The sequence below is a fragment of the Clostridium sp. AF15-41 genome (genome assembly GCF_003604095.1).
GTDB lineage: Bacteria > Bacillota > Clostridia > Lachnospirales > Lachnospiraceae > Coprococcus.
In genome coordinates this window covers 57,672-115,342 of record NZ_QTMQ01000011.1, presented here as the reverse complement: position 1 = coordinate 115,342, position 57,671 = coordinate 57,672, and the positions used below count along the sequence as shown (strand labels likewise).

Sequence of the window (57,671 nt, the reverse complement as noted above, 5' to 3'; positions counted from 1 at the left end):
AAAATAAGTTATTCCCGCTTTATATTTTAAGCGGACGTTTGCTGTATTCGTTTTTTAGCAGTGGAACAAAGGCATGTTCCAAGGCAATTCGTGCAAATGCCGGTATGATTAAAAAGGTATATGTACCAAAGTATCTGTATCCAATGTCATCGGTTCTTTTTAATTTTATAATTTTTATGATATCATTATTAGTAATGATACCATTATTTGTTTTTTGTCATCATGTGCCGAAGCTGCAGATACTTCTGATGTTTATCCCGTTGTTGATTCTGCTGCTTATGACATTCGGTGTTGGAATGATCCTGGCAACTGTTACGGTATTTTTCCGGGATATGGAATATCTGTGGGATGTATTTCTAATGATCATTATGTATACATGTGCGATTTTCTATTATCCAACGCGTTTGTTAAAAAGTGGATATTCCTGGCTGCTAAAGTATAATCCATTATATTGTGTTATACACAATTTCCGTGCATGTGTGCTGGGTGATCCATTGAATTGGAATTATATGCTGTATGCATTTATATTTTCGATAGTTGCTATTATAATCGGAACATACACGTTCTATAAGAAACAGGATAAATTTATTCTTCATATTTAAGGGGACAGGAATGGGTAAAGAAGCACTTATTGTTGATAATGTCAGTATGAAATTCAACCTGAGCAGTGAAAAGGTTGATAATATAAAAGAATATATTATTAAATCTATTAAACATCAGATCAGTTATGATGAATTCTGGTCTTTAAGGAATGTCAGTTTTACAATGAACAAGGGTGAACGAATGGGAATCCTTGGATTAAACGGTGCAGGAAAGAGTACGTTGTTAAAGGTTATTTCCGGCGTTTATAAACCAACGGAAGGTAAAGTGATCCGTCATGGGAAAGTGGTGCCTCTGTTGGAGCTTGGGGCAGGCTTTGACCAGCAGTACACCGGTAAAGAAAATATATTTTTATATGGAACTGTTCTTGGATATACAAAGGGATATCTGGAAGAAAAATATGATGAGATCGTAGAATTTTCCGAGCTTGGGAAATTTATCGATGTGCCGATCAAGAATTATTCATCCGGTATGAAGTCCAAACTTGGATTTTCGATTGCAACGATTGCGAATCCGGATATTTTAATCCTGGATGAAGTGTTATCCGTAGGAGATGCAAAGTTCCGAAAAAAGAGTGAGGCTAAGATCATGCAGCTTATGGAGGGTGGAACAACCGTTTTATTTGTTTCTCATTCTCTTGCACAGGTTCGAAGAATCTGTGATCGGGCAATGATCCTTGACCATGGCACGTTAAAAGCCATTGGAGGAATAGATGAGATATCAAATCAGTATGAAGCGATGATAGAAGCGACGGATACTGGTAAAAAGAAAAAGTAGAAGGAGAATAACAATGAGTAAAAAACCTGTAGTTTTAATGGTACTTGATGGTTATGGAATTAGTGATAAGACAGAAGGCAATGCGATCGCACTTGCAAATACTCCTGTTATGGATAAGCTAAAGGCTGAGTATCCTTATGTAAAGGGGGCTGCTTCCGGTCTTGCAGTTGGACTTCCGGACGGACAGATGGGTAACTCTGAGGTTGGTCATATGAATATCGGTGCAGGAAGAATTATATATCAGGAATTAACCAGAATTACAAAGTCCATTCAGGATGGTGAATTCTTTGATAATGCAGAAATGTTAGAAGCTATCGAGAACTGCAAGAAGAATAATTCTGATCTTCATGTATGGGGATTATTATCAAGTGGTGGTGTACACAGCCATAATACACATTTGTATGCGATCCTTGAGTTGTGTAAGAAACAGAATTTTGAAAATGTATATGTTCATCCGTTCTTTGATGGTAGAGATACTGCTCCTGCATCAGGAAAAGGATTTTTAGAGGAATTGATTGCAGAGATGAAGAAGATCGGCGTAGGTAAGGTCGCTTCTCTATCCGGTCGTTATTATGCTATGGATCGTGATAACAGATGGGATCGTGTTGAACTTGCGTACAAGTCACTTGTAACAGGTGAGGGTGTACAGGCAGAAGATCCTGTTGCTGCAGTACAGGCATCTTATGACAAAGAAGTATATGATGAGTTTATCCTTCCTACCGTTATTACAGAGAATGGTAAGCCAGTATCACTTGTAAAGCCAAATGATTCGGTTATTTTCTTTAACTTTAGACCAGACAGAGCAAGAGAGATCACCAGAGCATTCTGCTGTGATGATTTTGATGGCTTTAACAGACCAAACGGAAGATTCCCACTGGTATATGTATGCTTCAAAGATTATGATGAGTCTATACCAAACAAGATTGTTGCATTTAAGAAAGAAGAAATCGACAATACATTTGGTGAGTATCTTGCAGCAAATGGCAAGACACAGGTTCGTCTTGCAGAGACAGAGAAGTATGCACATGTTACTTTCTTCTTTAATGGCGGTGTAGAAGAACCAAATAAGGGTGAAGACAGAATCCTTGTAAAATCCCCTGCTGTTGCAACCTACGATCTTCAGCCTGAGATGAGTGCTCCGGAAGTATGTGAGAAGCTGGTGGATGCTATCGGTTCTGATAAATACGATGTGATCATTATTAACTTTGCAAATCCTGATATGGTAGGTCATACAGGTGTTATTCCGGCAGCGATCAAGGCTGTAGAGACTGTTGATGCTTGCGTAGGAAAGGCAGTAGAAGCGGTTAAGAAGGCAGATGGTGTATTATTTATCTGTGCAGATCACGGTAATGCAGAGCAGATGATCAATTATGAGACCGGTGAACCACATACAGCTCATACAACAAATCCGGTACCGTTTGTACTTGTAAACTATGATGAGAGCTATGGTTTAAGAGAAGGTGGATGTCTTGCAGATATCGCACCTACACTTCTTGAGATCATGGAGCTTCCACAGCCAAAGGAAATGACAGGTAAATCGCTGCTTATTAAGAAATAAAAAGAGGGACGAACAAATGAAGAATTTTTTTCAGGAGTTTAAAGAATTCGCATTAAAGGGAAATGTTCTGGATATGGCGATCGGTGTTATCATCGGTGGTGCGTTTTCAGGACTGGTAACGTCGCTGACAGACTGTTTTATCAATCCGATCATTGGATGTATCGGTGGTGCTGAAGTACAGGGTAAGATTCATCTGCTGGGAGATCAGTATATTGATTATGGTTCTTTCATTACAGCAGTGATCAACTTCATCATCATGGCGTTTATCATTTTCCTTTTGATGAAGGGAATAAAAAAACTGTTATCTCTCGGTAAGAAAGAGGAAGCTGCGGCACCTTTAACAAGAAAATGTCCATATTGTTATGGTGACATTGATGTTAAGGCTACAAAGTGTATGTATTGTACATCTGATGTAGAACCGACAGTAAAAGCAGAAGAATAAAAATGATTGATATTCTGCATTATTCGTATTCATGCATCAGAATAAGAATGAATTGAAAATACCCGCCGGAGGATCATAGTAACAGATGATTTCTCCGACAGGTATTTTTTTATTGCAGGAAAGTTGTTTGTCAGATAAAAACATTTCGTTAAGATCATATGGAGTTTCTGCGATCTGTCTAAGTCATATAAAATCCGATTCGTTATAAGATGAATACTTTGATAAAAAGTGTGAATACTATAAAAGAATAAAAATTGCCAATAATTGTACGGATAGAAAGGCAGAATGGAGAATCATATGAACAGATTGGAAATAATTGAAATTAAAGCAAGAGAAATACTTGATTCAAGAGGAAATCCGACAGTTGAAACAGATGTTACACTGGCATGTGGATGTAAAGGCCGGGCAATGGTTCCATCCGGTGCATCAACCGGACAGTATGAAGCACATGAACTCCGTGATGGAGAGAAACGATATATGGGACAAGGCGTATATGGGGCATGTAATAATGTAAATAACAGAATTGCAGATAAGTTGATCGGTATGGATGTTTCAAGACAGAACGAGATCGACAGGATCATGATAGAAGCAGATGGAACGGACAATAAGACACGTTATGGTGCAAATGCAATGCTCAGTGTGTCTCTGGCCTGCGCAAAGGCGGCTTCGATGGCACTTGGAATGCCGCTTTACAGGTATTTGGGAGGTGTTAATGCAAAAAGACTTCCTGTTCCGATGATGAATATATTAAATGGAGGAAGACATGCCGATAATACAGTAGATTTTCAGGAATTTATGATCGCTCCGGTTGGGGCAGAATCCTTTCGGGAAGCAATGGAGATTGCCTGTGAGATCTATCATACATTAAAGATAGAATTAAATATCAGAAATTTAAGTACAGGTGTCGGGGATGAGGGAGGTTTTGCACCGAATCTGGCCACAACATATGATGTATTAAATCTTCTTGTGGAAGCAATTGCAAAAGCCGGATATAATCCCGGTGTGGATGTGCAGATAGCAATGGATGCAGCTGCATCTGAATTATATGATGTAGCATCTGACCGGTATATCTTCCCGGGAGAGTCGAGAATGACCGGAAAAGAGATCCGAAGAAATTCAGAGGAAATGGTACAATTTTATGAGGATCTTGTTACCAGATATCCGATTTATTCAATTGAGGACGGACTGGATGAAAATGATATGAACGGATGGAAGGTTCTGACATACAGACTTGGAAAACAGATACAGCTTGTAGGAGATGATCTGTTTGTTACAAATAAAAAACGTTTGTTAAACGGAATTGAAGATGGAATTGCAAATTCAATTCTTGTGAAGGTAAACCAGATCGGAACGCTGACAGAAGCAATGGATGCAGTTGAGACAGCTCATAAAGCAGGGTATTCATCTGTGATATCACATCGTTCAGGAGAAACAGAGGATACGTTTATTGCAGATCTTGCAGTAGCCATGAACTGTGGGCAGATAAAAACCGGTGCTCCGGCGAGAAGTGAAAGAACCGCAAAATACAATCAGCTGATCCGGATTGAGGAGGAACTCGGTAAATCAGCTGTATATGGGATAGATTAGATTTACGTTATTATTTATCTTACAGGGATCTGTACAGTAAAATCATCCGGAAGCTTATTTCCGAATTTATTATAAACTGTATGATTATAAATTCTTGTAGCTGTTATATCATAAGAAAGCATTTTATATCCTACAGTATCTAATTGCCTGATGCCGTCTGCTGTTTTTGTAAAAACAGGAAAGGCGGCATTTTGCTTTATCTCTTTTAAGACGGATGAACCGTTTCTGCGAAGGGCAAGGATATGTCCGTAAAAGCTCCAGCCTTTATCCTTGAACTGTTCCATATCTGTTTTCTTCACATCAAGCAGCAAATGCAGAATCGCACGGTTGATACGTGTCTGAGTGATCTCTTTTGATTTTACAGATTCAAGGATGTCGTGATAGCAGCTGCATGTATCTGCCTTTTTGAGCTTATTATAAAGCTCAGGTGTCATATCGGCTGTATCCGGCATGGTTGTTTGCTGCAACAGCCGGTACTGTAACAAAGCAGAGAGATCATTTTCAAATACAGGGAGTGATCTGCCATATTCAGGCAAAAATAAAGAGGCAGATGCATCCGGCAGGATCTGCTTTATGGTATCAGTAATATTTGAAGAAATATCAGCTTTATTTGTTTCCTGAATAAGAGATCGAATGGCGGAAGCGGAGCAGATCGTACCATTAATATCGGTGCTGTTATATGCAGCATGTTCACGTTTGATGATGTATGGTTTTATCGATGAATTCAATTTCTTTAAGGCGGCAAGATATTCGATCGCAAGAATATTGTTTGGTTCAGCAATAACAGGAACAGCATCCGGTAAAAGGCCGGCAAATGCTTTTGCACGTGCAGCCGGATAACTGTTACCGTCTGAAAGATACAGCCGGATCAAATCTGAGAATTCGGTAGGCTCGTCTATAAGAAAATTTGCAATTGTATTTAAAAGATCAACATTATCACATTCCGCACCAAAGACAAGATAATCAACAACATGAAGTTTTTCAAGCAGGGAGACTCCGGCAAATGCGAAATCTCCGGCACTGGCTGTCGCAAAGACCATTGGAAGTTCAAATACAGCATCAATGCCGTTTGAAACAGCCATATCCGCACGCAGATATTTGCTGCAAACGGCAGGAAGACCACGCTGGATATAATCACCGCTCATAACAGAGATAATATGCTCGCATCCAAGCGTGGAACGAATCTGTTCCGCCTGATACAGATGGCCGTTGTGAAAAGGATTGTATTCTGCTATGATTCCGGCTGTTGACATATTATACCTCCGTGTTTTTTTCTTCATTATTTTATATGCTTCGCATATTCAATGCACTCGAAAAAAAACATCCCTTGCAAGCAAGTGCTTTTTTTCTTCATTATATTTTATATTTTATTTTCTGTAAAGTATGGTATAATTGGAATGTGCATGGTCGGCGTAGTCTGGCCTTTTTTTCGTGAAGATGTACGATTTTTATCACATGGGTTCATGTATGATGAAACAGAAGATTTCGGGAGCTGTTAAACAGGACAGATAAGAAGAAGTCTTGCAGAAAAAAACAGGAGTGAATTCGATTTTCAGGATTGACATTTAAGAGAAAGGCTAGTAGTATAATAACAGGAATCGAACATTTGTTTATGGAGGTAGAAAGATGATAAAAGATGATGATAAGAAGAAGGCATTGGATGCTGCATTAGCACAGATTGAGAAGCAGTATGGTAAAGGATCTGTTATGAAGTTAGGAGATTCTTCAGCCAATATGAATATAGAAGTAATACCAACAGGATCATTAAGCCTTGATATTGCACTTGGCCTTGGTGGAGTTCCGAGAGGAAGAATTATAGAAGTATTCGGACCTGAGTCCAGTGGTAAGACAACAGTTGCTTTGCATATCGTTGCCGAGATCCAGAAAAGAGGCGGTATTGCCGGATTTATTGATGCTGAACATGCACTTGATCCGGTATATGCGAAGAATATAGGTGTTAATATTGACGATTTATATATATCACAGCCGGATTGTGGTGAACAGGCACTTGAGATCACAGAGACGATGGTTCGCTCCGGTGCGGTAGATGTAATTATCGTTGACTCTGTAGCGGCTCTTGTTCCAAAGGCAGAGATCGATGGAGAGATGGGTGATTCACATATGGGTCTTCATGCCAGACTGATGTCACAGGCACTTCGTAAGCTGACGGCTGTTGTCAGTAAGACGAACTGTGTTGTTATCTTTATCAACCAGTTACGTGAAAAGGTTGGTGTTGTATTTGGTAATCCTGAGGTAACGACCGGTGGACGTGCGTTGAAGTTCTATGCATCCGTGCGAATGGATGTCAGAAGAATCGATACTCTGAAGATGGGTGGAGAGATCGTAGGTAACCGTACCAGAGTTAAAGTAGTAAAGAATAAGGTTGCTCCTCCGTTTAAAGAGGCAGAATTTGATATCATGTTTGGAAAGGGCATTTCCAGAGAAGGTGATATATTGGATCTTGCCGTTGCAAATGATATCGTTGATAAATCCGGTGCATGGTATGCTTACATGGGCGATAAGATCGGACAGGGACGTGAGAATGCGAAGGCATTTCTGGCAGAGAATCAGGCAATCTGTGATGAGATAGATGAGAAGATCCGGGAGAAGCTTGGTCTGGTTGAATCTGAGGATGCTGAAGAAAAAGGAACAGAGAAATAGGAACAGAGAAATAGAAAGGCTGTTTATATATGCTGGTAACGGATTTAAAACGGATTGATGATAAAAGATTCTGTCTGTATCTTGATTATGAGGCGTTTGGACCATTGTATGCTTCGGATATCAAGCGGTTAAAGCTGATTGTAGGAGAGAATACAGATGCGGAGAAGCTTACACAGTTCCGAAAAGATTATTTCTTTAAGAGAGCAATGGATAAAGCCATTGCGGCGATTAAATATTCAGAAAAATGTGAATATGATATCAGGCAGAAGCTACAAGAGCTTTGTTATGATAACGAAGTAATTGAAACTACGGTTGAGAAATTAAAAAAATATAAATATGTAGATGATGCCAGATATGCATCTGTATATGTCAGAAGTCATATTAATCGTAAAAGCAGAAGGGAAATCACATATGCGTTATCAGCAAAGAAGATATCGGATGAATGGATTGAGGAAGCCTTTGAAGAAAATCCGCTTCCTGACGAACGCGAGATAGTAATGAGATTGATACAAAAGAAATGTCCGGCTTCAGAATTGAAGGACAGAAGGGATAAGGTTATTGCATATCTGCTTCGAAAAGGATATCCATATAGGTTGGTTGCGACCTGCGTAGATGATATTTTAAGAGATGAAACAGCGGTTATATAAGAAAATTTGCACAGAAAATGAGGCAGAAAATTGTTGTTTTTGTTTGTTTTCACTTGACATAATTAGTAAAAAATATTAAACTGAAATAGTTGTATAAGTGTACAATGAAAACTTAATAAGGAGGTGCTCCTGTGAGTGATGTTGCGTGGATAATCATTTATATTTGCATCCTTGTTGTATGTATTGTAGCTACATGGTTCATCGCTATTGCATATAGAAAAAATATTGCAGAAGCAAAGATCGGTAAAGCAGAAGTTGCAGCAAGAGAAATTATAGATGAAGCTCAGAAAGATGCTGAAGCAAAGAAACGTGAGATCTTACTCGAAGCTAAGGAAGATGCTTTAAAGACACGGAATGATCTTGAAAAAGAAGTCAAGGACAGACGTGGTGAAATTTCCAGAATGGAGAAACGAGTTCTTGCACGTGAAGAAAGCATTGACAGAAAGACCGAAGCAATCGAGAAAAAGGAAGCAAGTCTTGCATCCAAGGAAGGTCTGCTCGAAAAGCAGAAAGCAAGAGTGGAAGAGCTTCAGGCAAAACGTTTACAGGAACTGGAAAGAATTTCAGGTTTAACCTCTGAACAAGCAAAGGAATACTTATTAAAGACTGTTGAAGATGAAGTAAAACATGAAACAGCAGTCATGGTCAAGGAATTAGAAACCAGAGCTAAAGAAGAAGCGAACAAGAAGGCAAAGGAGTATGTTGTTTCTGCAATTCAGAAATGTGCAGTTGATCACGTTGCTGAGACAACAATTTCACTGGTACAGTTGCCAAATGACGAGATGAAGGGAAGAATCATTGGTCGAGAGGGACGTAATATCCGTACACTCGAAACAATGACAGGTGTAGATTTGATCATTGATGATACACCGGAAGCAGTTATCCTTTCCAGCTTCGACCCGGTAAGAAGGGAAGTTGCAAGAATTGCACTTGAGAAGCTGATTGTTGATGGAAGAATCCATCCAGCAAGAATCGAAGAAATGGTAGAAAAAGCGCAGAAGGAAGTTGAAACCATGATGCGTGAAGAAGGTGAAGCCGCAACTCTGGAAGTTGGTATTCACGGTATTCATCCTGAATTAGTAAGACTTCTTGGTAAGATGAAGTTTAGAACAAGCTATGGTCAGAATGCATTAAAGCATTCGATTGAGGTAGCACATTTATGTGGTTTATTGGCCGGAGAGATAGGTGTTGATGTCAAGGTTGCGAAACGTGCCGGATTACTTCATGATATTGGTAAATCAATCGATCATGATATGGAAGGTTCCCATGTACAGATTGGTGCAGACTTATGTAGAAAGTACAAAGAGTCTCCGATTATTGTAAATGCAGTGGAAGCCCATCACGGTGATGTTGAGCCAGAATCTTTGATAGCATGTCTTGTACAGGCTGCTGATGCAATTTCAGCTGCAAGACCGGGTGCTAGACGAGAAACACTGGAAACCTATACTACACGTCTTAAGAAACTTGAGGATATTGCAAATTCCTACAAGGGCGTGGAGAAGACATATGCTATTCAGGCAGGTAGAGAGATTCGAGTAATAGTTGTTCCTGAACACGTCAATGATTCCGATATGGTATTACTGGCAAGAGATATTGCAAAGCAGATTGAAAATGAGCTTGAGTATCCTGGTCAGATTAAGGTTAATATTATTAGAGAGTCTCGCGTAGTTGATTATGCTAAGTAAAAGTTTTACAGCCTGTGGAAGAAATTCCACAGGCTGTTTTTAACTATAAAGAAGATTTAAGTATATATAATTGTTTATAAATGGATGGAAGATTTACAGGAGGCGTTATTTATAGAGAGGATGTTTAGATAAGGAGAGAAATATGGAAGAACGATTTATCAGAGAGAAAAAGGAACTGGCTTATCATGCACATATATTTGATGTATATAATGATTATCTGATCCTGCCGGATGGACAGAAGGTGATATATGATCTTATCGACCATATACCCGGGTGCTGTGTTCTGCCGGTGGATGAGAATGGACAGTTGATATTTGTCAGACAATATAGAAATGCAGTGGATGATATGACATTGGAAGTGCCTGCCGGTTGTATGGATAAAGGGGAAACACCGGAACAGTGTATCAGACGCGAATTAAAAGAAGAAACAGGATTTACGGCAGAACAGCTTATGTTTGTGACAAAAACATGTCTGGCGATAGGAACCAGCAATGAGATGACATATGTTTATATAGCAACCGGTCTGACGCATGGGGAACAGATGCCCGATCGGGAAGAATTTATCAAACTTGAAAAGTACTCACTGGAAGATACAATGCAGATGATTGAAGATGGAAAAATCATCGATTCAAAGACATTGATAGCAATCTATGCATATGCGAATCATGTATTAAAAAAGCAGATCAGACAGGGTATATAATATTTCATTCCGACATATAAAATACAAGTATCCTGAATGCATGGGGAGGGTGTAATGAAGAAGAATCTGCTTATCTATGTTTACGTTATTGGTCTGATCCTTGGAACTGTACTGATAAATACGCAATTTGATATGACAGCATTTATTTCCGGTGAGCCGATGGCATGGAGCTTGCCTGTTTATGGGATGCTTGTGTTAAAACGTGGGTTGGGGATTGTATTATGCTATTGGTTTATATATATTCTTCCTGAAAAAATAAGAATGCCTGTGCTCGCCTGTCTGGCGGGATGCATAATCGGAGTGACGGTATCCATACGGGTATATAGCGGATATTTTTTTGGTTGTCTGCTGTATGGCATGATAGTTTGTGTAATGGTGATGGTTTATATGGGATTGATTCGCTGGATTCTTGCAGATGGGTCGGAAAAATGTGGTATTCGAGAGCCGCAAGGGCGAAAATATCTGGTGAAACGATTAGTTATTATTACAATTGTATTAATAAACTGTATTTTTGAGTTAAAAATTCTGAAATTTTTTTGAAAAGAGTTTTACTACATGTGGTATACATAATTCTGGAGGGACACATGATTTGGTAAAAATACAGAAAATACTGAAAAACCTTGATTTTACTTGTAAAAATTATGTTTGATTTTATAGAAATTTGTATTTATAATGATATTTAGTCTACATAATAAGGGGAAAAATGCGTGGAAATTTACATAGAGAAATATGTTGATTATCTCAAAAATATTAAGAAATCAAGTGAAAATACAGTAGCTTCTTACCGGCGTGATCTGGTTAAGTTTTCTGATTTCTATCGGGAGAATGGAACAGAGGATATTCGTTCGATAAATGAGACAAATATCAACACTTATATTCTGTATTTAGAAAAAAACGGAAAATCAATGGCAACTGTATCAAGAAGCATAGCGTCGATCAAGTCGTTTTTTGGATTCCTTTTTCGGGAGAAGATATTAATGGATGATCCATCGGTTAATATAAAACCTCCAAAGATTGAAAAGAAAATGCCAGATATCTTAACGATAGAGGAAGTGAACCGGCTTCTTGACCAGCCGGGAGACCAGTCTCCAAAGGAGATCCGTGACCGTGCAATGCTGGAACTGTTATATGCAACAGGAATACGTGTATCGGAGCTTGTTACATTGAAGATTACAGATGTGAATCTGAAGATGGGGTATATTGAATGCCATGACCTCAGAAAGTCGAGAATTATTCCAATCGAAGATTCGGCACAGCGCGCGCTTGATAATTATATCTCGAATGTTCGAGTCGATATGTGTAAGGATTCAGAATATTTATTCTCAAACTGCAAGGGAACACCGATGACCAGACAAGGCTTCTGGAAGATCATCAAGGTATATGCTGATAAAGCAGGAATTGATAAGGATATTACACCACATATGATCCGTCATTCGTTTGCATCACATCTTGTAAATAATGGTGCGGATTTAAAGGCTGTACAGGAAATGTTGGGACATGCAGATATCTCAACGACACAGATTTATCTGAACAGCAAGCAGAGCCGCTTAAAAGAGGAATATCAGAAAGCACATCCGCGGGCATAAGCGGAATGAATATAGCAGAAAACGATAAACGCCAGCCGACGGGCTATTGGCTGGGCAAAGCATAAGCTGCTGAATGTACATAGCAGAAACATATTTGTGGGCGGTTATGCCGTATACAAGGTTAATACGCAGTAAAGTATGGATTGTACGAAAAAAAGTACATGGAAATAGTTGCATCTTGTCTGTAAAATAGAATATAATCCTTTCGGTTGATAAAAGTTTAAAAGTGAAGGACGACAGGAGAAAGAAAAAATGGAGAACAATTATTACTCACCGGTACAGATTCTGGAAAATAATATAAAGGCAGGTATCAATAAAGCAAACATGGGCCTGCTTAAGATGATATTGCTTGGTATGTTCGCAGGTATGTTCATTGCGATCGGAGCAGAGGGTTCAAACCTTGCAGCTCATAATCTGACAGGCGTTGGTGTTGCAAGAACGTTAACCGGCGTGATCTTCCCGATCGGTCTTATGATGTTAGTTGTAACCGGCGGTGAGTTATTTACAGGAAACTGTATGCTTACAATGGCACTTGCAGACCATAAGATCAAAGCATTACAGATGATAAAGAACTGGGTAGTTGTATATTTCAGCAATATGCTTGGATCTATATTGACAGCAGCTTGTGTATATGCTTCCGGTCAATATGATTACTCAGATGGAGTACTTGGTGCATTCACGATCAAGGTTGCCATGGGTAAGGCAGATATCGATATCAGCAAAGCAATCTTTTCCGGTATCCTTTGTAATATTCTGGTATGTATCGCAGTATTGATGAGCAGTGCAGCGAAAGATCTGATCGGTAAGCTGTTTGGAGCATTTTTTCCAATTCTGATCTTCGTTATCTCAGGTTTCGAACACTGTGTTGCAAATATGTACTACATTCCGGCAGGAATCATTGCATCAGGCAACAGCAAATATGTAGATAAAGCCTGTGAGCTTTATGGATATACATCCACACAGATTTCAGATACACTTACAGTTGGTGGTTTTGTTCACAACCTGCTGCCGGTTACACTTGGTAACATTATTGGTGGCGGCATCATTGTATCACTGGGACTGTATGCAGCGCATCTGGTACTTGATAAGAAAGAGAAATAAAAAAGAAAACAGTATTTTAGATATGATAAAAAAGACCTTGTAGTTATGTACGACTACAAGGTCTTTTTTTGTAATTTTAATATACTATATGTCAACATATATTTAGAAAATATAAATATATGTTGACATATGTAATGCGTATATGCAATACTATAATTGCAACCATTATATTGCATAAAAGGGAGGAAAAATGAAGAAGATAAAAAGAAATATAATATTATTAGCATGTTGTATTACATTATTTAGCTCATTTGTTGTTTCGGCAACATCGGCGAGCAACTCTATAACTGATGGGGTTGCAACATTAACAGGATCGGCGCGTATGTATGATTATAGTAAGAAAAAAGATAAATGCATCATGACTGCAGCATTTGGGGGAGGAAATGCATCTGAAGTTACATCAGGTTCGATATCTGGTAAAATACAGGGTATAGATGTAAAAGTAAAAAGATTGGATACAGGTTATTTAGATAAAAGCAATAAAACCTATTCTGATTCAAAAATTGTTAGTGATGCGTACAGTGTTTTTACTGTTACAATATCATTAAAAGGTGCAGATTCTAAAGAAATATATGCACACGATTAATATATAATACAAGAAGATGTACATATAATGGTTGTAGATTATCAAAGGAAGTTAAAATGAAGATAAGAGATAAAGAATTTTTTAGATTGTTTTTGATCGTATATACACTTATGTTTGTGATTATTTTTCAGTGCTTTGATATTATTAATAAAATGCAGGCTGAGTTAAAGGGAAGGTTATATAATGGCAATTATTCTAATTTGGCGGGAATTGAAACAAAGTGTGATGTATGTATGAATCATCTTAAGGCAGAATATAATCAGGCGGGTGAACTTGAAGCTATGTCGATTGATGTTCCAGATAAGCATAGACAGAAGGAACATCTTGAAACTGCCAAAATGATTATAAAAGCAATGTATGGAAGAAAGTTCACAGTGTATTCATATGCCAATGTTCGGGTTAGTGGAATGCTTCAGGAAAGGTCAGAACTGGCAGTTTTTTCATTGAAGGATGAATTGCCATTTAATATCACTAAAGGACGATCAATATGTTCGGACGATTTAGAGAAAAAAGCTCGTGTTGCAATTGTATCTGAGGATATGATAAATACAATGGTGAAAAAAGAAGAATATTATTACATAAAAATTAATAATGAAGAGTATCAAGTTGTTGGAATTTATGAACCTGTTGCAGATAAGGCAGATGTGTGTTTTGCCTATTTTCCTCAAACAGAATATCAATTTGAGGAATTCTGCAGGAATTTTATAGATAATATTTTTTCAATTTCTAATATGAAGTGGGGAATATTTGGAGTTTATATTGGATCAGAAAATAGTTTTGATATAAATGAAATAGATGAATTTATTTCGGAACTTGAAAAAATATCCGATACAACATTTGATATAAAAGTAATAGATCGTTCGATTGCATCACCGAATGAAAAAATAAAAGTGTTAATTATAATATATGTATTATTGTTATTCTTTTGTATTGTTGTTTATATTCAGGTGATTGATATGTTTACAAAAAAAAGATATAAAGATTATGTAATATATCGTGCCTGTGGTTGCAACTGCAATATGATCGCAAGAAGATTATTTATGGAGATGCTGCCAATGTTTATCTGTTCATTTATTGCAGTTTTTATTGCAAATAGCGTATATAATGTCTGGCTGACAGATTCTGTATGGTATAGTATTTCATATGAAGGTGTTGCGTTTATGGCAGGAACATCGGTTGTTCTTGTTTATATGTCAATTTTCATCATAATTATGAAGTTGCGTCGGATTAATCTGGCAGAAGGGATTATGGATCTATAAATGAAACTTAGGTATTTATGGAAAATCACGTTGGATAATGAATGGAAACAAGGAATTCGAAGTTTTTTTAATGTTATTCTATATATTGTTGGAATTACAATAATTGGACTTCTGGTGTATTTTGTCAGTCTTGAAACAGATACGAAGAAGTCGGTAGAGCGTTCTATACGAAAAGAAATAAAAACATTAGGAAGCATAAGTATTGAAGGGAATCCTTCAGATATTCAGTATAATTCAAATTTTAATCTTTTGAAAGTTGTTAAAAGTTTTAGTGGCATAGATGCATGTTCATCTGGATGGGGAAATGGTTCACTGGCAATATCCGGAGACTGGCGTATCGAATATGATGCATCGGAATACAGAGATGAAGACTTGAAATTACTGCAAGATATACAAAAAAAGAATGTTTATGATCCCGGATATGCAATACAGGGGAAAAGTTTGGAAACTACCTGGCTAGACGCTGGAGCGTGGGATATGATGAAAATTGATCTGCTGCAAGGCAGATGTCCTTCTGAGATTGATTATGCTTTATATGGTGACGCGATTCCAATCTATCTGGGGTATCGTTATAAAGATAAAGTGCAGCCGGGAACTCGCCTTATACATGGAGAAGAGGTTTATGTTGTAGAGGGGATTCTGAAGAAGAACAGTGTATTAGCTCCAAATAGTGATGATCTGATGAACATGTATCCGGAAGACCAGAATGCGATACCCTATCAAATACTTGATTATAGCATTTTGATAATTTTAAATTCAGAAATGGACAATACATATAATTGTTTTTTTACATTAAAAGATGGTTATTCATTTGATGATGTTCAAAGTTATCTGGATGCGTTAAATTTGAACCCGGATGTAGAATTTTACATCAATAGTGTAGAAAAATATCTGGATAATATGAGCAGGGAATCAGAAAGAAAAGAAATGACTGGGTTATTTGTGTATGTCACTGTGATTGTGTGTTTGATTCTGTCGTGCTTTGAAATTAACACGATATTGGCACAGAGAAGAGAGTTTGGGATACTTCTTGCTTATGGGTTATCGCATAGAGATATTATAAAGATGGTATTGATCGATAATATAAAAAAAATGATCATTGCAATTCTGATTATGACGTGCGTAATAGCCGGTAAACTGGCAGCGAACATTATGGTAGAGAATATGACATTTTATATGTTGAAGAATACGATTTACAGTCGGTTAATCTTGACGATTGGAATGATAGGGATATTGCTTGTTCTTTTGGTCTGTATTGTACCGTCAATTCTGTTAAAGAAAATATCTCCGGCGGAATTACTTGGAGGAAAATAAATGATTCAATTAAAAGAAGCAAAAAAAATATACAAAAATGGCAGGACAGAATATCCTGCGTTGAATGGGATAGATCTGACTATAGAAAATGGAGAATATGTTGCAATTATTGGAACATCCGGATCGGGAAAAAGTACACTTTTAAATATCATAGGTGGGATGGATCAGACAACAGATGGTCAGTATCTGTATGATGAAAAGAATGTTAGCAAAATGAATTCTCATGCGCTTCATTTGTTTCGAAAGGAATATGTGAGCTTTGTATTCCAACGATTTGCACTATTGAATCAGTATAGTGTATATGAAAATGTCGAAGTACCGCTTTTGGCAAAGGGAATAGAGAAGAAAGAACGTAAGAAAAAAGTTCTTTCCGCATTGATGCAGGTTGGAATTCAGGATTTGTATAAGAAAAAGCCAAGTGAACTTTCGGGTGGGGAACAACAGCGGTGTGCAATTGCCAGAGCTTTGGTTATGGATACTCCTGTTGTACTTGCGGATGAACCGACAGGTTCTCTGGATAAAAACTCAGGCATTAAGGTTATGGAACTTTTAGAAGGACTGCATGAGCAGGGAAAGACCTTGATAATTGTAACACATGATATGGATATAGCAGAACATGCTGATCGTATAATACAGATTGAGGATGGAAAGATTGTTGCTGATACAAAAAAGAATTAAAAAATATTTATTATTGATAGGCGGAATTGTTATATTGCTTTCAGGTTGTGAAAAAAAAGAAAGTGATGATATGTTTGTGCTGGATCAGGAGGAAATGTCGATACAGGGAGAAGTTCAAAATAGTGAATTAGGGAAAAAAATGAAGGTACCGCAAAGCATCGATTGCAAGATGAAAACAGAAGATGCCGACTTACAAGCAATATTGATATCAGATAAGTCTGTCTGTATTCCAGATGTAGAACAACTTTATACAATGAAGTGCAGCAGAGAGAGACTGGATGCATCATACAAAAAGAAGATTTCAGAAGCAATATTTGGCGAAGCAGTCCTGTATATATATGATGGCACCCCATTAATATCTGAATGTGATGAACAAATCCAATATTGCAAAAACAAGCAAAATATTTCGGATACCTTTTATAAACAATATTACCAGGCGAGTATTGAGGAGCTAGAGCAACAGAAAAAAACTGCACAGGAGATAAGAGAAAAGAATATTGATTTTTCGGCGGATCAGTACATTGGTATGATTAACGATCAAAAATATCTTCTTACATTTTATGGAAACGAAGACTATTGTGAATCCTTTGAACTAATGTTGTATCCGGAGAATTCAATGGAGAAATTTTTTGAGATTGATAACGGATATGGATTTGTTCAACCGACAGATATCTTGTCTGAAAATGAGTTGCTGTATTCGGATCTTTTGAATTATAGTGAAAATGAAGAAGATCTTTCAGCCGGGAATCGATGTAGTAAAACAATAGAGGAAGCGATAGATACCGCTTTGGGCTATGCTGGTGCATGTGTCTCATTGCCTGTTGATACGGGATGTGTAGAACCATTTTGTGTATCCTATATAAAGGGTGAAACAGAGGAAGAAGTACTTTTGTGTGATGGATATTCTATAACATTTCTTCCGAAAATTGAACAAGTTACTCCTTTTGTGTCAGATTTGTATTATGTAGAAAGTATAGCAGGTCAATATGACAACAGAAATGACAGCCAATCAAGCATTATGACAAATGGTTCAATATTACGCATTGTAATATCTTCGAAAGGTGTGGTTGGCATTGGTTGTGTAATGCCGGTGAAACAGGATGAAAAAGCGAAAAAAGTGGAACAGCTTTTAACGTGGGATGAGATTATGGAAGCCTTGAAAAATGGCTTGCCGGAATACATCAAAAAGCATGGTGCGTCATATTCGCAAATTGCATTTAATCATGTAGAACTAACATACTATTTAGAAGAAACAGAGGAGGGATATTGTTATATTCCTGTATGGCTTTTGGCAAATATTGATGCGCAGTTACAGGTTCCAGATCAGCTTATTCTACTGGATGCAAGAAATGGAAGATTTGTAGAAATAAAATAATATTCCAGATATACAAAATACAACTGCCCTATATAGAATAACATTGTGAAGATTTCGTTTTTCGATGTATATTGCCAGTAAATACAAATGCTTGTTTGATCCGTAGGTGAGTTAACACAGGAGTATTACGAATCAGGCATATGCATCGAATAGAAATCGCAACAAGTTATCTGTATAGGGCAGTTTGGTTGTATGTAGGGAATCCCATGCTGTAGAGGAAAGCCCTCCACTATTTATAGAACTCCACCAGCTTGTCCATTCTTGCGGACATATTATCAAACAGCGCATTCACGATCGTGATCGCAGCCATAGATTCTACAACGACTACAGCACGGGAACCGATGATCGGGTCATGTCTGCCACGGATCGATACATCGATATTTTCACCGGATTTGTTGATCGTTTTCTGCGTGCTGGCTATCGATGGCGTTGCCTTGAAATGGCAGGTGAGTAACAGATCAGAACCGTCGCTGATTCCGCCAAGGATGCCGCCGGCATGGTTCGAGTTCTTATTTATAACACCATCTTCGATATGGAAACCGTCATTATCATAAGAACCGGTATTTTCGGATACCATGACGCCATCCCCGATCTCAACCGCTTTCACAGCACCGATCGACATAAGGGCTTTGGCGAGATTTGCATCTAATTTATCAAAGACCGGATCACCCAGACCTGCCGGAACACCGGATACGATACACTTGACAGTAGAACCGATCGAATCATTTTGTGCCATGATATCAGAAAGATATGCAGATGCAGCTTCGTAGCTTTTTGCATCCGGCATGTTCAGCTCATTCTTTGAGATATAGTCTGCATCAAAGTCGACAGGGTCGGATACGATATCACCAATCGAGGAGACATAGGTTGTAAATGAGATATTCAATGTCTTTAAGATCTTTGCAGCGATCGCACCGGCAGCAACTCTGCCGATCGTTTCTCTGCCGGAGGAACGGCCACCACCACGGTAATCACGAAAACCATATTTCTGATCGAAGGTATAATCAGCATGTCCCGGACGATAGTAGGTAGCGATATCCCCATAATCACCGGAGCGCTGGGAGGTGTTCCGAACCATCAGTGAGATCGGAGTGCCGGTGGTCTTTCCCTCGAATACACCGGAAAGGATCTCTATCTGATCGGATTCCTTTCTTGGCGTTGAGAACTGGGAGAAGCCCGGACGTCTGCGGTTTAAGTATACCTGAATATCATCCTCGGTGAGCGGAAGACCGGCAGGACAGCCGTCAACGACAACACCGAGTGCTTTTCCATGTGATTCGCCCCATGTTGTGATCTTGAATTTATTTCCAAATGTTGAACCTGACATAATATGTAATCTCCTTCAGATAGAATAAACACAGACAGCATGTTGCATTTGATGTATCTGTGTCAGATGCCGGAAGAACAGTATATTTATATTGCTCTTCATACCATCACGATGCTATTATATAGTAGTTGAAAAACAAAAAGCAACAGAAAATGCTTATTATATAGTAGTTGAAAAACAAAAAATACGTTTTGTGCAGTGAAAAACACAGAAAACCTTGATTTTAAAGTTGACACACCTTTGAAAGTGTGGTAGTCTGACAAAGGTCAGCCTGTACTTAGTTTAAGGAGTCTCCGTCCTTTTACCCAGTTCAGGCCAAGTATAATATTATGGAGGATTGTTATTATGATAACAAAAGAGCAGAAACAGGAAATCGTTGCTAAGTACGGCAAGGATGCAAATGACACAGGTTCAGCAGAAGTACAGATCGCACTTCTTACAGCAAGAATCAATGACTTAAACCAGCACTTCAAGGCTAATCCTAAGGATCACCACTCAAATCGTGGTCTGTTAAAGATGGTTGGTCAGAGAAGAAACATGCTTGCTTACTTAAAGAGCAAAGACATTGAGCGTTACAGAAAGCTGATCGAGAGCCTTGGCTTAAGAAAATAATTTCTGCATCACAGATAAGAAAGACAGGTTGTTCCGATGTATGTTGGGATGACCTGTTTTTTTTGACCTGTTTTTTTGATTCAATCTTGTATTTGACATATGAGTATGCTAAACTTTAAGAGATTGCGGCATGGCAATTCGAGACTTCTACAAGCTGTATCTATAAGGTGCGTCTTGTAGTTGTTTCGAGCCTGCTGCGGTTAATAACAGAAAAACAGGAGAAAAGAAAATGAGCAAAGAATTCAAAACTTATTCTATGGACATTGCTGGTAAGACACTTCGTGTTGATATCGGCAGAGTAGCAGCACAGGCAAACGGCGCCGCATTTATGCATTATGGTGATACAACTGTATTATCAACAATTACTGCATCCGAGAAACCAAGAGACGGAATCGACTTCTTCCCATTAAGCGTTGAGTATGAAGAGAAGATGTATGCAGTAGGAAAGATCCCAGGCGGATTCAACAAGAGAGAGGGAAAAGCATCTGAGAATGCAGTACTTACATCTCGTGTTATCGACCGTCCGATGCGTCCGTTATTCCCTAAGGATTACAGAAATGATGTTACTTTAAACAACCTTGTTACATCTGTTGACCCTGAGTGCAGACCGGAGCTGGTTGCCATGCTTGGTTCTGCAATTGCAACAGCTATTTCAGATGTTCCGTTCTGCGGACCATGTGCAATGACACAGGTTGGTATGATCGATGGAGAATTCATCATTAACCCATCTCAGAAACAGTGGGACGAGGGTGATCTGAAGCTTACAGTTGCATCTACAAGCACAAAGGTTATCATGATCGAGGCTGGTGCAAATGAGATCCCTGAGGACAAGATGATCGAAGCAATCTACAAGGCACATGATGTAAACCTTTCTATCATTGAATTCATCAACAAGATGGTAGAAGAAGTTGGTAAGCCAAAGCATGATTATGTAAGCTGTGCAATTCCGGAAGAATTATTTGCAGCTATGAAAGAGATCGTAACTCCTGCTGAGATGGAAGTTGCTGTATTTACAGACGAGAAGCAGGTAAGAGAAGAAAATATCAGACAGATCAGAGAGAAATTCGAAGAAGCATTTGCTGACAATGAAGAATGGCTTGCTCTGATTCCTGAAGCATTATATCAGTATCAGAAGAAGACAGTAAGAAAGATGATCTTAAAAGATCGTAAGAGACCGGATGGACGTGCGATCAACCAGATCAGACCACTTGCTGCAGAGGTTGATATCATCCCTAGAGTACATGGTTCTGCAATGTTCACTCGTGGACAGACACAGATCTGCGATATCGTAACTCTGGCTCCATTATCAGAGATCCAGAAGATCGATGGCTTAGATGAGAATGTAGTATCTAAGAGATATATGCATCATTATAATTTCCCATCATATTCTGTAGGTGAGACAAAGGTATCCAGAGGACCGGGACGTCGTGAGATCGGACATGGTGCACTTGCTGAGCGTGCATTACTTCCTGTATTACCATCTATAGAAGAGTTCCCATATGCGATCCGTGCCGTATCTGAGACATTTGAGTCAAATGGTTCTACTTCCATGGCATCTACCTGTGCATCCTGTATGTCACTGATGGCTGCCGGTGTACCATTAAAGTCAATGGTTGCAGGTATTTCCTGTGGTCTGGTTACAGGTGATACAGATGATGATTATGTAGTATTAACAGATATTCAGGGTCTGGAAGATTTCTTCGGAGATATGGACTTCAAGGTAACAGGTACTTATAAGGGTATCACAGCAATCCAGATGGATATCAAGATCCACGGACTGACAAGACCGATTGTAGAAGAAGCTATCGCAAGAACAAGAGAAGCAAGATTATTCATTATGGATGGCGTTATGAGCAGTGCAATTCCTGCACCAAGAACACATGTTAATGAATTTGCTCCAAAGATCGTTCAGATCAAGATCGATCCTGATAAGATCGGTGAAGTAATCGGTCAGAGAGGAAAGACGATCAATACGATCATCGAGGAGACAGGCGTTAAGATCGATATCGATGATGACGGCAATGTATCTGTATGCGGTGTTGAGCAGGAGAGCATGGACAAGGCTATGAACATGATCAAGATGATCGTTGAGCCGCTTGTTGTTGGTGATGACTACAAGGGTAAGGTTGTTAAGATCCTTGACTGTGGTGCGATCGTTTCACTTGCACCAAACAAAGATGGTCTGATCCACATTTCAAAGCTTTCTGACAAGAGAGTTGCAAAGGTAGAAGACGTTGTAAATGTAGGCGACGATGTTGTTGTTAAGGTTATCAAGATCGATGAAAGAGCTGGACGTATCAGTCTCAGCTTAAAGGATGTTGAGAATAAATAAATACAAAAATTATACGGGAGGGTATGTGTGTGAAATACGGACATTTTGATGAAACCAGAAAAGAATATGTAATAGATAGACCGGATACTCCTGCACCTTGGGCGAACTACCTTGGTTCGCCTGCTTATGGTGCGATCATCTCTAATAATGCAGGCGGTTACAGCTTTGAAAAAAGCGGTGCAAACGGAAGAATCATCCGTTACATCTTCAACAGCTTTGATCAACCTGGAAGATATGTATACTTAAGGGATGACGATACTTCAGATTTCTGGTCAGCATCCTGGCAGCCGGTAGGCAAGAGCCTGGATGAGTATAAGAGCGAGTGTCATCACGGAACTGCATATACGAATATTATGGCAGATTATTCCGGCATTCATTCTGAGGTACTTTATTATGTACCGCTGGATAAGACACATGAGGTATGGAATGTAACTCTGACAAACAGATCCGATAAGACCAGACATCTGTCTGCGATCGGTTTCTGTGAATTTACAAACGACTGCAACTATGAGCAGGATCAGGTAAACTTACAGTATACATTATTTATTTCAAGAACCTACTACAGAGATCAGAAAATCCTTCAGGTGATCAATGAGAATGTAGTGAATGATTCAGTGGATGGAAATGCTGTAAACAAGCGTTTCTTCGGACTTGCAGGCAGTGAAGTTGCTTCTTACTGTGGAGATAAAGAAGAATTCCTTGGTATGTATCACACATATGCTGATCCGGTTGCTGTTATCAATGGTGACTGTGGTAATAAATTAAATTATAACGAGAATTCCTGTGGTGCACTTCAGACAAAGATCACACTTGAGCCGGGCGAATCAAAGACATTTTCATTTATTCTTGGCATGAAGGATGAAGCTACAGCAAATGAGATCATGAAAGCCTATGAAGATGAGAAGACCTGCGCTGCAGAGCTTCAGGAGCTGATCGATTACTGGCATGGTAAGTTAGATAATTTCCAGGTTAAGACACCAAGCGAGTCATTTAACAACATGATCAATACATGGAATTCTTATCAGTGCTTTATGACCTTTATCTGGTCAAGGGCTGCATCCTTTACATACTGTGGTCTGAGAAACGGTTATGGCTACAGAGATACCGTACAGGATATTCAGGGTATCATCCATCTTGCACCGGAAATGGCACTGGAAAAGATTCGTTTCATGTTATCCGCTCAGGTAGATAATGGTGGCGGACTTCCGCTGGTTAAGTATACACATAATCCTGGCCATGAGGATACACCAGATGATCCATCTTATGTAAAAGAGACCGGACATCCTGCATATCGTGCAGATGATGCATTATGGTTATTCCCGACCATTTACAAATATATCGCAGAGTCAGGTAATATCGGTTTTATAGATGAGGTTATCCCATTTGCAAATAAGGATGAAGGAACCGTATACGAGCATTTGAAGAGAGCAATCGACTTCTCTATGAATCGTCTGGGTGACAATGGAATGCCTGCAGGACTTCATGCGGATTGGAACGACTGCTTAAGACTTGGCAAGCGTGGAGAGTCTACATTTGTAGCAATGCAGCTTTATTATGCAATGACTGTAATTAAGTATTTTGCAGAGTTAAAAGATGATGCAGATTATATTGACTATATCAATGAGATCCAGTATAAGATGGGTAACACCATTCAGGAGAAGTGCTGGGAGGATGACCGTTATATCCGTGGATATAAAGAGGGCGGTATGGTGATCGGTTCCAAGAATGATCCTGAAGCAAGCATGTGGCTGAACCCTCAGTCATGGGCAGTTATCAGTGGCCTTGCTACCAGAGAACAGAGCGAGCTTGCATTGGAATCTGTTCACAGAGAATTAAATACACCATATGGTGTCAGACTGATGTTCCCGCCATATAAGGAGCATGCGTTTGACGGAGCGTTAATGCTTCTGTTCAATGCAGGAACAAAGGAGAATGCAGGTATCTTTTCACAGCCACAGGGTTGGATCATCCTTGCTGAAGCATTGATGGGACATGGTAATCGTGCATTTGAATACTTTGACGAGAGTTCACCGGCATCTATGAATGATAAGGCCGAGGTTCGTAAGTTAGAGCCTTACTGCCATGGTCAGTTCACGGAGTCAGTTGGAAGTCCTTATGAAGGCCGTTCCCATGTTCACTGGCTGACAGGAACAGCATCTACCTGTATGGTTGGATGTGTTGAAGGTATCATGGGTATGCGTCCTGATTTCTATGGAATTAAGATCGCGCCTGCAGTACCATCTGACTGGAAAGAGTTCGATATCACAAAGAACTATCGTGGTAAGAAGTTAAATATTCATGTTACAAATCCGGACGGACATGAAAGTGGCTGCCAGAGCATGACTGTAAATGGAAAGGTAATGGAAGATAACTACATTCGGTTTGATGAACTGGATGATGTAAATGAGATTACACTCGTTATGTAATTTATGAATAATTTCATATAAAGTATCAAACAATAGGCAGGAAGAAATGAAAAAATCTTCCTGCCTGTTATTTTTTGCAAAAAAGTTGTGGTTGAATGGAAAAGCAAAAATGATATTCGTATTTATACAGGCGGAACATTTCTGACTATAAGAAAGGAAGTCGTTTATATGGATCAGGAATTAAAAAGACAGGAACTTATTGTAGAAAATGGTCAGATCATCATAAACGGAAACAAAGAAAAATATAATATATTGTTACTTGATATCATCGGGGAGATTGAGGGGCATGTCAGTCTGCCATCTGATACCAAGACTACAAAATATGAGCATGTATTGCCGGAGCTTGCGGTTGTTCAGGATGATGAGAGCATCAAAGGTGTACTCGTATTATTAAATACAGTAGGCGGGGATGTAGAAGCTGGTCTTGCAATAGCAGAGATGCTGGCATCGATCAGCAAACCGGTTGTTACACTGGTGCTTGGAGGAAGTCATTCGATCGGTGTGCCACTTGCGGTATCGGGTGATGTATCATTTATCGTACCGACAGCAACAATGGTCGTACATCCTCTCAGAGTGTCCGATACCGTATTAGGTGTGAGACAAAATTACGAATATATCGAACGGATGCAGGATCGAATCATACAGTTTACGTCCTGTCATTCCAAGATCGATGAAGATTCATTAAGATCGATCATGTTCAATACACAGGAATTATCCAAAGATATCGGTTCGGTTCTCGTCGGAAAAGAAGCAGTCAAATGCGGCATTATTGACCGGATAGGAGGAATATCGGATGCATTAAACATACTCTATGACTTGATAAATTGATGGAATGATAGTAAAATAGGCTGATGGTTCGTTTTTTACGGCTTTTGGCCAGTACATAGAAAAACGGTATAGATAGAGAAAAATAATAAAACAGTGCTGGTTCATACAGCAGATCGGAGCAATTATGTCACTATTAGAATCAATCATTATGGGAATCATTCAGGGAGCAACCGAGTTCCTTCCCGTCAGCAGCTCAGGACATCTCGCAATTTTTAAGAACATGTTTCATGTAAATACAGATACAGGTATCATGTTTGATATTCTGCTTCATTTTGGTACGTTGGTTGCCATCTTTATTGTGTATTGGAAGGATATTGTTGAACTGATTGTAGAAGGATTTACTATTATCGGTCTTGCCTGCTGCAATGTAGGGAGATTTTTTGCAAATCTGTTTTCCAAGGAGAAGAAACCATATCGTAAGATCATTGAAACGGAATACCGTAAATTTGTAATGCTTGTTATTTTATCAACACTTGTAACTATGGTGATTGCACTTCCGTTTGAGAGCAAGATTGAAAATGCCGGAAATACTTTATTAGTTCCGGGATTTTGTCTCTGTATCACATCTGTGATCTTATTTATTGCTGATCGTGTTCAGAAGGGTAATAAAGGACCTGCAGAGGCTACATATAAGAATTCGTTATTTATAGGTCTGGCGCAGGGTATTGCAACTCTTCCTGGTATTTCCAGATCGGGTTCTACGATTACAGCAGGTCTGGCATGTGGATTCAACAGAGAATTTGCAGTAAAATATTCATTCATCATGTCGATTCCGACAATCCTTGGAGCATGTATTCTTCAGATTCCGGATCTGGCAGGAGCAAGTCTTACCGGGTCAGAGATCCTGAATTATGTGAGCGGTATGATCGTTGCGGGCGTTGTAGGCTTCCTTTGTATCAAAGTGATGCTGAAATCAGTAAAGAACAATAAATTCAAAGGATATTCCATCTATTGTTTATGCGCAGGTGTGATATCTGTTGTTTATTATTTTGTACGTTAATTTAAGTAAGTAAGTGGGAGAAGAAAATGGCTGAAACCAGAAAGAAAAATGGGACGGGAAAGAAAAATAGTACAGCTAAAAGGTCAAATACAGTATCAAACCCCAATACATCAAAAAAGCAGATGGAACAGCAGATAGAAGAAGATAACAGGGAAGTACGTCTGGAAGTAATCCTTTTAGTCATTCTTGCTTTTTCCATATTTTTGATGATCGCTAACTTTGGCAAATGTGGAAAGGTCGGCGATGCAATATCCGGGTTTCTGTTTGGGGTGATCGGATTTGCTGAGTACATATTCCCGGTGTATCTTTTTATATCATCGGCATTTGTTATTTCCAATTTGGGCAATAAAAAGGTCAGAAATGAAGTAATCTATATCGGTATGGTTCTGATGATCATATCAATGATCAGCCAGATGATCTTCACAACTGATTATTTATCGGTAAAACAGTTATATCTGGATGGATATAAGGAGCATATGGGCGGTGGAATTATCTGTGGCGGTCTGTTCTTTATCTTCCGGAATACGATCGGTATTGTGGGTGTAACATTGGTAATTATACTTGGTGCGCTTGTTATGTTTGTTCTGATCACAGGAATCTCTGTGATTGATACCTTTAAGAATCTGATCAACAGTTTTTACAGGGAAGAAGAGTATGAAGAACCGGAGCAGGAACACAGACCGGTCAAGAAGAATAAGAAAAAGTCTGCAAATAATCAGGTAAGGCTTGAGAATCTGAAAGTCTATGAAAGCGATGAAAAGCATAAGGGTAAAACGAAAGACTTCTTTGAGAATGAGGATGAGATCCATGAAATAAATGTACCGGATGACGATTTCCTTACATTCAATAATGATGTAGAGAAGATTGTACTTCATGATGAAAGAGAAGAACAGATACCGGTATCGTTTTCGAAGAAAACGTCGGTTACAAAGAGCAGGAGAAAATCAGAGCCTGCTTCTGTGGAAACGGCAGCCGGTGTTTCGTCGGCAGTTCCTATGGGTGATACACAGGAGATTCCTGTTCAGCAGACAAAAGACATCTTTGATGCTGAATTTGATGATGAGGAAGATGTTCTTTCCGGTGCGATCAATGGAAATGAGCATCCGGAGGTTGTCAGTGTGATACCGGATGATTATGATCCGGATATGGATTCTGCATTTTCCAGTGTGACAGGAAAGGCAGAGAACTCTCAGACAGTGAAGAAGCCTGCACCGGCGGCAGACAAGCCCGGACAGAAGAACTATAAAGAGGGAGCGAAGTATAAATTTCCGGGGCCCAATCTTCTGGCACAGCCGCCGAAGAATCACAATGCGAACCGGGATGCACAGGTACGCTCTACAGCGATCAAGCTGAAGAATACATTGGAAAACTTCGGTGTTAATGTTACGATCACAAATTATAGCTGCGGACCGGCGGTTACCCGGTTTGAGATGCAGCCGGAGCAGGGCGTGAAGGTCAGTAAGATCCTTGGTCTTGCCGATGATATTAAGTTAAATCTTGCAGCCGCGGATATTCGTATCGAAGCCCCGATCCCCGGTAAGGCAGCAATCGGAATCGAAGTGCCAAACAAAGAAAATTCAATCGTTGCATTCCGTGAACTGGTGGAATCGGATAATTTCAAGAATTCCAAATCTAAGATCGCGTTTGCAGTCGGTAAAGATATCAGTGGACAGGTTATCGTTACGGATATAGCCAAGATGCCGCACCTTCTGATCGCCGGTGCGACAGGTTCCGGTAAATCGGTCTGTATCAATACGCTGATCATGAGTATCTTATATAAGGCAAAACCGGAAGAAGTAAAACTGATTATGATCGATCCGAAGATGGTTGAGCTTGCCTGTTATAATGGCATCCCGCATCTGCTGATCCCGGTTGTAACCGATCCGAAGAAGGCATCCGGCGCACTTAACTGGGCAGTAGAGGAAATGACCAGAAGATATCAGATGTTCGCAGAATGTGGAGTCAGAAATATACAGGGATATAATGACAAAGTAGAACAGGCACTTGCTTCCGGATCAGTAGATGATGAGAAGCTAAAGAAGATGCCGACGATCGTTGTGATCGTGGACGAGCTTGCCGATCTGATGATGGTTGCTCACGGAGAAGTGGAAGATGCGATTGTCCGTTTGTCACAGCTTGCCAGAGCGGCAGGTATCCATCTGGTTATAGCAACTCAGCGTCCATCGGTAGATGTTATTACCGGTCTGATCAAGGCAAATGTTCCATCGAGAATTGCATTTGCTGTATCATCCGGTGTAGATTCCAGAACCATCTTAGATATGAATGGTGCAGAGAAGCTTCTTGGTAAGGGTGATATGTTATTCTATCCGACCGGTTATCCAAAACCGGTTCGTGTGCAGGGAGCTTTTGTTTCGGATGAAGAAGTGTCAGCCGTTGTGGAGTATCTGAAGAAACAGAACGGTGTCGGAACTTATGATGATGATATATCTAAGTCTATTACACAGACCGGAGCGGCCGGTGCACCCGGTATGAGCGGTGGAAGTGATAAGGATGATTATTTTGTAGAAGCCGGACGCTTTATCATTGATAAAGAAAAGGCCTCGATCGGAATGCTGCAGCGCGCGTTTAAGATTGGCTTTAACCGTGCGGCACGTATCATGGATCAGCTTGCAGGTGCCGGGGTTGTAGGCCCGGAGGAGGGCACAAAGGCAAGAAAGATACTTATGACGCAGGAAGAATTTGACGAATATATAGATAATAATCTATAATACAGATTCAAATGATATTTATACAGGGAAAATGCCGGTGAAGGGATATAGCGTGCATAGGCAGATTTTACCTGATATAGGATAAAATTACACTCAGGGAGGACATATTAAATGTTAAACGACATCGAAATTGCACAGCAGGCAGAGATGAAGAATATAAAGGAGGTTGCGGCAAAGCTTGACATCAAAGAAGATGATATCGAGATGTATGGCAAATATAAAGCAAAATTGTCAGATGAGCTGATCGCTTCCGTACAGAAAAATGAGAATGGTAAGCTGATCTTAGTTACAGCGATCAATCCGACTCCGGCAGGAGAAGGAAAAACAACGATCACAGTCGGACTTGGTGAAGCTATGGGAAGGCTGAACAAGAAAGCGGTTATCGCACTTCGTGAACCATCACTTGGTCCTTGCTTTGGTATCAAGGGCGGTGCTGCCGGCGGCGGATATGCACAGGTAGTTCCGATGGAGGATCTGAATCTTCATTTTACGGGTGATTTCCATGCGATCACATCTGCAAACAATCTGCTTGCAGCAATGATGGATAACCATATTCATCAGGGAAATGCACTCGGCATTGATGTGAACCGTATCGTATTTAAAAGATGTATGGATATGAATGACCGTGCGCTTCGTCATACCGTGATCGGACTTGGAAAGCGTGTAGATGGTGTACCGAGAGAAGATGGCTTCGTGATCACGGTTGCATCAGAGATCATGGCGATCCTATGCCTTGCAGCGGATTTCAATGATCTGAAAGAGAGACTTGGCAGGATCATTGTTGCTTATAATTATCAGAACGAGCCTGTAACAGCAAAGGATCTGAAAGCGGTTGGTGCTATGGCTGCACTATTAAAGGATGCGATCAAGCCGAATATGATCCAGACGTTGGAGCATACACCTGCACTTGTGCATGGTGGACCATTTGCAAATATCGCACATGGCTGTAACAGTGTAATCGCAACAAAGACAGCATTAAAGCTGGCAGACTATGTAATTACAGAGGCTGGATTCGGAGCAGATCTTGGTGCAGAGAAGTTTTTTGATATCAAGTGCCGTATGAACGGACTGAAACCGGATGCAGTTGTTCTGGTTGCGACCGTAAAGGCATTGAAGTACAACGGCGGTGTACCGAAGACAGAGCTTGGTCAGGAGAATCTGGAAGCATTAAAGAAAGGTATCGTAAACCTTGAAAAGCACATCGAGAATCTTCAGAAGTATCAGGTTCCTGTTGTCGTTACTTTAAACCGTTTCATCACAGACACAGATGCGGAACTTGCGTTTGTGGAGAAATTCTGTAAGGACAGAAACTGTGATTTCGCTCTTGCAAATGTATGGGAAAAAGGCGGCGAAGGCGGTATCGAGCTTGCAAATGCAGTATTAAATACACTTGAGAACAAAAAGAGTGATTTTAAAGTATTATATAAAGATGAGTTGTCAATTAAAGAAAAGATCTCATGCATTGCAACAGAGATCTATGGTGCAGCAAATGTAACATACAGTCCGGAAGCAGATCGTGCGATCGCTAAGATTGAAGAAATGGGATTTGGAAACTTCCCTGTATGTATGGCAAAGAATCAGTATTCACTTTCGGATGATCCGAAGAAGCTTGGAAGACCGGAAGGATTTGATATTAATATCCGTGAAGTATATGTCAGTGCAGGTGCCGGCTTTGTGGTTGCGATCACAGGAACAATCATGACAATGCCTGGTCTGCCTAAGGTACCGGCCGCTGAAAATATCAGTGTAAATGATGACGGTGTAATCTGTGGATTATTCTAAGGAGGAATAAATCGAATATGGTTCAACTGATTGATGGAAAAGCAATATCAAAACAGATAAAAGATGAATTAAAGGAACAGGTAGCAGAGCTTTCGGCAAAAGGTGTAAAGATCTGTCTGGCAGTTATTCAGGTAGGGAATGATCCGGCATCTTCCGTATATGTCGGCAATAAGAAAAAGGCATGTGCTTATATCGGTATTGATTCTTTGTCTTATGAGCTTCCGGAAGAGACAACGGAGAAAGAACTGTTAGAGCTGATCGATAAATTGAATAAGGACGATGCTGTAAATGGAATTCTGGTACAGCTTCCGGTTCCAAAACATATCGATGAGGACAAGATCATCAAAGCAATCTCACCATTAAAGGATGTTGATGGCTTCCATCCGATGAGCGTCGGAGCATTAAGTATCGGTCAGCCTGGATTTGTATCCTGCACACCGGCTGGTGTGATCCAGCTCTTAAAGCGTTCCGGAATCGAGATCGCAGGAAAAGAATGTGTTGTGATTGGCAGAAGCAATATCGTAGGCAAGCCTATGGCAATGCTGTTATTACGCGAGAATGGAACGGTTACGATCTGTCATTCAAAGACAAAGGATCTGAAAGAGGTATGTAAGCGCGCAGATATTCTTGTAGTTGCGATCGGCAGACCGAAGATGATCGATGCATCCTATATCAAAGAGGGTGCAACAGTGATCGATGTCGGAATACACAGAGACGAGAATAACAAATTATGTGGTGACGTTGATTTTGAATCAGCAAGCAAAGTTGCAGGAGCAATTACACCTGTACCGGGCGGAGTTGGTCCTATGACGATCGCAATGCTTATGCATAACTGTGTAGATTCGATCAATATAAAATAACCTGAGGAAAGAACATATATGAAAGTATTGATGGTATCATTGGGCTGCGATAAGAACCTTGTGGACAGTGAGGTAATGCTCGGACTTCTGCATAAGGCAGGACATGAGATCACAAATGATGAACATGAGGCAGAGGCAGTTGTTATCAATACCTGTGCATTTATCAAAGATGCGCAGGAAGAAAGTATTAATACGATAATAGAATACGGAGAGCTGAAGAAGACAGGATCATTAAAGAAGCTGATCGTTACCGGCTGCCTGTCACAGCGATATAAAGATGATATCCTTGCAGAACTGCCGGAGATCGATACGATCGTCGGAGCTGCAAATTATGACGCGATCGTAGATGCGATCAGTTCTGAGGAGAAACATTCCTTTGTTACGGATATTAATTATATGCCGGAGACAGTTGGCGGACGTATCGTTACGACCGGAGCTTCTATGGCATATCTGAAGATCGCAGAGGGGTGCGGAAAAATGTGTACTTACTGTGCAATCCCATATATCAGAGGAAAATACAGAAGTATTCCGATGGAACAGCTTCTGGCATCTGCAAAAGAGCTTGCTGCACAGGGAGTAAAAGAACTGATCCTTGTTGCACAGGAAACAACACTCTATGGAGTGGATTTGTATGGTGAAAAGACACTTTCAAAATTATTACATGAACTCTGCAAGATCGAGGAAATCCAGTGGATACGTTTGATGTACTGCTATCCGGAGGAGATCACAGACGAGCTGATCGATACGATCGCAGAGGAAGAAAAGGTCTGTCATTATCTCGATATACCGATCCAACATTCAGAAGATCCTGTATTGCGACGCATGGGAAGACGTACCTGTAAAAAGAATATTGTGGAATTGATCGCAAAGCTTCGTATGCGGATTCCTGATATTGCGATCCGTACAACGCTGATCGCTGGTTTCCCGGGTGAGACAGAAGCAGATCATGAGGCACTTATGGAATTCGTGAATGAGTCAGAATTTGACCGCCTGGGTGTGTTTACATATTCACCGGAGGAAGGAACACCTGCTGCATCATTTCCGGATCAGATTGAAAATGAGGTTGCAGAAAAATGGCGGGATGATATAATGGCATTGCAGCAGGAAGTATCATATGACAAGAATCAGGAGCTGCTTGGCAAGAACCTTACGGTACTGATCGAAGGATATGTTGCGGAAGATGATGTATATGTCGGAAGAACCTACAGGGATGCGCCCGATGTAGATGGTATGGTATTTGTTGATGCACCATATGAGCTGATGTCCGGCACCTTTGTACAGGTTCGGATCACGGATGCGAATGAATATGATCTGACAGGGGAGATGATAGAATGAATTTACCAAACAAATTAACAATCCTGAGAGTTATAATGATCCCGTTTTTTGTTGTGTTCATGTATCTTGATTTTACAGCAGCCAAATGGATCGCACTTGGCATCTTTATTGCTGCGGCGATCACGGATACATTAGACGGGCAGATTGCAAGAAGATGTAATCTGGTCACAACATTTGGAAAGTTCATGGATCCGTTAGCAGATAAACTTCTGGTATGTTCTGCGATGATCGCATTAGTCGATCAGGGACGGATTCCGGCATGGATCGTTATTATTATCATTGCGAGAGAGTTTATCATCAGCGGATTCCGGCTGATCGCGGCAGAAAAGGGTGTTGTTATCGCGGCTGGTATCTGGGGAAAATTAAAAACTGTTGTACAGATGGTCATGGTTTGTTTTCTAATCGGTAATCTTGGTGGAAAAGTGATATTTGTGATTGAACAGGTGCTGATCTATGCTGCACTTGTATTAACGGTCATTTCACTGATCGATTATCTGGTATCAAATAAAAATGTCCTGAAGGATTAATATAAAAATAGCGGTTATGCAGTTATGAACAACTAACAACAGAACAGACAATTATGGGGAAAGTGGGGTATTTTCTGACAATTAATTCCGCTTTCCTCTTTTGTTTTTTAAGTAAAAATATCAGGGTTGTTCAATTATTAAAAAGTGTTGAAAAAACTGTGTCGTAATAATAATTTTACTTGAAATAAATTCGTAAAGGCTTTACAATAAAATCGGCATAAATTTGGAATTACTTTTATGTAACTCCTAAAAATAAATTTAATGGAGGACTAGAAATGAGCAACAAACTCACCCTGTCAGCAAGCGATAGAATTAATGCATTGCTTGATGACGCAAGCTTTGTTGAAATCGGTGCTTATGTGAAAGCAAGAAATACTGATTTTAACATTCAGGATAAGGATACTCCAAAAGATGGTGTTATTACCGGATATGGTGTTATCAATGGCAATTTAGTGTATGTATACAGTCAGGACGCTAAAGTTTTAGGCGGTTCTGTTGGTGAGATGCATGCTAAGAAGATTGCAAAAATTTATGATATGGCTATGAAGATGGGTGCACCTGTCATCGGTATGATCGACTGTGCAGGACTCAGACTTCAGGAAGCTACAGATGCACTGAATGCATTTGGTGAAGTATATGGCAAGCAGGTTATGGCTTCAGGTGTTATTCCTCAGATCACAGCTGTTTTTGGTGCATGTGGCGGCGGTGCTTCACTTGTTCCATCATTATCAGACTTCACTTTCATGACAAAGGAAGGTGCAAAGTTATTTGTAAATTCTCCAAATGCTTTAGCAGAGAACAATATTACAAAGTTAGATACTTCCGCAGCTGATTATGTAAGTGAGAATACAGCAAATGTAGATGGTGTATTTGAGACAGAAGAAGAATTACTTGGTATGATCCGTGCATTGGTTGAGGTTCTTCCAAGCTGTAATCTGGACGACAAGGAAGCTTCTGCAAATGACAATCCAAACAGAATTATCCCAAATCTTGATTCTTACAAGAACGATCCAAGAGCAGTGATCCAGAATATTGCCGATGATTCTCTTGTGCTTGAGATGAAGAAGGAATATGCAGGAGATGTTGTTACAGCTCTGATCCGTATGGATGGTATCACAGTTGGATGTGTTGGTAATCAGGAAGATACGATCACAACAGCGGGTGCATATAAAGCAGAAGAATTTGTAGATTTCTGTGATGCATTTAACATTCCTGTTCTTACACTTGTAAATGTAACAGGTTTTGCTGCAACAGTTGAAGAAGAGAAGACCATCTCAAAGGCTCTTGCAAAGCTTACAAATGCATATGCAGATGCAACAGTTCCAAAGGTTACGGTTGTTATGGACAAGGCCTATGGAACAGCATATACGGTTATGAACTCCAAGGCAATCGGAGCTGATATGGTATATGCATGGCCGGATGCAGTGATCGGTACTATGGATCCTGAGATGGCAGTTAAGATCATGTATGAAGATGAACTTGCAGCAGCAGACGACAAGCTTGCATTCATCAAGGAGAAGAAAGCAGAATATGTTGCAGCTCTTTCAGGAGCAGCTTCGGCAGCATCCAGAGGATATATCGATGATATCATCGAGCCTGATGCTACAAGAAAGAGAGTGATCGCAGCGATCCAGATGCTCCTTTCAAAGGAAGAAATGAGACCTTATAAGAAACACGGTACTATATAAAAGGAGTGACAACTAAATGAAGAAAAAATTATTATTAATAGTTTCTATGTTAGCTGTTACTTTTATGTTTGCCGGATGTAGTGCTTCTGATGATAACGGAGTAAAATTTGCTTATAACGATCAGGAGATCGCTCAGGTAGCAAAAGATGCCTGTGAGACATATCAGAAATATGCAAGCGCAGATGAGACCTATAACTATGTTATAGAAGCAGGCGAGGATGCAGGGGTTTCTGAAAATGAGATAGAAGCAGTCAAGTCATTCCGTAATATCGGTGATGAGTGCGGTGAGTTTAAAGATTTTACAGGTGAATACAAGATTACAGAGACAGAAGGAAATGTAATTGTAACTCTTTATGCTGACTGTACAGAAAAAGAGGCATTGATCAAGGTAACATTCGTAGATAACAGTGCAACATATAACTTACAGAGATATCAGTTAATGAACCAGTATGGTTACAGTGAAGAGAAAGCTGATGAGGCACTTGCTTCACAGGGCATGTATCCATATAAGTCAACTGATGTTGAGATTGCAGCAAACATGACATTTGAAGATAAGATGAAGGCAGCCGGAACCAACACCCTGATCGGTATGGCAACTGTATTCGTTGTTCTTATCTTTATATCATTTATCATCTATCTGTTAAAATTTGTTCCCGGCTTCTTTGATAAAGAAGCAAAAGCAGCCAAGAAGGCAGCTAAAAAAGCAGCAGAAGCAGCTAAGGCAGAGCCTGTTGCTGAGACAAAGGAAGAAGATGCAGGATCTGCACCGGCAGGACAGATTGTTGACATCGTTAAGACAGAAACAGGTGAAAGCGTAATGAATGATTCTGAACTGGTTGCAGTTATCACAGCCGCAGTTGCTGCTGCATCAGCAGGACAGAATGCATATACAACGTATCCAAGCAAAGATAAGCTTGTGACACGCCCGATCAGACGTATTAAGAGATAATAATAGGAGGATATATCGATGAAGAATTATAGAATTACAGTAAATGGTACATCATATGATGTTTCAGTTGAAGAATTAGCAGGTGGCGTTGCCCCTGTAGCAGCACCAGTTGCAGCAGCTCCTGTAGCTGCACCGGCACCAGCGGCAGCACCGGCACCAGCACCGGCAGCTAAGTCAGCAGGCGCAGGTTCCATTAAGGTTGCTTCTCCGATGCCTGGCAAGATCCTTGATGTTAAGGCAAATGTTGGTGATGCAGTTAAGAAGGGACAGGTTATTCTGATCCTTGAAGCTATGAAGATGGAAAACGAAGTTGTTGCTCCGGAAGATGGTACAGTAGCAAGCATCGACGTTGCATCAGGTGCAACTGTTGAAGCAGGAGATACATTAGCAACTCTGAACTAATGCTGTACTTGTATAAATCTGATAGGAGGAACGACTAAATGAGTAGTATAGTTGACGTATTGTCAAATTTAGCAAATCAGACAGGTTTTGCAAGTCTTGACTGGAAAAATTACGTTATGATCCTTGTAGCGTTCGTTTTCATGTTCCTTGCAATTAAGTTTGGTTTTGAGCCACTTCTTCTGGTACCAATCTCATTTGGTATGTTACTTGTTAACATGTTTCCAGATATAATGGCAGAAGGCGGATTATTACATTACTTCTACATGTTGGATGAATGGAGTATTCTTCCTTCACTGATCTTCATGGGTGTAGGTGCCATGACAGATTTTGGCCCGTTGATCGCAAACCCTGCAAGCTTTCTTCTTGGAGCTGCAGCACAGTTCGGTATCTACGGCGCATATTTCCTTGCTTTCCTGATGGGATTCAATGGTAAGGAAGCAGCAGCTATTTCTATTATCGGTGGTGCAGATGGTCCTACATCTATCTTCCTTGCCGGTAAACTTGGAATGGGTGGTACATTACTTGGACCAATCGCAGTAGCAGCATATTCTTATATGTCACTGGTTCCGATCATCCAGCCACCTATTATGAAAGCACTTACAACAAAGAAAGAGCGTCTGGTCAGAATGCCACAGCTTCGTCCTGTAACCAAGCTGGAAAAGATCCTTTTCCCAATTATCGTTACAGTCGTAGTTGTTCTGATCCTTCCTACAACAGCACCACTGGTTGGTATGCTGATGTTAGGTAACCTGTTCCGTGAGTGTGGTGTTGTAAAACAGCTTACAGAGACAGCATCCAATGCTATGATGTATATCGTAGTTATCTTACTTGGTACATCTGTTGGTGCAAGTACAAGTGCAGAAGCTTTCTTAAAGATCAGTACTTTAAAGATCGTATTACTTGGTCTGATCGCATTTGCATTCGGTACAGCAGCCGGTGTATTATTTGGTAAGTTAATGTGCCTGGTAACAAAGGGTAAGGTTAATCCGCTGATCGGTTCAGCCGGTGTATCTGCCGTACCTATGGCAGCCAGAGTTTCTCAGAAGGTAGGTTCCCAGTATGATCCTACGAACTTCCTTCTGATGAATGCAATGGGACCAAATGTTGCAGGTGTTATCGGTACAGCAGTTGCAGCAGGAACATTCCTTGCAATCTTTAATGTACAGTAATGATCATAATCATATGAGAATATATTCAGGAGGTTCGAAATGGCAGAAAAGAAACCGGTTAAGATTACCGAAACTGTATTACGTGATGCGCATCAGTCACTGATCGCTACCCGTATGACAACAGAACAGATGCTTCCAATCATCGATAAGATGGATAAGGTTGGATATCATTCTGTTGAGTGCTGGGGTGGTGCTACATTCGATGCATGTCTCAGATTCCTTAAGGAAGATCCATGGGAGAGACTTAGAAAATTAAGAGATGGTTTTAAGAATACAAAGCTTCAGATGTTATTCAGAGGCCAGAACATTCTTGGTTACCGTCATTATGCAGATGATGTGGTTGAGTATTTTGTTCAGAAGTCAATCGCAAATGGTATTGATATTATCAGAATTTTCGACTGCTTAAATGATATCAGAAACCTTGAAACTGCTGTTAAGGCATGTAATAAGGAAAAAGGTCATGCACAGGTTGCACTTTCCTATACATTAGGTGATGCTTATACACTTGATTACTGGAAAGATATGGCTAAGAGAATTGAGGATATGGGTGCAGATTCTATCTGTATCAAGGATATGGCAGGTCTTCTTGTTCCATATAAGGCAACCGAGCTTGTTCAGGCATTAAAGGAAGGTTCTTCCCTTCCAATCCAGCTTCATACACATTATACATCAGGTGTTGCTTCCATGACATATATGAAGGCTGTTGAAGCAGGATGTGATATCATCGATACAGCAATTTCACCATTAGCACTTGGTACAAGCCAGCCTGCAACAGAAGTTATGGCTAAGACATTTGAAGGCACACCATATGATCCTGGATTTGATCAGAACCTTCTCGCAGAGATCGCTGATTACTTCAGACCATTAAGAGAAGAGTGGATTAAGTCCGGCCTTCTGAATCCAAAGGTTCTTGGTGTTAATGTTAAGACATTATTATATCAGGTACCGGGTGGTATGTTATCAAACCTTGTATCACAGTTAAAGGAAATGAACGCAGAAGATAAGTTCGAACAGGTTCTGGAAGAAGTCCCTAGAGTTCGTAAAGACTTCGGTGAACCACCTCTTGTTACTCCATCCAGCCAGATCGTTGGTACTCAGGCTGTATTAAATGTTGTTACAGGCGAGAGATACAAGATGTGTACAAAAGAGGCAAAAGCACTGGTTGCCGGCGAGTATGGTCAGTCTGTAAAGCCTGTTGATCCGGAAGTTAGAAAGAAAGTAATCGGTGATCAGGAGCCTATCACATGTCGTCCTGCTGATCTTCTTGAAAACGAGCTTGGTAAGATCGAGAAGGAAATGATTCAGTACAAGGAACAGGATGAAGATGTATTAACATATGCATTGTTCCCACAGGTTGCTGTTGATTTCTTCAAGTTAAGAGAAGCAAAGAAGACAAAGGTTGATGCAACACTTGTAAACAAAGAGGATAAGGCATATCCGGTATAAGATTATAAAGTGTTATGTCGTTTGAAAAATGGCATATGCAGGTATACTATGGGAAGAGCAGACTGGTGGTATCCGGTCTGTATCTTCCCATGTTTATATCATGAATTTTGTTATCTGTCGGATAAGGCGGAGACAGGGGGATTGCATTGAGTAGAGGTCTATGGGTATATCATGAATAAGAAGAAATATGTGAACCGAAATTATCTTACAACAACAAGAATTATAGCATTGGGCTTTCTTATCACAGTTATTGTAGGAACGATATTATTATCATTGCCGATTGCATCTGCAAACGGAACATGGACAGATCTCCTGACGGCTGCGTTTACATCGACGACATCCGTATGTGTGACAGGTCTGGTAGTTGTTGATACATTTTCCTATTGGAGTTTGTTTGGTAAAGGTGTGATATTAATTTTGATCCAGATCGGCGGACTCGGAATCGTTTCGATCATCACACTGTTTATGTTGTTATTCAGAATGAAGATAACCTTGAAAAGTACAATGCTGTTGCAGGATGCATTTAATCTGAACAGTAAGCAAGGACTTTTGAAGTTTACGATAAAAGTAATAAAGGGAACGTTTCTGATCGAAGGAATTGGAGCATTTATTTACAGTTTTTATTATTGCAGAGAATACGGATTATTAAAGGGAATCTGGTTTTCAGTATTTCATGCCGTTTCAGCATTTTGTAATGCCGGTCTCGACATTATGGGTGCGGACAGTTTGATTCCTTACCATTCCAATCTTTTGATGATGCTGAATACTTCTTTTCTGATCATTATGGGTGGAATCGGATTTATTGTATGGTGGGATACGGTTGAAGCGTTTCGAAGAATCCGTACAAAGAAATGCAGTATCCGGTCGGCATGGAATGGTGTTCATTTACAGACGAAGATCGCAATTTTTATGACATTGCTGTTATTGATCGGTGGTACAGTTGTTATCTATTTCCTTGAACGCTCTAATCCGGACACTCTTGGTAATTTATCCGAAAAAGACCGGATATTAAATGCTTTTTTTCAGTCGGTAACACTTCGTACGGCAGGATTTGCGGCTGTACCACAGGCAGCACTTCGACCGGTAACGGCTTTCTTCGGGGCGTTACTTATGATGATCGGCGGTTCGCCGGTTGGAACAGCTGGAGGAATGAAGACCGTAACCATTGCAGTTATTTTCTTTACATTTGCTGCCATGATCAGAAATCATGAGGATACGGAGGTCTTCAAGAGAAATATTCCGGTATCCGTTGTAAAAAAAGCAGTTGCAATTGTATTCTTAAGTATGAGTACAATATTTATAATGACGATATTATTGATGGCGACCAATGATGTGAATCTGCTGGATGCCTTGTTTGAGGTTGCAAGTGCTGTCTGTACAGTTGGATTATCCAGAAATCTGACGCCTGTTTTGAATACGGCAGGACAGATCATCATTATGATCTGTATGTATATCGGACGAGTTGGACCGATATCTATGGTGGTAGCATTTAATACACAGAACGGAAAACATCGGCTTCTTCATTATCCGGAAGAAGATGTGATCGTTGGATAAGGAGGAAAGTATGAAAAAATCATTTGCGGTAGTAGGGCTTGGGCGATTTGGAACAAATGTTGCCCTCACTTTGATGGAATCCGGTGCGCAGGTTCTGGCGATCGACAGTAATCCTGAATGTGTGAAGCGGATTTCATCACAGGTTACCTGTGCGGTGACGATCAATGTATGCGAGACAGAGAGTCTGAAAGAAGCAGGACTTGAGAATATGGATGGTGTTGTAGTTGCAATGGGTGATAATCTGGAAGCCAGTGCAATGACGATCATAACAGCAAAAGAACTGGGTGTTCCATATATTCTTGCTAAATCGAATAACGATGAAGCAGCAAAGATCCTGTCCAAGATCGGAGCGGATAAAGTTATCTATCCGGAAAAGGATGCCGGAATTAATGTTGCAAAAAAGCTCTTATGTAGCAATTTTCTGGAATTCTTTGAGATTTCGGATAACATCAATGTAGCAGAGATCTCGGTTCGACCGGAATGGGTCGGCAAGACATTAAAAGAACTTGATTTCAGAAGAAGTTATAATATGAATATCATTCTGGTAAAGGAAGACGGACGTTCGATTGACCATATCACCCCGGAGCTACAGTTAAAAGAAAGCTACAGACTGTTAGTGACTATATCGAATGAAGGTTTAAAGAGGATGATGCAATGAAAAAAATAATAGTAGTCGGTGGTGGTGCGGCCGGCATGATGGCTGCGATCACAGCTGCGGAAAATGGCTGCGAGGTTGTATTATTTGAAAAGAATGATCGCCTTGGAAAGAAGTTATTCATTACAGGTAAGGGGAGATGCAACCTGACAAATGCAGGGGATGCAGACCGCTTTTTTCAGTCGGTGACAACAAACAGTAAATTCATGTACAGTCCGTTTTATACCTTTGATAATCAGATGACGATTGATTTCTTTGAGAAACTTGGACTAAAGACAAAGGTAGAACGCGGAGATCGTGTATTTCCGGTCAGCGATCATTCATCTGACGTGATCGGAGTATTAAAAACGAAATTAAACCGAAATCAGGAGATCATAGTAGAACTACAGACGGAAGTTCAGAAGCTTATTATAGAAGATCAGGTAGTAAAAGGCGTACAGATCAAGACGGCACATGGAAAGAAAGATGTGTATGGAGATGCAGTCGTCATAACAACCGGCGGGATATCGTATCCGCTTACCGGATCAACCGGAGACGGATATCGGTTTGCCGAGAGCGCAGGGCACACGATCAAAGAGCTTTTACCATCACTTGTTCCATTTGAATTAAAGGATGAATTCTGCAAAGAACTTATGGGACTATCGTTAAAAAATGTAGAGCTTGTGATTAAATGTGGAAAGAAGTGTCTGTTTGAAGAACAGGGAGAGCTGTTGTTTACACATTTTGGCATCAGCGGTCCTCTGGTAATAAAGGCATCGGCATATCTTCATAAATATCTGGATAAGGATTTAAGCATGTATATCGATCTGAAGCCTGCGATGACAGAAGAAATGCTGGATGATCGTATCCTTCGGGATTTTAGCAAATATGCTAATAAAGATTTTCATAATTCACTTGGTGATCTGCTTCCGGTCAAACTGATCGATGTAGTCATAAAACGTTCAGGAATCGATCCGTATAAGAAGGTGAATTCAATCACAAAGGAAGAACGAAAGAATTTAGTAACCGTACTCAAACAGTTTACACTTTCGTTCCGGGGACTTCGCGGTTTTGAAGAGGCAATCATTACAAAAGGCGGCGTCAACGTAAAGGAGGTTGTTCCGTCAACAATGCAATCAAAACTTGTAGATCATCTGTATTTTGCAGGCGAGGTTTTGGATGTAGATGCACTGACAGGTGGATTTAATCTGCAGATCGCATGGTCAACCGGATATCTGGCGGGACTTGCATGTTCAGAAGGTAGTAACTAAAGTAAATGGATAAAAGGAGAGAAAAAATGAATATAGCAATTGACGGACCTGCAGGAGCAGGAAAAAGTACAATAGCAAAATTGGTAGCAGGAAAACTCGGATATATCTATGTAGATACCGGAGCGATGTATCGTGCAGTTGCACTTGCATTATTGAATGCAAAGACAGATGTAACGGATGCAGATGCAGTGGCCGAAGAGATCGCAGGGATCGAGATCACAATCTGTTATGAAGATCATGCACAGCAGGTATACCTGAATGGCGAGAATGTAACCGGAAGTCTCAGAAAAGAAGAGGTGGGTAACATGGCATCCAGATCATCTGCAATCCCATGTGTAAGAGAAAAGCTGTTAGATCTTCAGAGAAAGCTTGCAAGAGAAAATGATGTCGTTATGGATGGACGAGATATCGGTACGAACATTCTTCCAAATGCAGAAGTAAAAATCTATCTGACCGCTTCTTCCGCAGTTCGTGCAAAGAGAAGATATGATGAACTGACAGCCAAGGGAGAAACACCGGATATCAATAAAATCGAAACAGACATTATCACAAGGGACAAACAAGACATGGAACGTCCGATTGCACCACTGAGGCAGGCAGAGGATGCTGTATATCTTGACAGTTCAGATATGAGTATCGATGAGGTTGTAGCTAAGATCATCAGCATTGCAGAAAAATAAAACCGGAGTATGGACAAAATATGGAAATTATATTAGCAAAGTCGGCAGGATTCTGCTTTGGTGTACAGCGAGCCGTTGATACAGCGTATAAAGAAGCAGGGAAACAGCATGTATATACTTATGGTCCGATCATTCATAATGAAGAAGTGATCGAAGACCTGAGGAAAAAAGGAATATTGGTGATCGATGATCTTGCCGAACTTGATCAACAGAAAGATGCAACGGTTATTATCCGGTCACATGGAGTATCGAAAGATGTTATGGATCAGTTGGAAGCCAGACATGTCAACGTGGTAGATGCGACCTGCCCGTTTGTAAAAAAAATCCATACGATCGCACAGGATGAGAGCAAAAAAGGAAACCGTATTATCATAGTTGGTAACAGGGATCATCCGGAAGTCGAGGGTATTATTGGCTGGTGTGAGACGAAAGCATATACAGTACAGAGCGTTTCAGAGGCAGAAGATTTGGTGAAAAATATAGAAAATGAGCCGAATTTTGAGCAAATTAACTTTAGTTTAGTATCACAGACCACCTTTAATAAGAATAAATTTAAAGATATTGTTGATATTATTCGAAAAAAATTGTATAATGTGTTTGTTCATGAGACAATCTGTAATGCAACGGCAGTTCGACAGACGGAAGCAAGGAACATTGCAAAGACTGTAGATGCCATGATCGTTATAGGTGGTCGAAATAGTTCTAATACTCAGAAGCTATATGATATTAGTAAACAAGAATGTGAGAATACTTACTATATACAGACACTCGTTGATTTGGATTTGACTACTTTTGAATCCGTTAGTAGGGTAGGTATTACTGCGGGGGCATCTACCCCAAATTATATTATTAAGGAGGTTCATAGTAGCATGGCAGAGTTAAGTTTTGAACAGATGTTAGAAAATGATGAAAGCAAGGCGTCAATCAGACAGGGAGAGATTATCGATGGAACAATTATCGGTGTTAAGCCGGATGAGATCGTAGTTGATATCAAGTATAAGTCAGATGGTATCATTACCAGAAATGAATATACAAATACTCCAAACGCTGATTTAACAGAGTTGGTAAAAGTTGGGGATCCAATCACTGTTAAGGTTATCAAGACAAATGATGGCGAAGGACAGGTTGCTCTTTCATACAAGAGAGTTGCAGCAGAGAAAGTAAACGAGAAATTAGAAGAAGCATTTAATAATGGTGACATCCTTACAGGTAAGGTTGTTCAGGTTGTAAATGGTGGTTTAAATGTTCTTTACGAAGAGACAAGAATCTTCATTCCAGCAAGTCTTGTATCTGACTTATATGAAAAGAACCTTGATAAGTACTTAGACCAGGATATCGAATTCCAGCTTACAGAGTTCAATCCTAAGAAGAGAAGAATCATTGGTAACAGAAAGAAACTGATCGTTGAGAGAAAAGCTGCAGCTGCAAAAGAATTATTCGAAAAGATTGAAGTTGGCATGACAGTAGAAGGTACAGTAAAGAATGTAACAGATTTCGGTGCGTTCATTGATCTCGGTGGTGCTGATGGACTTCTTCATATTTCAGAGATGTCATGGGGCAGAGTAGAAAGTCCTAAGAAGATGTTCAAGGTTGGTGACACTGTTAAGGCATTCATTAAGGACATCAATGGTGACAAGATTGCGTTAAGCTTAAAGTTTGATGAGACAAATCCATGGTTAAATGCAGAAGAGAAATATGCTGTTGGAACAGTTGTAACAGGTAAGATCGCACGTATGACTGACTTTGGTGCATTCGTTGAATTAGAGCCGGGCGTTGACGCATTACTTCATGTTTCACAGATTTCATATGATCATGTTGCAAAACCGGAAGATGTATATAAGATTGGTGATGAGATCGAAGCTAAGGTTGTTGATTTCAAACCGGAAGAGAAGAAGATCAGCCTGAGCGTAAAGGCATTACTTCCGGCTCCGGAGGAAACAGAGGAAGTTGAAGAAGCTCCTGTAGAAGAATAATCAAAGATTATTTCTTATAAAATGTAAAAATACCCACTGATGAAATTTCATCAGTGGGTATTTTACTGTTTTATGTATATTATATTTTGCCTATAACCTTGCTCTTATTCCGCATTCTTGCAATTTCCGCTTTTGCAGTATGTCCCGGAACTATTTGATCTGCTTTAAAATATTGAGGAGATATTCTTTTAACTGTATCCTGTCATTGATGAAAGCATCATCCAGTTCGATGTATCCGTCTTTATCGGTATGTTCGTATTTGAATATATGAGGCATTTTAAATTTGTTCTGTCGGATGAATACACTTGACTTTGTTGTGTATGCAGTTTCCGGGCGGGCTTTTTCTTTATAGGCGTTTTCTACATAACAGGCAACATCCTTGTGGATGGCAGTCTGTTCTAATGGCAGATAGAAATAATTCTTATAGTCCTTATAAAAATATTTCAGTGTATCATGGATAGCCGGAATATTGATCGTCACGATTTCATCTTTGCCTGAAATATGTATATCATTGCAGTTGGTATCAAATGGAATCGCAAGTTTTCTTGTCTGTATACAGATCATAAGCTGTGTATCGGTGCAGGTGGTTTCCGATATCTCAAAGTCGCCATCAAAGAAAGAAGTAAGGGTAAGTGCACCTGATACATAAAACAAGCCATAGATATCATCCTTATTATGAGACAGAAGCATATCCAGTAGTTGCGTATCCTTTGTACTTAGGTAGTCATGATATGTATCGATCAGAAGGCCACCTGAGTGAAATTCATCCCGTTCTATTCCCATAACAGATTCCAGGGCGGATTGTTTCATTGAATCCATCCGGAGCAGCTTTTTATATTTTCTTATTTTACGGTATACATCAATACTGATAATTGAATCGAAGGATATCTCTTGTCGGAACTGTCTGTATTTTTCCTTTATATATGGAAGATCGAAGGTATCACCATTATATGTAACAAGATATTTGTAGTCAGACAATATATCTTTAAATGCAGCGAGTATCTTTGGTTCGGAACAGCCATCATCATTGAATAATAAAGTGATGCGAAGCTGTTCATTATTTAAAATCGTTCCATATCCGATCAGATAGAGATCTGATCGGGCAGCACCTAATCCGGTTGTCTCGATGTCGAAGAACAGATATTGATCCGACGTTTCTTTCATCCAGTTCAGGTTAACCGAAGAAAGCGGCATGGTATAGCTATATTGAATCATAGTGTTTAACCTCAAATGTAAAATATATCATGTAATTTAGATTGAAAATTAAATTAGTTTTATAGTAGTAATTTAAAATACATCCTTATATGTAAAAAATCAATCGAATAATTTCATGATATGCCCCTGCGGTCAAAAAATCAATCAGATATTTCCATAACGAGAAAACTGTGTTATACTTGGCATAGTAAAATTCGGAGACATATCATTATGATAGCATATATTGCAGGAGCACTTGTTAGTGCAGGAGAGAATTATATAGTAATCGATAACCACGGAATGGGGTATTGTATCTTCGTATCCGGTAAGTTCCTTGAGCGAATTCCGGCATATGGAACGCAGATTAAAGTATACACACATATGTATATAAGAGAAGATGAATTGACATTATATGGGTTTCATTCTGAAGAGGAATTATCTGTATTCCGTATTCTGATCGGAATCAGCGGGGTAGGTCCGAAGGTCGCTATGGCGATCCTTACAGCTCTTACGATCCAGGAGCTTCAGCTCGCGGTGATCTCAGAGGATGCAAAGACGATATCAAAAGCAAATGGTGTCGGCACCAAGGGTGCATCAAGGATCATACTGGAATTAAAAGATAAGTTAAAGATGGAAGATATGATGGATGCAGCCTATGAGCAGTCGATCGCACAGAATACACAGGATGTAAATGCAGCAAGGGATGCGATCCTTGCACTTGTAAATCTTGGATATTCGAATTCGGAAGCAGCACTTGCCGTAAAAAAGATCGGCGATATCGGACAGATGGACACAGAAGCTATATTAAAGGCAGCATTGAAGAAATTAATATAAAAACGGATACAGGTGGACATAGTGGGCAGAATTATTTCAACAGAAGCAGATATAGAAGAATTAAATAGCGAATACAGTCTGAGACCAAAGTATCTGGATGAATATATTGGACAGAATAAAGTAAAAGAGAATCTGAAGATTTTTATAGAGGCGGCAAAGAGAAGAAATGAACCCTTAGATCATTTGCTTTTATATGGTCCGCCGGGACTTGGTAAAACGACACTAGCATCTATTGTCGCAAATGAGATGGGTGTCAATATCAAGATCACATCCGGACCGGCAATCGAGAAGCCGGGTGAACTTGCGGCTATTTTAAATAATCTCTCAGAAAATGATATACTATTTATTGATGAGATTCACAGATTAAACAGTCAGGTAGAGGAAGTCTTATATCCTGCAATGGAAGATTTTGCGATCGATGTTGTGATCGGTAAAGGAGCAGGAGCAAGATCGATCCGTCTGGATCTTCCCAAATTCACATTGATCGGTGCAACGACAAGAGCCGGTATGCTGACAGCACCGCTTCGTGATCGTTTTGGAATGGTAGATCGATTAGAGTTCTATTCACCGGAGGAATTGAAGCAGATTGTAATTCGTTCCGGAGATGTGCTTGGTGTAGAAACAGATGATGCAGGAGCCCTTGAGATTGCAAAGCGTTCCAGAGGAACCCCAAGACTTGCCAACCGTCTGTTAAAGAGATGTCGGGATTTTGCTCAGGTGTGCCACAATGGCTGTATCGATTATGAGGTCGCAAAGACTGCACTCGATAAGCTTGAGGTTGATTCTATGGGGCTTGATAATACAGACCGGAATATTTTGATGACAATGATAGAAAAGTTTGGAGGCGGACCGGTAGGACTTGATACTCTGGCTGCAGCCATCGGCGAAGATTCCGGAACGATAGAAGATGTATATGAACCATATCTTATTAAAAACGGTTTTATTAACCGGACTCCAAGAGGTCGGGTTGTGACCGAGCGGTGTTATAAGCATTTCGGACTGGATGCATTTATCGAATAGGAAATATATTAGTAGAATAACGAAAAATAAATACCTGCATGATATGCACGGATATAACAAATATAAAAGAAATAAAATGAATATATAAAGGAGGAGAGTTATGTCACAGAAAAATGATATCCCGGTGGTTATTAACAATAAAGTGTATACATTGAGCGGATTTGAAAGTGAAGAATATCTCCAGAATGTAGCGTCTTATATCAATGGTAAGATTCAGGAGTGTCAGTCTTCCGAAAGTTATCGCCGTTTTAATGCGGAATATCAGAGTGTATTACTTGCACTTAATATCGCAGATGATTATTTCAAAGCGAAGCTTCAGGTGAATCAGATGCTGACGGAGGATGATGACAAGGACAAGCAGATCTATGATCTCAGACATGAAGTGATCGAAACACAGATTAAGTATGAATCTGCGCAAAAGATGATTGACGAATACAAAGAAAAAGTCAACGCTTTGCAGAGAGAAATAATTAAGTTGGAAGCAGAAAATAATGTTAAATAGACCTGAGATTTTAGCTCCGGCAGGCTCGATGGAATCATTGAAAGCTGCAGTAAATGCAGGTGCAGATGCATGTTATGCCGGAGGCGATATGTTCAGTGCTCGTGCATTTGCGGGAAATTTTGATACAACAGAATTACTGGAAGCAATTGATTACTGCCATATTCATAATGTGAAGTTATATATGGCAGTTAATACTTTGCTTAAAAATAGTGAAATGAAAGATCTGATTCCTTACCTTGACCCTTTTTACAGGGAAGGTGTAGATGGGATTATTGTACAGGATGTTGGTGTTATAAGAAGTCTTTCAAAAGCATATCCTGATCTGCCTTTACATGGAAGTACGCAGATGAGTGTATGCAGTACTTACGGGGCAGAATTTCTTAAAAATCTGGGCATGACAAGATTTGTTCCTGCAAGGGAATTATCATTAAATGAAATAAAATCTATAAAAGAAGCAGTTGATATCGAGATAGAGACCTTTGTACATGGGGCGATGTGCTTTTGTTATTCCGGAAAATGCCTGATGAGCAGTTTTGCAGGCGGCAGAAGCGGCAATCGTGGACGTTGCGCACAACCTTGCAGAAAGGCTTATAACAGCAAACAATTTAATCATGAATATGCACTCAGCATGAAGGACATGTGTACACTTGCAAGCTTGCCACAGCTGATTGAGGCGGGTATTGACTCTTTTAAGATTGAAGGCAGAATGAAGAAACCGGAATATGTGGCTGCAGCGGTTCATGCATATTCAGAGATTACAGATGAATGTATAAACGGACATTTGAATGAGAAGCGGATCGCATATCATACAGACAGGCTAATGGATATCTATAATCGGGGCGGTTTTTCATCCGGTTATTATTATATGAAGAACGGAAAAGAAATGCTTGCGAACAAGCGCCCGAATCATACCGGAACTTTAATCGGTAAAGTAGAAGCGGTGGAAGCACCATTTGTCTATATTCGTCTGGAACGTGGAATTCAGGCAAAAGATGTCTTGGAGATCCGTACCGGTACAGAACAGAATATTGAACTGACGTCCAATGTAACTGCACAGGCAGGACAGAAGATTCGACTGAATGCGAATAATCTCCGGCAGATTCGAAAAGATATGCATGTATACCGGACAAGAAACAATGCGCTGATCGAAGATATCGGTGTACGTTTTATACAGAAAGAAAAACAGACGGATATTTATGGAAAGGTAACAGCAAAAATCGGAGAGCCGATCACTTTGGAGCTGTTTTCAGGTGTGGACGATATCTCGGTAAAAGTTAAAGGAGAATGTGTATCACAGGCTGCAAAACGTCCGGTTGAGGTGACGCAGATCATAGATAAGCTGTCAAAAACAGGAGGAACCGGTTTTAACTTTTATCTGGAATCAGAATGCGATGAGAATATCTTTATATCTCTTGGAAGTCTGAATGTATTAAGGCGGGAAGCTGTTCGCCGGTTGGAGCAGGCGCTGATCGGACGATATAGACGAAGGGTATCAGATGAGATGAAACCACTATATAACAGTCGGGAAGATATCAAGCGAAAGAATGAGATGAAAACCGATCTTAAAAGAGCTGCAGGTTGCTATGTGTCTGTAAAAACAATGGAACAATTTCAAATTGTTAATAATTATGAATTTGTACGTCATATCATTATCGATTATAATATAATACGTGAAGCAGAAGTCGGGAAGATGAACAGTGAGAAGAAGATTTATGTGGCGTTTCCTGATATCTTACGTGAAAACAAAAAGCATAACATGAAGGATCTTTATTTTCTGGCCGGAATGACAGATGGAATCTATGTAAAAAATATAGATGAACTGGGACTTCTTAAAGAAAACGGATATAAGGGAACTGTTCTGTTAGATTCTTTCCTGTATGCTTATAATGATGAAGCAATTCGCTTCTATAAGGATACATTTGATAATGTAATATTCGTGGGCTCGGTGGAACTGACTCATCATGAATTAGAAAGTCTTTGTACCGGTACGGTAGAACGGTTATACGGATATCAGCCGGTAATGATCACGGCACAGTGCTTTATCAATAATTATCTGGATGGTTGCGGTTATAACAGAAGCAAGCGTTTTTCGTTCCGGGATGAAAAGGGTAATCGCTTTTTCAGTGTAAATAATTGCAGAGATTGTTATTCAATTATCTATAACGGCGTACCGACAGATAATGTGAAGCAGTTGACAAATAACAGAAATACTGATATAACCAATGAATATTTGATTGATTTTACGATTGAATCCGTAGATCAGACGAAAAAGGTCATGGATCGATTGGAAAAGATTCAGACCGGTGAAACTGATATAGAATCGGATGAGTTAGATTATACAAGAGGACATTATATAAAGGGTATTGAATAATGACAACAATAATTACTGAAATTTCAAAATACTTGATTATATTTTTTATGCTTTTATATACAGTTAAATGTTTTACGGTCTTGAAGCCTGTAAGAGAAGATAAAAAAAATCATGCACTTAATGTACAGATTTTCTATGTATTTATCATACATTTTCTGTGTTATCTGACCCTGTTTTTAAAATATAAAACAGTCAGTATTATTATTTTTTATCTGTTACAGATGATCGTATCCATTGTATATATGGTGTCTTATCACGGAATATATAAGAAATCATCCAGATTGATCACAAATAACATGTCATTTTTACTTCTGATCGGATATGTTATGCTGACTAGACTGGATTTTGATCTGGCAAAAAAGCAGTTTGCTTTCGCTACGATCACATTAGTTATTACTGCATTTATTCCGCTTGTTATTGTCAAATGCAAGAATCTTAAGAACTGGGATATTTTTTATGCAGTATTAGGAATCGGTTTCCTAAGTACGGTCTTTATTCCGTTTCTTGGAGTATCCAAATATGGTTCTACGAACTGGATCCAGATAGGATCGATCTCTTTGCAGCCGATGGAATTTGTTAAAATAATATTTGTATTTTTCCTTGCAAGTGCGCTTAATAAAGCGAGGAGTTTTAAGGATTTGATAAAGGTCACGGTTGTATCCGGATTATTTATGCTGGTGCTTGTTGCAGAAAAGGATCTTGGTGGTGCGGCTATCTTTGTTATGATCTTTATCATGATGGTATATCTTGCAACACAGAAGACGATGATCCTGATTGGAGGACTTGGCGGCGCGGCGGTTCTTGCAACTGTAGGATATATGATATTTAAGAACAAATTCAGTCATGTGACAACCCGAATCAATGCATGGTTAGATCCATTTTCTTATATTAATGATGCAGGTTATCAGATTTGTCAGTCGTTATTCGCCATTGGATCGGGTGGAATGGAAGGACGCGGTCTGGGAAAAGGTTTACCGACTGCGATACCGGTTGCATCCAGTGATTTTATTTTTTCAGCAATCTGTGAGGAGTTCGGTGTAATCTTTGCACTTTGTCTGATCCTTATGTATATCAGTTGTTTTATTTATTTTATTAATATCTCAATGAAGATAAGAAATACTTTTTATAAAAATGTAGCATTTGGATTTACAATATGTTTTATATTCCAGACATTTTTAAATATTGGCGGTGTAACGAAGTTTATTCCTTCTACCGGTGTAACACTTCCGCTTGTCAGTTATGGTGTAAGTTCGGTAGTGAGCACATTATTCCTGTTTGGTATTATTCAGGGAATCTGTGTACTTGAAAATAATGGAGTTGGTGGCAATGAAGAACAAACGATCTACAAACAAAGCAATCATGAAGAAGTATTCTCAGGGGAGTAGAGAAGAAATCGAAAAAAAGAAAAATGATAAAAAGAACGTTCCTGTACTTATAGTGACATATTTTGTTGTCTTTATCTTTATCGGAATGATGGCGCATCTGATCAAATATGTAATCGTGGATTCAGATTCTGATATCGCAAATTCCTACAATAAAAGACAGAACCTGTATGCGGAGACAGTTATCAAAGGACAGATTATTTCGGATGATGGTGTTGTTCTTGCGGAGACAAAGACAGATGACGATGGAAATGAAACAAGAGTTTATCCGTACAGCAATATGTTCGCCCATGCAGTCGGATATGACAGCAATGGTCAGGCAGGACTTGAGATGGCATCAAATTATTATCTGCTGACCTCGAATCAGAATATCCTATATCGTGTGTACCATGCATTATCAAATAAAAAGAACATGGGAAATAATGTTATAACTACATTAGATTATGATCTTCAGAGTACAGCTTATAATGCACTGGGAAGCAATGATGGCGCGATTGTTGCGATAGAGCCGTCTACCGGTAAGATCAAGGTGATGGTTTCCAAACCGGATTTTGACCCAAACCAGATTTCATCTGTTATAGAAGAAACAGCAAATTCAGATAGTTCGTGCCTGTTAAATCGCGCAACACAGGGAATGTATCCACCGGGATCTACATTTAAGATACTTACAACCCTTGAATATATCAGGGAAAATCCAAATTACAAATCATATTCTTATGAATGTGAGGGTGAGGGAATCTTTAACAGTGTATCCATACATTGTTATAATCATAAAGTGCATGGAACGGTGGATCTGGAACAGTCACTTGCATATTCCTGTAATACTTCATTTTCCAATATAGGTACAAAGCTTGATATGGATGCTTTAAACAAGCTATGTGAGGATTTTCTGTATAATAAAGGACTCCCGTATGACGGATATTATTATAAATCCAGCTATTCACTGACATCAAAGACAGATAAATCTCTGATTCCTCAGACTGTGATCGGGCAGGGAAAGACATTGATTACGCCGCTTCACAATGCGATGATCATGTGTACGATCGCAAATGGCGGTGTTCTTATGAAGCCGTATATGATGGATCGAATTGAGAATTGTGACGGAAGCGTTGTAAAGAAATTCTCTAAGAGCTCTTATGGCAGGATCATTTCCGCAAAAGAGGCACAGACATTAACGGATCTTATGCGGTCTGTTACGGACTATGGAACAGCTTCTGATTATTTTTCAGGCGCAGATTATACGGTAGCCGGCAAAACGGGAACAGCGGAATTTAATGAAAATAAGGACTCCCATTCCTGGTTTATCGGGTTTTCAAATATTAACAATCCTGATCTGGTTGTCTGCGTTCTGGTGGAGAATGCGAGTAATACAGGAACTTCGGCGACGTCCATAGCCAGAAAGATATTTGATGCATATTATGATTAATCAGCTTGAAATAATGCAGTAATACTGATATACTTATAACCAATTAAGGGCTGGCAGATGTAAGTCGGTTCAGAGTTTTATTCGTAGTCGAATGTGAGTAGAACTTGAAGCATTTACAACACCGAAAAGACAGGAGGATTTGCTGTGATCGAAGCAACAAGCTGCGGAGGTGTGGTAATCTTCAGAGGAAAAGTATTATTACTGTACAAAAACTACAAAAACAAATATGAAGGATGGGTTCTCCCGAAGGGTACAGTTGAAAAAGGTGAAGAGCATAACCAGACTGCACTCAGAGAAGTAAAAGAGGAGACAGGTGTTAGCGCATCTATTATTAAGTATGTAGGAAAAAGCAATTATACATTTAATACTGCTTTTGATGTGGTAAACAAGGATGTACACTGGTATCTGATGATGGCGGACAGCTATTACAGCAAACCGCAGCGTGAAGAATATTTTGTGGATTCCGGTTACTACAAGTATCATGAAGCCTACCACCTTCTGAAGTTTCCGAACGAAAAGGATATTCTGGAACAGGCATATGCAGAGTATGTAGAACTGAAACGGAATAATCTTTGGGGAAGCAGAAAGTATTTTTAAGGTTTAAAATCTGACTGTTTATTTAGAAATAGTCAGATTTTTACTTTATAATAATAAATTACAGTTGTATAAAAATTACATAAGGAGGATTTCGATTCGAATGAAAGAATCAAAAGAAAAGGCAGACATGGATAAGAGACAGCCGGATCAGAATTCAGATTATGATGATTCGTTAAAAAATATGAAAAAAAAGAATGGATTATTTTTAAATATCATACTTGTGCTGTGTATTCTGGTCTTCCTTGGCTGCGGCGGTTATCTGGGTATCTATTTTTATACGAATTATAAAGCGGAGACAGCGTTTTCGGCTATTAAGGAAACGGTAGAAGATGGTGACTGCACAGATGATAAAGGAGAACCTGTCTATGTAACAGTACAGAAGAAGCAGGTTTATAAAAAATATGCTTCGGTATATGAGGAGAATCCTGATTTTATCGGTTGGCTCTATATCTATGGAACGAGGATCGATTATCCGGTTATGTATACGCCGAATGACGAGGAGTATTATATTCACAGAAACTTTAATGGAGAATACAGTGCGGCAGGTACTTTATTTGCAGCGGCAAACTGCAGCCCGACAGGTGAAGTATCTGATAATGTTATCCTGTATGGTCACAATATGAAAGCCGGAAGCATGTTTCACGATCTGTTAAAATATGAGGATGAATATTTCTATAAGGAACATAAGACGATCATTTTTGATACTTTAGATGGACCGGGTACTTATACCGTGATTGCAGCCTTTTATACAAAGGCATATCCGGAAGATGATACAGAGCATTATAATATATATAGTTTTATTAATGCCGAATCGGAAACAGCATTTGATGATTATGTAAGCCGCGCAAAAGTAAATACACCATATACAATAGAAGAAACAGCTTCTTATGGTGATCACCTGCTGACATTATCAACCTGTGCATATCATACAGATAATGGACGGTTTGTAGTCGTTGCAAAGAAGATTGATAACAGCAGCCGCTTACAGTAACAGGGACAGCGCACCGATAGGATACGAAATTACATTTGCAGAGCAGCTTAAGTCTCATATAAATAAAAAGCCACCAAATCTGGTGGACAAAAGGTGGGCAAACATATTGCATTAAGGGGCAATTTAGGGGCAAAATGTTACATTTAATTGCATATGTGATACAATATGAAGCGCCTAGAAACGGCTTAAAACCTAGCTTTTTTCAATTATATTCATAGTTGGGAAAAATTTAGAAAGTGCCGGCAGCGGGACTTGAACCCGCACGATGTTGCCACCAACAGATTTTGAGTCTGCCTCGTCTGCCAATTCCGACATGCCGGCGTTTGTGAACCTTTGTAATAGTAACACATGGTAAAAACAGTGTCAATAATTATTTCCTGAAATGAGGTATGAAACAATGATGAAACGTAATATAAAACAACAGTTGAACGCGAAGCTTACGGAAATGAATATGAATCTTGCCAATAACTATAAAGATCTGGCTCATGATGCTTTAAAGGAACTGGATCGGATGGTAGAGGATTTTAAAGCATCCGGTGATCTGAAAGAAAAAGATTATCAGAAGATGCGCCGGATGGTAGACGATTATAAGAGAAAGTTGGCTGATTACCATCATTAAGATGGTGTCAGCTCATTTTCATAATCTCTTTTTTCAATTTCTTTATTATCTTTTTCTCTAATCTTGAGATATAGGACTGGCTGATCCCTAAAAGATCGGCCACCTCTTTCTGGGTACGTTCTATCCCATTGATAGTATTAATACCATAGCGCAGTTCTATAATAGTTCGTTCCCTTTCCGACAGATGTGAGACGGCGGTCTCCAATAAAGAATGATCCATCTCGGTTTCCATATTTCGATAGACGGTATCCTCATCCGTGCCGAGAATATCGGATAACAGTAATTCGTTGCCATCCCAGTCAACATTTAGCGGTTCGTCGATGGATATCTCCATACGAAGCTTGCTGTTTCTGCGCAGATACATAAGGATTTCATTTTCGATACATCTGGAGGCGTATGTTGCCAGTTTAATATTTTTATCACATTTAAAGGTATTGATAGCTTTGATCAGACCAATCGTACCGATCGAGATCAGATCTTCCACACCGATTCCGGTGTTGTCAAATTTCTTTGCAATATAAACTACAAGACGGAGATTTCGTTCAATCAGTATTTTTTTGATTTCTTGATCGTCGCCGTTTCCAAGACCTGCAACCATTGCACTTTCTTCATAAGGTTCAAGAGGAGCCGGCAGTACATCACAGCCGCCTATGTA

The 57,671-nt window shown here is 39.7% G+C and carries 50 protein-coding genes and 1 tRNA gene (2 of these 51 cut by a window edge); 46 read left to right on the top strand and 5 right to left on the bottom strand.

Features of this window, described 5'->3' with window-relative positions:
* The 5 genes from DWW43_RS09150 to eno all read left to right on the top strand — a co-directional run.
* On the top strand, positions 1-602 hold the 3' portion of the coding sequence (locus DWW43_RS09150; protein WP_119963364.1) for an ABC transporter permease. 172 nt of this gene lie to the left of the window's left edge; 602 of the gene's 774 nt are visible here — the last part of the coding sequence; the start codon falls outside the window, past its left edge; the stop codon is at positions 600-602.
* Between the two features lie 10 nt (positions 603-612).
* Positions 613-1,377 carry an ABC transporter ATP-binding protein gene (locus DWW43_RS09145; RefSeq protein WP_008400727.1) on the top strand — a complete coding sequence of 255 codons (765 nt, stop codon included), beginning with the start codon at positions 613-615 and terminating at the stop codon, positions 1,375-1,377.
* Positions 1,378-1,390: 13 nt separating this feature from the next.
* Positions 1,391-2,935: a 2,3-bisphosphoglycerate-independent phosphoglycerate mutase gene (gene gpmI / locus DWW43_RS09140; protein WP_008400728.1), complete on the top strand. Its 1,545-nt coding sequence runs from the start codon at positions 1,391-1,393 to the stop codon at positions 2,933-2,935.
* A 16-nt stretch (positions 2,936-2,951) separates the two neighbouring features.
* Positions 2,952-3,377, top strand: a complete 426-nt coding sequence (gene mscL, locus DWW43_RS09135) for a large conductance mechanosensitive channel protein MscL (protein ID WP_119963363.1) — start codon at positions 2,952-2,954, stop codon at positions 3,375-3,377.
* 297 nt (positions 3,378-3,674) lie between these two features.
* Complete coding sequence (eno, locus tag DWW43_RS09130; RefSeq protein ID WP_165853051.1) at positions 3,675-4,964, top strand: phosphopyruvate hydratase; 1,290 nt, start codon at positions 3,675-3,677, stop codon at positions 4,962-4,964.
* Positions 4,965-4,978: 14 nt separating this feature from the next.
* On the opposite strand, the gene DWW43_RS09125 is transcribed toward eno, so the two are convergent.
* On the bottom strand, positions 4,979-6,217 hold the full coding sequence (locus DWW43_RS09125) for a nucleotidyltransferase family protein (protein ID WP_165853050.1): 1,239 nt from the start codon (positions 6,215-6,217) through the stop codon (positions 4,979-4,981).
* A gap of 373 nt (positions 6,218-6,590) precedes the next feature.
* Between DWW43_RS09125 and recA the strand changes: the two genes are divergently transcribed.
* From recA to DWW43_RS09065, 12 genes are all read left to right on the top strand, one after another.
* A complete protein-coding gene (recA, locus tag DWW43_RS09120) occupies positions 6,591-7,625 on the top strand; it encodes a recombinase RecA (protein ID WP_008400736.1) in 1,035 nt (344 codons plus the stop codon).
* Between the two features lie 29 nt (positions 7,626-7,654).
* Positions 7,655-8,272, top strand: a complete 618-nt coding sequence (locus tag DWW43_RS09115) for a regulatory protein RecX (protein ID WP_119963360.1) — start codon at positions 7,655-7,657, stop codon at positions 8,270-8,272.
* A gap of 131 nt (positions 8,273-8,403) precedes the next feature.
* Positions 8,404-9,957 carry a ribonuclease Y gene (gene rny / locus DWW43_RS09110; RefSeq protein WP_119963359.1) on the top strand — a complete coding sequence of 518 codons (1,554 nt, stop codon included), beginning with the start codon at positions 8,404-8,406 and terminating at the stop codon, positions 9,955-9,957.
* A gap of 142 nt (positions 9,958-10,099) precedes the next feature.
* Positions 10,100-10,657 (top strand): NUDIX hydrolase, encoded by a 558-nt coding sequence (locus DWW43_RS09105; RefSeq protein WP_119963358.1) that lies wholly within the window; start codon positions 10,100-10,102, stop codon positions 10,655-10,657.
* A 54-nt stretch (positions 10,658-10,711) separates the two neighbouring features.
* A complete protein-coding gene (locus DWW43_RS09100; protein WP_119963357.1) occupies positions 10,712-11,197 on the top strand; it encodes a hypothetical protein in 486 nt (161 codons plus the stop codon).
* 167 nt (positions 11,198-11,364) lie between these two features.
* Positions 11,365-12,243 (top strand): site-specific tyrosine recombinase XerD, encoded by an 879-nt coding sequence (gene xerD, locus DWW43_RS09095; RefSeq protein WP_119963356.1) that lies wholly within the window; start codon positions 11,365-11,367, stop codon positions 12,241-12,243.
* A 252-nt stretch (positions 12,244-12,495) separates the two neighbouring features.
* Positions 12,496-13,344, top strand: a complete 849-nt coding sequence (locus DWW43_RS09090) for a formate/nitrite transporter family protein (RefSeq protein ID WP_119963355.1) — start codon at positions 12,496-12,498, stop codon at positions 13,342-13,344.
* A 190-nt stretch (positions 13,345-13,534) separates the two neighbouring features.
* Positions 13,535-13,930 carry a hypothetical protein gene (locus DWW43_RS09085; RefSeq protein WP_008400744.1) on the top strand — a complete coding sequence of 132 codons (396 nt, stop codon included), beginning with the start codon at positions 13,535-13,537 and terminating at the stop codon, positions 13,928-13,930.
* 56 nt (positions 13,931-13,986) lie between these two features.
* Positions 13,987-15,189, top strand: a complete 1,203-nt coding sequence (locus DWW43_RS09080; RefSeq protein WP_119963354.1) for an ABC transporter permease — start codon at positions 13,987-13,989, stop codon at positions 15,187-15,189.
* A 30-nt stretch (positions 15,190-15,219) separates the two neighbouring features.
* Complete coding sequence (locus DWW43_RS09075; protein ID WP_044944941.1) at positions 15,220-16,503, top strand: ABC transporter permease; 1,284 nt, start codon at positions 15,220-15,222, stop codon at positions 16,501-16,503.
* Entirely contained in the window at positions 16,504-17,181 is a 678-nt protein-coding gene (locus DWW43_RS09070) for an ABC transporter ATP-binding protein (protein ID WP_008400747.1), read from the top strand.
* A complete protein-coding gene (locus DWW43_RS09065; protein WP_119963353.1) occupies positions 17,159-18,556 on the top strand; it encodes a hypothetical protein in 1,398 nt (465 codons plus the stop codon). The genes DWW43_RS09070 and DWW43_RS09065 overlap by 23 nt, the downstream gene beginning before the upstream one ends.
* Positions 18,557-18,785: 229 nt before the next feature.
* Here DWW43_RS09065 and aroC read toward each other — a convergent pair whose 3' ends face one another.
* Positions 18,786-19,883, bottom strand: a complete 1,098-nt coding sequence (aroC, locus tag DWW43_RS09060; RefSeq protein ID WP_119963352.1) for a chorismate synthase — start codon at positions 19,881-19,883, stop codon at positions 18,786-18,788.
* 345 nt (positions 19,884-20,228) lie between these two features.
* Here aroC and rpsO point away from each other — a divergent pair, with 345 nt between their 5' ends.
* From rpsO to DWW43_RS08960, 20 genes are all read left to right on the top strand, one after another.
* Positions 20,229-20,495: a 30S ribosomal protein S15 gene (gene rpsO, locus DWW43_RS09055; protein WP_008400751.1), complete on the top strand. Its 267-nt coding sequence runs from the start codon at positions 20,229-20,231 to the stop codon at positions 20,493-20,495.
* 229 nt (positions 20,496-20,724) lie between these two features.
* Positions 20,725-22,827, top strand: a complete 2,103-nt coding sequence (locus DWW43_RS09050) for a polyribonucleotide nucleotidyltransferase (protein ID WP_021943800.1) — start codon at positions 20,725-20,727, stop codon at positions 22,825-22,827.
* A gap of 29 nt (positions 22,828-22,856) precedes the next feature.
* Complete coding sequence (locus DWW43_RS09045) at positions 22,857-25,253, top strand: N,N'-diacetylchitobiose phosphorylase (protein WP_119963351.1); 2,397 nt, start codon at positions 22,857-22,859, stop codon at positions 25,251-25,253.
* A 168-nt stretch (positions 25,254-25,421) separates the two neighbouring features.
* Positions 25,422-26,081 carry an ATP-dependent Clp protease proteolytic subunit gene (locus DWW43_RS09040; RefSeq protein ID WP_119963350.1) on the top strand — a complete coding sequence of 220 codons (660 nt, stop codon included), beginning with the start codon at positions 25,422-25,424 and terminating at the stop codon, positions 26,079-26,081.
* A 124-nt stretch (positions 26,082-26,205) separates the two neighbouring features.
* Complete coding sequence (locus DWW43_RS09035; RefSeq protein ID WP_008400755.1) at positions 26,206-27,081, top strand: undecaprenyl-diphosphate phosphatase; 876 nt, start codon at positions 26,206-26,208, stop codon at positions 27,079-27,081.
* A gap of 26 nt (positions 27,082-27,107) precedes the next feature.
* Positions 27,108-29,810, top strand: coding sequence for a DNA translocase FtsK (locus DWW43_RS09030; protein ID WP_119963349.1), 2,703 nt, complete (start codon positions 27,108-27,110; stop codon positions 29,808-29,810).
* 111 nt (positions 29,811-29,921) lie between these two features.
* Positions 29,922-31,592 carry a formate--tetrahydrofolate ligase gene (locus tag DWW43_RS09025; RefSeq protein WP_008400758.1) on the top strand — a complete coding sequence of 557 codons (1,671 nt, stop codon included), beginning with the start codon at positions 29,922-29,924 and terminating at the stop codon, positions 31,590-31,592.
* A gap of 17 nt (positions 31,593-31,609) precedes the next feature.
* Positions 31,610-32,452: a bifunctional methylenetetrahydrofolate dehydrogenase/methenyltetrahydrofolate cyclohydrolase FolD gene (folD, locus tag DWW43_RS09020; RefSeq protein WP_119963348.1), complete on the top strand. Its 843-nt coding sequence runs from the start codon at positions 31,610-31,612 to the stop codon at positions 32,450-32,452.
* A gap of 18 nt (positions 32,453-32,470) precedes the next feature.
* The gene (gene rimO, locus DWW43_RS09015; RefSeq protein ID WP_119963347.1) at positions 32,471-33,787 is read left to right on the top strand and encodes a 30S ribosomal protein S12 methylthiotransferase RimO; all 1,317 of its coding nucleotides are present in this window, start codon (positions 32,471-32,473) and stop codon (positions 33,785-33,787) included.
* Positions 33,784-34,314, top strand: coding sequence for a CDP-diacylglycerol--glycerol-3-phosphate 3-phosphatidyltransferase (gene pgsA, locus DWW43_RS09010; RefSeq protein WP_119963346.1), 531 nt, complete (start codon positions 33,784-33,786; stop codon positions 34,312-34,314). Before rimO ends, pgsA begins: the two co-directional genes overlap by 4 nt.
* Positions 34,315-34,589: 275 nt before the next feature.
* Entirely contained in the window at positions 34,590-36,002 is a 1,413-nt protein-coding gene (locus DWW43_RS09005) for a carboxyl transferase domain-containing protein (protein ID WP_008400763.1), read from the top strand.
* Between the two features lie 16 nt (positions 36,003-36,018).
* Positions 36,019-36,951: an OadG family protein gene (locus DWW43_RS09000; protein WP_119963345.1), complete on the top strand. Its 933-nt coding sequence runs from the start codon at positions 36,019-36,021 to the stop codon at positions 36,949-36,951.
* An 18-nt stretch (positions 36,952-36,969) separates the two neighbouring features.
* Positions 36,970-37,353: a biotin/lipoyl-containing protein gene (locus DWW43_RS08995; RefSeq protein ID WP_008400765.1), complete on the top strand. Its 384-nt coding sequence runs from the start codon at positions 36,970-36,972 to the stop codon at positions 37,351-37,353.
* Between the two features lie 38 nt (positions 37,354-37,391).
* A complete protein-coding gene (locus DWW43_RS08990; protein WP_008400766.1) occupies positions 37,392-38,522 on the top strand; it encodes a sodium ion-translocating decarboxylase subunit beta in 1,131 nt (376 codons plus the stop codon).
* 39 nt (positions 38,523-38,561) lie between these two features.
* Complete coding sequence (locus DWW43_RS08985; protein WP_008400767.1) at positions 38,562-39,968, top strand: oxaloacetate decarboxylase subunit alpha; 1,407 nt, start codon at positions 38,562-38,564, stop codon at positions 39,966-39,968.
* 171 nt (positions 39,969-40,139) lie between these two features.
* Positions 40,140-41,522 carry a potassium transporter TrkG gene (locus tag DWW43_RS08980; protein ID WP_008400769.1) on the top strand — a complete coding sequence of 461 codons (1,383 nt, stop codon included), beginning with the start codon at positions 40,140-40,142 and terminating at the stop codon, positions 41,520-41,522.
* 10 nt (positions 41,523-41,532) lie between these two features.
* A complete protein-coding gene (locus DWW43_RS08975; protein WP_044944946.1) occupies positions 41,533-42,180 on the top strand; it encodes a TrkA family potassium uptake protein in 648 nt (215 codons plus the stop codon).
* Positions 42,177-43,427, top strand: a complete 1,251-nt coding sequence (locus DWW43_RS08970; protein ID WP_008400771.1) for an NAD(P)/FAD-dependent oxidoreductase — start codon at positions 42,177-42,179, stop codon at positions 43,425-43,427. Before DWW43_RS08975 ends, DWW43_RS08970 begins: the two co-directional genes overlap by 4 nt.
* Before the next feature lie 26 nt (positions 43,428-43,453).
* Positions 43,454-44,107 (top strand): (d)CMP kinase, encoded by a 654-nt coding sequence (gene cmk, locus DWW43_RS08965; protein WP_165853049.1) that lies wholly within the window; start codon positions 43,454-43,456, stop codon positions 44,105-44,107.
* A gap of 20 nt (positions 44,108-44,127) precedes the next feature.
* Positions 44,128-46,080 carry a bifunctional 4-hydroxy-3-methylbut-2-enyl diphosphate reductase/30S ribosomal protein S1 gene (locus tag DWW43_RS08960; RefSeq protein WP_008400773.1) on the top strand — a complete coding sequence of 651 codons (1,953 nt, stop codon included), beginning with the start codon at positions 44,128-44,130 and terminating at the stop codon, positions 46,078-46,080.
* Positions 46,081-46,230: 150 nt separating this feature from the next.
* On the opposite strand, the gene DWW43_RS08955 is transcribed toward DWW43_RS08960, so the two are convergent.
* Entirely contained in the window at positions 46,231-47,295 is a 1,065-nt protein-coding gene (locus DWW43_RS08955) for a ribonuclease H-like domain-containing protein (RefSeq protein ID WP_119963343.1), read from the bottom strand.
* A 210-nt stretch (positions 47,296-47,505) separates the two neighbouring features.
* Between DWW43_RS08955 and ruvA the strand changes: the two genes are divergently transcribed.
* The 8 genes from ruvA (at position 47,506) to DWW43_RS08915 (ending at position 56,397) form a co-directional block, all read left to right on the top strand.
* Positions 47,506-48,108: a Holliday junction branch migration protein RuvA gene (gene ruvA, locus DWW43_RS08950; protein WP_119963342.1), complete on the top strand. Its 603-nt coding sequence runs from the start codon at positions 47,506-47,508 to the stop codon at positions 48,106-48,108.
* Positions 48,109-48,126: 18 nt separating this feature from the next.
* Positions 48,127-49,128, top strand: coding sequence for a Holliday junction branch migration DNA helicase RuvB (gene ruvB / locus DWW43_RS08945; RefSeq protein WP_044945030.1), 1,002 nt, complete (start codon positions 48,127-48,129; stop codon positions 49,126-49,128).
* Between the two features lie 100 nt (positions 49,129-49,228).
* Entirely contained in the window at positions 49,229-49,630 is a 402-nt protein-coding gene (locus DWW43_RS08940) for a cell division protein ZapA (RefSeq protein ID WP_008400777.1), read from the top strand.
* Entirely contained in the window at positions 49,620-52,001 is a 2,382-nt protein-coding gene (locus tag DWW43_RS08935; RefSeq protein WP_119963341.1) for a U32 family peptidase, read from the top strand. Before DWW43_RS08940 ends, DWW43_RS08935 begins: the two co-directional genes overlap by 11 nt.
* A complete protein-coding gene (locus DWW43_RS08930; protein WP_119963340.1) occupies positions 52,001-53,386 on the top strand; it encodes an FtsW/RodA/SpoVE family cell cycle protein in 1,386 nt (461 codons plus the stop codon). Before DWW43_RS08935 ends, DWW43_RS08930 begins: the two co-directional genes overlap by 1 nt.
* On the top strand, positions 53,328-54,809 hold the full coding sequence (locus DWW43_RS08925; protein ID WP_243104447.1) for a penicillin-binding transpeptidase domain-containing protein: 1,482 nt from the start codon (positions 53,328-53,330) through the stop codon (positions 54,807-54,809). The genes DWW43_RS08930 and DWW43_RS08925 overlap by 59 nt, the downstream gene beginning before the upstream one ends.
* Positions 54,810-54,953: 144 nt before the next feature.
* Positions 54,954-55,406 (top strand): NUDIX domain-containing protein, encoded by a 453-nt coding sequence (locus DWW43_RS08920; protein WP_008400781.1) that lies wholly within the window; start codon positions 54,954-54,956, stop codon positions 55,404-55,406.
* A 100-nt stretch (positions 55,407-55,506) separates the two neighbouring features.
* The gene (locus DWW43_RS08915) at positions 55,507-56,397 is read left to right on the top strand and encodes a class B sortase (RefSeq protein ID WP_243104445.1); all 891 of its coding nucleotides are present in this window, start codon (positions 55,507-55,509) and stop codon (positions 56,395-56,397) included.
* Between the two features lie 237 nt (positions 56,398-56,634).
* Here the strand turns inward: DWW43_RS08915 and DWW43_RS08910 are convergent.
* Positions 56,635-56,718 (bottom strand) — tRNA-Leu (locus DWW43_RS08910).
* 76 nt (positions 56,719-56,794) lie between these two features.
* Between DWW43_RS08910 and DWW43_RS08905 the strand changes: the two genes are divergently transcribed.
* A complete protein-coding gene (locus DWW43_RS08905) occupies positions 56,795-57,016 on the top strand; it encodes a hypothetical protein (RefSeq protein WP_243104444.1) in 222 nt (73 codons plus the stop codon).
* A 7-nt stretch (positions 57,017-57,023) separates the two neighbouring features.
* On the opposite strand, the gene sigE is transcribed toward DWW43_RS08905, so the two are convergent.
* A protein-coding gene (sigE, locus tag DWW43_RS08900; RefSeq protein ID WP_008400784.1) for an RNA polymerase sporulation sigma factor SigE crosses the window boundary here: on the bottom strand, positions 57,024-57,671 show its 3' portion. Its footprint extends 90 nt past the window's final position; only the last 648 of its 738 coding nucleotides appear in the window; its start codon lies off the right edge, out of view — the gene reads right to left on this strand; it ends in the stop codon at positions 57,024-57,026.

What these genes read in the sequence shown, in the direction of transcription:
- aroC (WP_119963352.1), bottom strand. Translation starts at nt 19,883, where the DNA reads ATGTCAGGTTCAACATTTGGAAATAAATTCAAGATCACAACATGGGGC.
- DWW43_RS08970 (WP_008400771.1), top strand. Translation starts at nt 42,177, where the DNA reads ATGAAAAAAATAATAGTAGTCGGTGGTGGTGCGGCCGGCATGATGGCT.
- DWW43_RS09000 (WP_119963345.1), top strand. Translation starts at nt 36,019, where the DNA reads ATGAAGAAAAAATTATTATTAATAGTTTCTATGTTAGCTGTTACTTTT.
- mscL (WP_119963363.1), top strand. Translation starts at nt 2,952, where the DNA reads ATGAAGAATTTTTTTCAGGAGTTTAAAGAATTCGCATTAAAGGGAAAT.
- DWW43_RS09040 (WP_119963350.1), top strand. Translation starts at nt 25,422, where the DNA reads ATGGATCAGGAATTAAAAAGACAGGAACTTATTGTAGAAAATGGTCAG.
- DWW43_RS08960 (WP_008400773.1), top strand. Translation starts at nt 44,128, where the DNA reads ATGGAAATTATATTAGCAAAGTCGGCAGGATTCTGCTTTGGTGTACAG.
- gpmI (WP_008400728.1), top strand. Translation starts at nt 1,391, where the DNA reads ATGAGTAAAAAACCTGTAGTTTTAATGGTACTTGATGGTTATGGAATT.
- DWW43_RS09105 (WP_119963358.1), top strand. Translation starts at nt 10,100, where the DNA reads ATGGAAGAACGATTTATCAGAGAGAAAAAGGAACTGGCTTATCATGCA.
- DWW43_RS08985 (WP_008400767.1), top strand. Translation starts at nt 38,562, where the DNA reads ATGGCAGAAAAGAAACCGGTTAAGATTACCGAAACTGTATTACGTGAT.
- DWW43_RS09050 (WP_021943800.1), top strand. Translation starts at nt 20,725, where the DNA reads ATGAGCAAAGAATTCAAAACTTATTCTATGGACATTGCTGGTAAGACA.
- DWW43_RS09125 (WP_165853050.1), bottom strand. Translation starts at nt 6,217, where the DNA reads ATGTCAACAGCCGGAATCATAGCAGAATACAATCCTTTTCACAACGGC.
- DWW43_RS08930 (WP_119963340.1), top strand. Translation starts at nt 52,001, where the DNA reads ATGACAACAATAATTACTGAAATTTCAAAATACTTGATTATATTTTTT.
- DWW43_RS09080 (WP_119963354.1), top strand. Translation starts at nt 13,987, where the DNA reads ATGAAGATAAGAGATAAAGAATTTTTTAGATTGTTTTTGATCGTATAT.
- DWW43_RS09115 (WP_119963360.1), top strand. Translation starts at nt 7,655, where the DNA reads ATGCTGGTAACGGATTTAAAACGGATTGATGATAAAAGATTCTGTCTG.
- eno (WP_165853051.1), top strand. Translation starts at nt 3,675, where the DNA reads ATGAACAGATTGGAAATAATTGAAATTAAAGCAAGAGAAATACTTGAT.
- DWW43_RS08915 (WP_243104445.1), top strand. Translation starts at nt 55,507, where the DNA reads ATGAAAGAATCAAAAGAAAAGGCAGACATGGATAAGAGACAGCCGGAT.
- DWW43_RS09005 (WP_008400763.1), top strand. Translation starts at nt 34,590, where the DNA reads ATGAGCAACAAACTCACCCTGTCAGCAAGCGATAGAATTAATGCATTG.
- DWW43_RS09085 (WP_008400744.1), top strand. Translation starts at nt 13,535, where the DNA reads ATGAAGAAGATAAAAAGAAATATAATATTATTAGCATGTTGTATTACA.
- DWW43_RS08940 (WP_008400777.1), top strand. Translation starts at nt 49,229, where the DNA reads ATGTCACAGAAAAATGATATCCCGGTGGTTATTAACAATAAAGTGTAT.
- pgsA (WP_119963346.1), top strand. Translation starts at nt 33,784, where the DNA reads ATGAATTTACCAAACAAATTAACAATCCTGAGAGTTATAATGATCCCG.
- DWW43_RS09090 (WP_119963355.1), top strand. Translation starts at nt 12,496, where the DNA reads ATGGAGAACAATTATTACTCACCGGTACAGATTCTGGAAAATAATATA.
- rimO (WP_119963347.1), top strand. Translation starts at nt 32,471, where the DNA reads ATGAAAGTATTGATGGTATCATTGGGCTGCGATAAGAACCTTGTGGAC.
- DWW43_RS09100 (WP_119963357.1), top strand. Translation starts at nt 10,712, where the DNA reads ATGAAGAAGAATCTGCTTATCTATGTTTACGTTATTGGTCTGATCCTT.
- DWW43_RS09025 (WP_008400758.1), top strand. Translation starts at nt 29,922, where the DNA reads ATGTTAAACGACATCGAAATTGCACAGCAGGCAGAGATGAAGAATATA.
- ruvA (WP_119963342.1), top strand. Translation starts at nt 47,506, where the DNA reads ATGATAGCATATATTGCAGGAGCACTTGTTAGTGCAGGAGAGAATTAT.
- recA (WP_008400736.1), top strand. Translation starts at nt 6,591, where the DNA reads ATGATAAAAGATGATGATAAGAAGAAGGCATTGGATGCTGCATTAGCA.
- cmk (WP_165853049.1), top strand. Translation starts at nt 43,454, where the DNA reads ATGAATATAGCAATTGACGGACCTGCAGGAGCAGGAAAAAGTACAATA.
- DWW43_RS09145 (WP_008400727.1), top strand. Translation starts at nt 613, where the DNA reads ATGGGTAAAGAAGCACTTATTGTTGATAATGTCAGTATGAAATTCAAC.
- DWW43_RS08905 (WP_243104444.1), top strand. Translation starts at nt 56,795, where the DNA reads ATGATGAAACGTAATATAAAACAACAGTTGAACGCGAAGCTTACGGAA.
- rpsO (WP_008400751.1), top strand. Translation starts at nt 20,229, where the DNA reads ATGATAACAAAAGAGCAGAAACAGGAAATCGTTGCTAAGTACGGCAAG.
- DWW43_RS08995 (WP_008400765.1), top strand. Translation starts at nt 36,970, where the DNA reads ATGAAGAATTATAGAATTACAGTAAATGGTACATCATATGATGTTTCA.
- DWW43_RS08975 (WP_044944946.1), top strand. Translation starts at nt 41,533, where the DNA reads ATGAAAAAATCATTTGCGGTAGTAGGGCTTGGGCGATTTGGAACAAAT.
- DWW43_RS08955 (WP_119963343.1), bottom strand. Translation starts at nt 47,295, where the DNA reads ATGATTCAATATAGCTATACCATGCCGCTTTCTTCGGTTAACCTGAAC.
- DWW43_RS08935 (WP_119963341.1), top strand. Translation starts at nt 49,620, where the DNA reads ATGTTAAATAGACCTGAGATTTTAGCTCCGGCAGGCTCGATGGAATCA.
- DWW43_RS09035 (WP_008400755.1), top strand. Translation starts at nt 26,206, where the DNA reads ATGTCACTATTAGAATCAATCATTATGGGAATCATTCAGGGAGCAACC.
- DWW43_RS08980 (WP_008400769.1), top strand. Translation starts at nt 40,140, where the DNA reads ATGAATAAGAAGAAATATGTGAACCGAAATTATCTTACAACAACAAGA.
- DWW43_RS09070 (WP_008400747.1), top strand. Translation starts at nt 16,504, where the DNA reads ATGATTCAATTAAAAGAAGCAAAAAAAATATACAAAAATGGCAGGACA.
- DWW43_RS08925 (WP_243104447.1), top strand. Translation starts at nt 53,328, where the DNA reads ATGAAGAACAAACGATCTACAAACAAAGCAATCATGAAGAAGTATTCT.
- folD (WP_119963348.1), top strand. Translation starts at nt 31,610, where the DNA reads ATGGTTCAACTGATTGATGGAAAAGCAATATCAAAACAGATAAAAGAT.
- DWW43_RS09030 (WP_119963349.1), top strand. Translation starts at nt 27,108, where the DNA reads ATGGCTGAAACCAGAAAGAAAAATGGGACGGGAAAGAAAAATAGTACA.
- DWW43_RS08990 (WP_008400766.1), top strand. Translation starts at nt 37,392, where the DNA reads ATGAGTAGTATAGTTGACGTATTGTCAAATTTAGCAAATCAGACAGGT.